The organism is Microbacterium galbinum, assembly GCF_023101185.1.
Lineage (GTDB): Bacteria > Actinomycetota > Actinomycetes > Actinomycetales > Microbacteriaceae > Microbacterium > Microbacterium galbinum.
In genome coordinates, this window is sequence record NZ_CP078077.1 from 110229 (window position 1) to 165468 (window position 55240).

The following is a 55240-nucleotide window of genomic DNA, read 5'->3' on the forward strand; positions in this document are numbered from 1 at the left end:
CGATACCGGTCATGGGAAGCGAACGGCTCTCCTCGATGCCCGTTCCCCGCAGATGGAGGAGCTGCTGTCGTCCGCGGATGCCGTCGTGCTCGGATACCGCCCGTCGAGCATCGCGCGCCTCGGGCTCGATCCGGACGCGCTCGCGCGTCGTCATCCGCACCTGGTGATCGCCCAACTGAGCGCCTGGGGCAGCGAGCATCCGGACCGGGCGGGATTCGACAGTCTGGTGCAGGCCGAGTCCGGCATCTCCTGGATCGAGTCACGGGATGGGCGTGCGCCCGGTGCGCTCCCTGCTCAGGCGCTCGACCACAGCGCGGGATACCTGTTGGCCGCCGCCGTCTGCGTCGCTCTCCGCCGGCGGGAGCTCGAGGGCGGAAGCTGGATCATCTCGACCTCGCTGCGACGGATCGCCGCCGAACTGCTCGGGCTGCCACGACACGATGTCCTCGCCGCCGAGCGAACGATCGACGGCTCAGGCCATACGACGCGGTTCTCCGTCGGCGGACGGAGCATCGTGACCGTCGGCTCGGTGATTCCGGGATTCGACTTCGCAGCCCCGCGGCCCTGGGGACGGGATCAGCCGCGCTGGTGACGTGAGCGGCGCATCGCGAGTACGAGGCACAGCACGATCGTGGCCGCTCCCCAGATCGCGCAGGCCGGAGGCAGCACCCGGTAGGCGAGGTGCTGCGCGGTGAACTCCGCGTCGAGTGGACCCCAGATCAACAGTCCTACGATCCACGATCCGATCAGGACGACGGGGAGGGACACCCACCAGGCGACGCGCACACCCTGCGGCACGCGGCGATCCAGGGTGGGTCGAGGCGACCGACGCCGCACCCAGACCAGCGCCCAGATGCCGATGATCGCCAGCCCGATCACGCTCGATCCGTGCTGCAGCCACTTGTAGCCCGGTAGCGGGCCCCACATCTCGTCGAGCGCCGGGACCAGCTCGACGCCGGTACGCCCTTCGTGCGTGAAGAGGTCCCAGAGGATGTGCGAGATCACTCCGAGGATCAGCGACGCGGCGAGCAGCACCGGGTACGCCCGACGCCCACCGACTCCCACGGCCTCCCCCGCCGCCGCGAACGCCGAGCGATTCCACCCCTCGGGAAGCCGCCGCGCGACCCATGCCGGAACGAGCTCCGGCACGGCCGGACGCAGCACGATGCGCCACACGAGGAAGAGCACGAACGCGAGGAGCGCGGTCCAGACCACGTTCCCCGCGGTGTGGGTGAACTCGTAGTTCAGTCCCACGCCGCGGAGGAACAGCGGAAGGTCCGGGGTCATCGCCCCGATCGCGATCGCCGCCGGCACGAGCGGCGTCCGGACGAACGGAAGTGCGACCAGCGCGTGGCTGGGTGTGAACGGCATCCGTCCTCCTCGGTGTCGGCGCCGAGGCGCGACGGCACGGAACCGTCAGGCGATGAACACGCCGGCCAGGGTCTTCTTACCGCGACGGAGCACGGAGACCCCACCGGGGAGACCACCACGCACCGTGTCGTTCTCGTCTTCGACGCGCGCGCCGTCGATCGAGACGCCGCCCTGGGCGATCGCACGCCGCGCCTCGGAGAGACTCGACACCAGACCGGTCGAGACGAGTGCCTCGACCACTGGCGAGCCCAGCGCGACGGTCGTGTTCGGGAGCTCCTCGAGCGCGGTCCGCAGCGTGGCCGCATCGAGTGCGGTCAGGTCACCCTGACCGAACAGCGCGTCGGATGCCGCGATCACCGCCGCCGTCGCCTCGACGCCGTGCACGGTCGCGCACACCTCGAGCGCGAGGCGCTTCTGCGCGGCGCGACGGAACGGTTCGGACTCGACGAGTGCCGCGTACTCCTCGATCTCGGCGCGCGAGAGGAAGGTGAAGACCTTCAGACGCTCGATCACATCGGCATCCGCGGTGCTCAGCCAGAACTGGTACATGCGGTACGGGCTGCACATCGATGCATCCAGCCAGATCGCGTTGCCTTCGCTCTTGCCGAACTTGGTGCCGTCGCTGTTCGTGATCAGCGGGGTGCCGATCGCGTGCGCCGACGCCCCCTCGGAGCGCCGGATGAGATCCGTGCCGCTGGTGAGGTTGCCCCACTGATCGGACCCGCCGGTCTGCAGCACGCAGTCGTACTGGCGGTAGAGCTCGAGGAAGTCCATGCCCTGGAGGATCTGGTAGCTGAACTCGGTGTAGCTGATTCCCTCGTCGGAGTTGAGGCGGGCTGCCACCGCGTCCTTCTTGAGCATCGTGCCCACACGGAAGTGCTTACCGACCTCGCGCAGGAAGTCGATCGCAGAGAGCGGCGCCGTCCAGTCGAGGTTGTTGACGATCCGAGCGGCGTTGTCGCCCTCGAAACTGAGGTAGCGCTCGACCTGAGCACGCAGACGATCGACCCACTCGGCCACCGTCTCACGCGTGTTCAGTGTGCGTTCGGCCGTCGGCCGCGGATCGCCGATCAGCCCCGTCGACCCTCCGACGAGCCCCAGCGGCTTGTGACCGGCGAGCTGGATGCGGCGCAGCGTCAGCAGCTGCACGAGGTTACCCAGGTGCAGGCTGGGTGCCGTGGGATCGAACCCGCAGTAATACGTGATGGGGTCTCCCGCGAGCAGGGCGCGCAGCGCCTCCTGGTCGGTGGACACGTGGACGAGGCCACGCCACACGAGTTCGTCCCACACGTTCTCGAACGTGGGGTCGATCGCCGGCGTCGCAGTCGTCAGAGCGGGATCAGACACGCTTTCCAGGCTATCAGCGCCGGATGCCTCACCCGTTCGCCGACCACCAGACGAGGAACGCCGCGCCGAGGGCGATCACCCAGCTGACGAGGCTGCCGACCAGGAAGTACTCGGCCCGCGCACCGGTCTCGCGTCCGCGCGAGATCTCGGGGAATCGCACGATGCCCTTGGCCGCGAGCATCGCCGCCAGGAGCGGGTACGCCGCAGCGAGGGTCAGCATGAGCACCAGGATCCGCTCGAGGGGGCCGATCAATCGCCCGCCCTGGAATGCACTGCGCCGATCGATCGCCGCCGTCGGTTCGGATGCGGATGCGGATGCGGATGCCGATGACTCGCCGTCGGCCCGCTCCGCATCGGCGGGGGTCGGCTCGAGCTCTCGGCGCTCGACCGGGCGCCAGGTGTGTTCGCCGTCGAGAGCCGCGCGCACCACGAGGTTCGCGGATTCAAGGAGGAACGCCGCCGCACCGACCACCAGGACGGCGAGATCGAAGGAGATCGCGCCGACCGGCGAATCGAGGCGCCACACCTCGCCGATCAGGCCCGCGCCCGAGCGCTCGGGGAGAGTGACCACGGCGCCGACGCCGACGATGCCGAGCAGCACGGCCGGCCAGAACCCGGCGGGTGAGGGACGGTCGTCGGGCATGCACCACACCCAGAGGGCACCGACCACGAACGCAGCCAGCATCGGGAGCAGCGCGTCGCCGACGCTGCCGAGCACGAGGAGCAGCACCGCGACCACCAGATAACCGATCCAGCGGCGCGCGGCGAACTGCCGCACGAGGTCGACGGCACCGACCGCGAGAAGGAGGAAGCCGGCGAGGATCATGCGATGTCACCGCGCAGCGTCGCCAGGCCGTCGATGAGCGCCTGGGCTCCGGCCCGACGCAGCGACTTGGAGACGCTGGGTTGGGTCACGCCCTCGATCTCGGCGAGTTCTTGCTGGGAGCGGCCCACCACGCGACCGTAGGTCAGCCGTCGCTCCCGCTCGCTCATCGCTCCCACCAGCTCGTCGCGGACGAGGAGGTAGGCGTTCGATACCGCGATCGTCGACTCCATGACCTCATTCTGACCGGGGGCACCGACAATCCACGTGCGCGAGCGCGGGACCGCTCGTCGTTCGCGCTCGTGGGCGAGGTCGATCGCCTCGCGTGCAGCCCACCATCCCGGCCCGTCGGGAAGCGCTCCGTGCGCGGAATCCACGCGGCGGACCTCCCCCACACCGAGCCCGAACCGCAACCCGATGTCGTCGGGAAGTGCGAGATGGATCATCAGGAGCGACGTCATCGCCCCCTCGAGATCGCCATAGACGGCCTGCTGCTCGTCGCCCACCGTCGGGGTGAGGGGCTGCAGCGCCAGCGGGCGATCGCGCTCGGCCTGAGCGATCGCGTCGTCGAGTCGACGCTGGGCGACCCCGCGGTCGCTCAGTGAACGGGAGCCGACGATGTCGGCGATCACGGCGATGACCATGTGCATAACCGTATCACGCATATTCTTGAGTTATGCCTTTATTGGCTATATTCTCGAGATATGCCTGAATCGCAGAACGTCCCGTGGAGCGCCGGAACCTGGACCCATCCTCCCCTCTCGACCGAGAGCGGACAAGAGCTCATCGCCACCGCCGTCGAAGGAAGCGATGCCTGGCGGCACACCGCCTACGGATTCGTCCACGACACCGAGCACGCGCTCCTCGCCCCACTCGCCGTCGGCGAAGCCATGGAGGTCTCCTTCCACGCGCCCTGGACCGGAGAGTTCGATCAAGCAGGTGTGTTCGTGCGCATCGACGACGAGCACTGGATGAAAGCCGGCCTCGAGTACGCCGACGGGCACCTCGGCCTCGGCGCCGTCGTCACCGCCATCCGCTCCGACTGGTCCGTCGGGTACGTCGACGACTGGCTCGACACCGAGGTCACGGTGCGTGTGAGCCGGTGGGCGGATGCCCTGATCGTGCGTGCCCGCGCGGCCGACGGCCCGTGGCGACTGGTGCGGGTCGCCCCGTTCGACGGCGACGCCGCGGCATCCGCCGGGCCGTTCCTCGCCGGGCCGACGCGCAGCGGACTCGCCGTGCGGTTCTCCCGATGGACGCGGACGCCCGCCGACACCGACCTGCACTGAGCACCGGGCTCCGGCCCACCGAGGCCGGAGCCCGGCTCAGATACCGAGCGCGTGCGCGGCGGCCTGTGCGCGGGCGACGAGTTCGGCGCGCTGCTCGGCCACGCGCACCGGAGCGGTTCCACCGATCCCCGTGCGCGAGGCGACGGAGCCCTCGATCGTGAGGACCTCGCGCACCTCCGGGGTCAGATGCGAGGAGACGCCGGCGAGCAGCTCGTCGGACGCGTCCTCGAGACCGATCCCCTGCTCCTCGCAGGCGCGCACCAGCGCACCCGAGATCTCGTGCGCATCGCGGAACGGCACCCGCCGCTTCACGAGCCACTCCGCGACGTCCGTCGCGAGCGAGAAGCCCTGCGGTGCGAGAGCCGCCATCCGATCCGTGTCGAAACGCAACGTGGCGATCATGCCGGCGAAAGCGGGAAGCACGACCTCGAGGGTGCGAACCGAGTCGAAGACCGGCTCCTTGTCCTCCTGCAGATCGCGGTTGTAGGCCAACGGCAGTCCCTTGAGCGTCGCGAGAAGCCCCGAGAGATTGCCGATGAGGCGCCCCGACTTGCCCCGCGCGAGCTCGGCGATGTCGGGGTTCTTCTTCTGCGGCATGATGCTCGACCCTGTCGAGTAGCCGTCGTCGAGGGTCACGAAGCCGAACTCGCGCGTGTTCCAGAGGATGATCTCCTCCGACAGGCGCGAGATGTCGACACCGATCATCGCGGTCACGAAGGCGAACTCGGCGACCACGTCGCGCGCGGCCGTACCGTCGAGTGAGTTCTCGGCCGGACGATCGAGCCCCAGCTCCGAGGCGACGAGCGACGGATCGAGACCGAGCGTGGAACCCGCGAGTGCTCCCCCGCCGTACGGCGAGACGCCGGCCCGTCGACGCCAGTCGACCAGGCGCTCGAGCTCGCGCACCAGCGGCCAGCCGTGGGCCTGCAGATGATGGGCCAGCAGTACGGGCTGTGCGTGCTGGAGATGTGTACGCCCCGGCAGGATCGCCTCGGGGTGCGCCTCGGCCTGCGCCACGAGCGCGTCGATCACCCGCAGGATGTCACGGGCGATCACCGCCGCGTGGTCGATGAGGTACATGCGCACGAGCGTCGCGATCTGATCGTTGCGGCTGCGGCCGGCGCGCAGGCGTCCGCCCAGCTCCGGGCCGAGCTCGGCGATCAGCGCCTGCTCGAGCGCGCCATGGACGTCCTCATCGGTCGGCGCCGGGAGCAGCGTGCCGTCGGCGACCTTGCGCGCGACCGCGTCGAGGCCCGCATGCATGCGCACCGCCTCCTCCGCCTCCAGATAGCCCGCCGCCTCGAGGGCCGTGGCGTGGGCATGCGAACCCGCGATGTCGTACGGGGCCAGGATCCAGTCGAAATGCGTCGACCGGCTCAGCTCCACGAGCTCGGGGGACGGACCGGTCGCGAACCGGGCGCCCCAGAGAGCGCCCTCGTTCGTGCCGTCGCTCTTCGCGCCGCTCATGCGGATGCTCCGGCGAGGGCCGATGCCGAGCCGTTCTTCCGCAGCAGCCACACCAGCAGCGCCTTCTGCGCGTGCAGGCGGTTCTCGGCCTCGTCCCACACGACGCTCTTCGGGCCGTCGATGACCTCGGAGTCGACCTCGTATCCGCGATCGGCGGGAAGGCAGTGGATGAAGATCGCCTCCGAGTCGGCGAGCGTCATCGTCTCGGGCGTCACCTTGTAGCCGCCGAGATCACGGATGCGCGCGATCTTCTCCTCTTCCTTGCCCATCGACACCCACGTGTCGGTGACGACGACGTCGGCGCCGGCCGCAGCCTCGACGGGATCGGTGTACAGCGTGATGGACCCACCGGTCTCGGCCGCTCGACGGTCGGCCGCCTCCACGACGTCCGCCCGCGGCGAGTAGTCGGCGGGAGAGGCGATGCGCACGTGCATGCCCGCCGTGACGCCGGCGAGCGCATAGGAGTGCGCCATATTGCTCTGCCCATCACCGAAGAACGTCAGCGTGAGCCCCGCGAGCTCGCCCTTGTGCTCACGGATCGTGAGCAGATCGGCGAGCAGCTGGCAGGGGTGGAAATCGTCGGACAGCGCGTTGATCACGGGCACTCGGGTGCCCGCCGACATCTCTTCGAGCCCCGACTGCGCGTAGGTGCGCCACACGATCGCGGCGACCTGGCGCTCGAGAACCCGCGCGGTGTCCGAGGGAGTCTCCTTGCCGCCGAGCTGGCTGCTCGCGGTCGAGATGATGAGGGGCGATCCGCCGAGGTCGGCGATCCCGACCGCGAAGGAGACACGGGTGCGGGTCGACGACTTGTCGAAGATCACCGCGACCGTCTGGGGTCCGGCGAGGCTCTTGTCCGCCCACCGATCCTTCTTCAACTCGATCGCGAGATCGAGGATCTCGGCCTGTTCGGCGGGCGTGAGGTCATCGTCGCGCAGCAGGTGGCGGGTCATGCGGATACCTTTCCGGGGAGCGTCGCGAAGACGTCGGAGAGCGTGGCCGCGAACAGCTCGCGGAACTCGGAGATCTCGGCGTCGCCGATCGTGAGGGCGGGCGCGATGCGCACCGTGTCGGGATTGGCCGCGTTGACGATGAGGCCGCGCTCCTGCGCCGCAGCGACCACCGCACCCGCGACCGGCTCGCTGAGGGCGACGCCGATCAGCAGACCGCGACCGCGCACACCCGACACCAGCGGCGATTCCAATCCGAGGATCGTCTCGCGTAACTCCTCACCGCGTCGGGCGGCGTTCTCGACGAGCCCCGCGTCCTCGATCTCGGCGAGCACGGCATCCGCCACCGCGGTGGCCAGCGGATTCCCACCGAAGGTCGAGCCGTGCGAGCCGGGGGTGAACAGATCGCTCGCCGCCCCGTAGGTCACGAGCGCGCCGATCGGGAAGCCCCCGCCGATCCCCTTCGCGAGCGTGATCGCATCCGGGGTGATGCCCTCATGGCTGAACCCGAACCAGGCGCCGGTGCGCCCGGCACCGGTCTGGATCTCGTCGACGATGAGGAGCGCTCCGTGCGCGAGCGTCAGCGAGCGGGCGGCGGCGAGGTAGCCCTCGGGCAGCTCGACCACGCCGGCCTCGCCCTGGATCGGCTCGACGATGACCGCTGCGACGCGATCGTCCATCGCGGCTTCGAGCGCCTCGATGGTCGCCGGGATGTGCTCCACGCCGCCGGGCATCGGCTCGAACGGGGCGCGCATCGCCTCTTTCGCGGTCAGCGCGAGCGAGCCCATCGTGCGGCCGTGGAAGCCGTTCTCGAGGGCGATGATGCGCGGTCGCTCGGCACCCCCGTGCAGACGGGCGAGTTTGAACGCGGCCTCGTTCGCCTCGGCGCCGGAGTTCGAGAAGAACACCCGACCGTCGATCCCGGCCCCCGCGAGACGCTTGAGGCGTGCGGCGAGCGCGAGCTGCGAGGGGGTCGCAAAGTAGTTCGAGACGTGGGCGAGCGTCGCGGCCTGGCGAGAGACCGCTTCGACGAACACCGGGTGCGCGTGACCCAGGGAGGTCACGGCGATCCCCGCGAGGAAGTCGAGGTGGCGTCGGCCCTCGGAGTCCCACAGATAGGAGCCCTCGCCACGCGTCAGCAGCGCCAGGCGCGCTCCCGCGTTGAGTACGAGGTCGCGCTGCGCGTCGTCCTGCCAGATGGTCATCCTGCCACCACTTCCGTTCCGATTCCTTTGCTGGTGAAGAGTTCGACGAGCACCGAGTGCGGCACGCGTCCGTCGATGATCGCCGCGGCGTCCACTCCGCCCTCGACCGCGTCGAGGCAGGCGCGCATCTTCGGGATCATCCCCGACTCGAGACTCGGCAACATGTCGATGAGGGCCGTCGACGTCAGATGGGACACGAGCGAATCGCGGTTCGGCCAGTCGGCGTAGAGTCCCGGCACGTCGGTGAGGATCACGAGTTTGCGGGCGCCGAGGGCGATCGCGAGCGCAGCCGCCGCCGCGTCGGCGTTGACGTTGAGGGAGTGCCCCGGGTGGTCGAGATCGGGCGCGATGCTCGACACGACGGGGATGCGCCCGGCGACCAGATGATCGATGACCGCCGTCGGATCGACCTGCACGACGTCGCCGACCCGCCCCAGATCGACCTCTTCACCGTCGACCATGACCCCGCGACGGCGGCCGCCGAACAGGCCCGCGTCCTCACCGCTGAGCCCCGTGGCGATCGGGCCGTGGGAGTTGATCTTGGTGACCAGCTGCGGGTTCACCTGGCCGGTGAGCACCATGCGCACCACGCCGATCGCCTCGGTGTTGGTGACGCGATACCCGCCCTTGAACTCGCTGGGGATCTCGAGGCGTCCGAGCATGTCGGAGATCTGGGGGCCGCCGCCGTGCACGACCACCGGCTGCACGCCGACGTAGCGCAGATACGCGATGTCCTGCGCGAAGGCGTCCTGCAGTTCGTCCGACACCATGGCGTTGCCGCCGTACTTGACCACGACGATCTGGTCGCGGAACTTCTTCAGCCACGGCAGCGACTCGATGAGCGTCGTCGCCTTCTGTGCCGCCTCTTCGGCGGGAGTGTCCTGGATGTCGGTCATGAGGCGTAGGCGCTGTTCTCGTGCACGTAGTCGTGGGTGAGGTCGTTCGTGAGGATCGTGGCGGATGCCTCGCCCGAACGCAGGTCGATGACGAGGTTCGTCGCCCGAGGCGTCAGGTCGACATCTTCGCGCGGACGATCCGGACCGCCTGCGGTGCACACGCGCACGTCGTTCATCCAGACGTCGACGTCGTAGGGGTCGAACTGCGCGGACGTCGTGCCGATGGCGGCGAGCACCCGACCCCAGTTGGGGTCGTTGCCGAAGATCGCCGCCTTGAAGAGATTGTTGCGGGCCACCGAACGGCCGACCTCGACGGCATCCTGCTCGGACACCGCGCCGCGCACCTCGATCGTGATGTCGTGGCTCGCGCCCTCCGCATCACCCTGCAGCTTGACCGCCAGTTCCTGGCAGAGCCCGCGCAGCGCCGAGCGGAACGCATCCAGGTCGGGCTTCACCCCGCTCGCCCCGTTGGCGAGGAGGGTGACCTGGTCGTTGGTCGACATGCATCCGTCGGAGTCGAGCCGGTCGAACGTGGTGCCGGTCGCTGCGCGGAGCGCGGCATCCGCCTCGAGCGGCTCGAGGTCGGCATCCGTCGTCACCACGACCAGCATGGTGGCGAGTCCGGGAGCGAGCATGCCCGCGCCCTTCGCCATGCCGCCGATCGTCCATCCGTCGCCCTGCACGACCGCCGTCTTCGCGACGGTGTCGGTCGTCATGATCGCCTGGGCCGCGGCGTCGCCGCCGTCGGCGGACAGCGTGGCGATCGCCTGCTCGGTGCCGGCGAGCACCTTCGCGCGGAACACCTCGTCACCGGTGCCGATCAACCCGGTCGAGCACACGAGCACGTCACCCGCGCTGATGTCGAGCAGCTCCGCGGCCTTCTCGGCCGTCTGGTGCGTGGTCTGGAATCCGAAGCTTCCGGTGAAGCAGTTCGCGCCACCGGAGTTGAGCACGACCGCCTCGACGACGCGATCGGCGATCACCTGCTGCGACCAGATGATCGGGTTCGCCTTGGCGCGGTTGCTCGTGAACACGGCGGCGCCGACCTTGCGCGGGCCGCGGTTGACGACGACGGCGACATCGGGCTTGCCGGTGGACTTGAGGCCGGCGGCGACGCCTGCCGCTTCGAAACCTGCGGGGGCGGTGACGCTCACGGGGCGACTCCGTTCACTGAGAGCGCGCGGTCCTCGGGGAGGCCGAGCGCGATGTTCATGGACTGGATGGCGGCGCCGGCGGTCCCCTTGACGAGGTTGTCGACCGCGGCGACCACCGTGACCCGATTCGCCGCACGGTCGATCGCGAGACCGATCAGCGCGGTGTTCGCACCGAGCACGTCGGCGGTGCGCGGGAACACGCCCTCGGGCAGCAGCTGCACGAAGGTCTCGTCACCGTAGGCGTTCTGCCAGGCGGCGCGGATGTCGGCGTCGGACGCACCGGGCACGATCGGCGCGGTCGACGTCGCGAGGATCCCCCGCGACATCGGCACGATCACCGGGGTGAACGAGATGCGGATGCCGTCGCCCGATGCGCCGGTGCTCGCGGGCACCGCTGCGGCGAGCGCCTGCCGGATCTCGGGGATGTGCCGGTGGGTGCCGCCCACGGCGTAGGGGTTCGCGGTGCCGAGGACCTCGCTGGCGAGCAGGTTGGTCTTCAGGCTCTTGCCCGCACCGGAGGGGCCGACCGCGAGCACCGAGACGATGTCGCCCGGGTCGATCACACCGGCGGCGACCCCGGGGGCGAGGCTGAGGCTGACGGTGGAGGCATTGCAGCCGGGAGCAGCGATGCGTGTGGCACCGCGCAGGCGCTCGCGCTGCTTCGTTCCGTCGACGAGGAGCTCGGGCACGCCGTAGCTCCAGGCATCGTGGAAGGTGCCTCCGTAGAACGCGTCCCAGGCGTCCTGCGACGTCAGACGGTGATCGGCACCGGCGTCGATGACGAGCGGAACGTCGCCCAGCGCGTCCGTGTACTGCCCGGACTGTCCGTGCGGGAGCGCGAGCACGACGATGTCGTGACCCGCGAGGATCTCGGGTGTGGTGTCCTGCAGGGTGAGGTGCGCGAGGGAGCGCAGGTGGGGCTGGTGCTGGACGAGCGGCTGTCCGGCGTTCGAGTGCGCCGTGACGGTGCGGATCTCGATGTCGGGATGAGCGGCGAGGAGGCGGAGGATCTCGCCGCCCGCGTAGCCGGATGCGCCGGAGACGGCGACGGAGTACGTCATGCTTCTACCTTAACGGTCGGGGCTGTCGGGGACCGGGGCGGCGACACCGGTGCTCGACCATCGTCCGCCGGGATCGGCAGGCAGGAGCGCGGGGTCGCCTAACGTCGGCGGTCGCGGCGTCGGCGCACCGGAGCGGCGCTCGGGACGAGCGTCGAGACAGCGGAAGCGGCCGAAGGCATGTCGCGACGATAGCGCGCCCTCGACGGCATCCGCAAATCCGTCACGTCACCGAGTCGCCGCCCCGCTCCCCCGGGGCACGGAAGAACGCCTGCTCGTGAGCGCTGGAGCGTTCGAACGCACGCCGCATGCGCGCGCGGGTCTCGTCATCCGCCGCGGCCGCCGCCCGGGTGACGAACTCGATCGCCCGGGCGGTCGCCTCGGCGAAGGCGGGGTCGGCGTACGTCGCGAGCCACGTGGCGTACGGATGCTGCGGGTCTCGGGCGCGCTCCCCGAACTCCCCCGCGTGCAGACGCTTGCCGAGGTCCGTGTAAAGCCAGAAGCACGGCAGCACGGCGGCGATCAGCTCGGGATAGTCACCCCCGAACGCCACGGATCGCAGGTGGTCGAGGTATGCGGTTGTCGTCGGCGAGGCGTCCGCGACGAACGTGGCCGCCGCCACCCCCTGCGCCGGTGTCAACCAGGAGGCGTGCAGTTCGAGCTCGCCCAGGATCGACCCGCGGGCCGATTCCGCCCAGAACGCCTGCTCGTCCGGGGTGGGTGCGAGTCGGGCGGCGACGGCGAGGACGCGCGCATAGTCGCGGAGATACAGCGCGTCCTGCGCGAGGTAGAAGAGGAAGTCCTCCGTGGAGAGGGAACCGTCGGCGAGTCCGCGGACGAACGGGAGGCCGTCGATGCCCGCCCGGATCCCGGCGATGCCCTGCCACCAGTCCTCGGCGACCTCCTCCGGGAGCGGTCGCGTGCCCGCACCGCCCCGCGCCCAGAGCCCCGCGAAGTGATGCACCGGGCCGTGACCGCCACCGACGTGCAGGGCACCGCCCTCCCGCAGCGACTCGCGCAGCCAGCTCCGCGCAGCGCGCACCGCCTCGGTGAGGTCCTCTCCGCGGGCGAGTCGTGTCGCGAGGGCGGAGGACAGAGAGCATCCCGTGCCGTGGGTGTTCGCCGTCGCGATGCGACCGCCGCCGAACTCCTCGCGTGAGCCGGATCGCACGTCGATGATCGCGTCCGGAGCCTGATCGCCGGGGAGGTGACCGCCCTTCACCAGCACCGCCGTGCCGTACTCGGTCGACAGCTCCTCGGCTGCGGCGAGCGCCGCGGGCCATCCCTCGATCTCCCGGCGGGTGAGGACGGCGAGTTCCGCGAGGTTCGGGGTGACGAGATGCGCGCGGTGCAGAAGCGAAGCCAGAGCGTCCTCGGCATCCGCGTCGAGCAGACGATCCCCGCTCGTCGACACCATCACGGGGTCGAGCACCACGAGCGGCGGGCGCACCCGATCCAGCCACGCGCTCACGACGCGCACGGCCTCGACGTTCGCGAGCATCCCGATCTTGACGGCGTCGATCACGATGTCGTCCGACAGCGCCTCCAGCTGCGCCGAGAGGAACGCGGCGTCGGGCACGTGCACATCGCGCACGCCGCGCGTGTTCTGCACGGTGAGCGCGGCGATCGCCGCCATCCCGTATCCGCCGTTCGCCGCGATCGACTTGAGGTCGGCCTGGATCCCCGCACCGCCGGAGGGATCGCTGCCGGCGATACTCAGCACCCGTGGCACCGCGCCCCGCCGCCACCGCGCGCGGAACTCGGAGGCCGCGGCACGCGGATCCGGCGAGGCGCAGAGCGCGGAGACGACGGCGAGCCCTGCGGCGCCGGCGGACTGCAGATCCTCGGTGTCGTCGATGCCGACGCCGCCGATCGCGACGCAGGGAAGGGCGGTGGCCCGGGCGAACGCCCGGAACCCCTCGATCCCGAGAGCCGGCGGGTGGTCGGGCTTGGTCGCCGTCGGGCGGATGACTCCCACCCCGAGGTAGTCGACCGTGCCCTCGGGCAATGCGTGGAGCGCAGCGAGATGGGCCGCGCTGCTCGCCGTGAGCCCGATCAGCGCGTCGGGTCCCAGCACCGCACGCGCGTGGAGCACCGACTCGTCGCGCTGACCGAGATGCACCCCGTCGACTCGGGCGCCCTGCGCGCGTGCATCGAGAACCGCCTCCAGACGGTCGTTCACCACGAGGAGCGCTCGCCCATCGATCACGCGCGACAGCTCGACCAGGCGAGCGACCACGTGGGAGTGCTCGGCATCCTTTTCGCGGAGCTGGACGATGCGCACGCCACCGTCGACCGCCTCCCGCACGGTCTCGACGACGCCGCGTGCACCGCACAGGGCGGCGTCCGTCACGAGGTACAGGGAGAGATCCGCGATCACCGCGCTCCCTCCTCGACGTGCGCGCGAGCGATGACCTCTGCCGGCTCGACGGCGGCGAGCGCGTCCAGCAGGGCGACGGCGAAGCTGCCCGGCCCCGACGCCGACGCCGCCGCATCCTCCGCGGCGATCGTGTAGACGAGAGAAGCCCCGGCGACGGCATCCAGCGCTCCGGTGCCGGTCGCCCCGGCGGTGCCGAGGAACGCCGCCATCACCGCGCCGAGTGCGCATCCTCCTCCGGTCACGCGCGTCAGGAGCGCGTCACCGTTCGACAGCCGGAGAACCCGCTCGCCGTCGGTCAGCAGATCGACGGCGCCCGAGACGGCGACGATGCTGCCATGGCGACGAGCGAGGTGTCGCGCCGCGTCGAGCGCGGCTTCGGTGCCGTCGGTGGCATCGACCCCGCGTCCGCCCGTGCTCATACCCGCCAGCGCGAGGATCTCCGACGCGTTGCCGCGGATGGCCGTCGGCCGACGATCGGCGAGCTCGCCCGCCAGGGAGGTGCGCACCGGGAGCACACCGATCGCGACAGGATCGAGCACCCAGGGAGTGCCGGCGAGGGTCGCCGCGTCGACCGCCTCGAGGCTCGCCGCGCGCTGTTCCGGGGTCGGGGTGCCGAGGTTCACGAGCAGCCCGGAGGCCGCACCCGCGAACATCCCCGCCTCGCCCACGATGTCGACCATCGCCGGCGCGGCTCCGACCGCGAGCAGCACGTTGGCGGTGAATCCGGTGACGACTGCGTTGGTGATGCAGTGGGTCAACGGCGCAGCCGTGCGCAGCGCTTCGAGCAGTTCGGCCGCGGACTGCGCGGTCGAGGAGGCGGACGATGGACGCAGAAGATCGCTCATTGCGACATCCCTTCGCTAGTACGAACTAGATCAGGTTCGACGGGTGTGATCTCAGCCGCGGATGCGGCACCCCGTGTCACTCGCCCAGAGTCTAGCGAAGCGACCGTGATCGGCCGCCGAGCTCGGCGAGGAGATCCGCCTCTTCCGCGCGGCTGAGCCCGGCGCGGCGCGGACGATCCACACCGCGCACGAGCTCGTCGGCCACGACCCGCGCGGCCGTCGCGTCGAGCGGGCTCAGCGCGCCTCCCGTCGCGAGGAACCTCTCGTTGCGACGGGTCATGAATCCGGTCATGTCGGCCGGCAACCAGAGCGGCAAAGAGCGCACGCCCATCCAGTACTCCACGCTGCGCGCGCGCAACCACTCCTCGCTCGCCTCGCGCACGCCGCCGGTGTGTCCGGCGGCACCGCGCACGATCTCGAGCATGTCGGCGAGCGGGATGCTGTCGCCGACCGCGTTCACCGCGTCGACGGCTCGCGAAGAGGCAACGTACGCGGCGAGGTCGTCGACGTCGACGATCTGCGCGGTCCGGCCGGCCAGGGGCGGCACCAGCACCGGTCGCTCCCCCGCCCGTGCGAACGCCGCCGCCCAGTAACCGAAGCGGTCGCTCGGGTCGCCCTTGCCCACGATCAGACCGGGTCGCACGATCAGCGCCCGATCGCCCAGTGCGGCGACGGCATCCTCCGCCGCCGCCTTCTGCGCACCGTAGTCGGCATCCTCCGCGCGGGAGGACGGATGCCGTGGCGCGCTCTCGTCGGCGCCCACCGTCTCGTCGTCGGCGTACACCGAGACGGACGACACGAAGGTCCAGCGGGCGGCGCGGTCTCCGAGCTCGTCGACGGCCCGGGCGACCTGGAGCGCCGAGGTCGAGACGTCGACCACGAGGTCCCATTCGCCGTCGAGCGCCGCGTACGGATCGGCGCCGGTCCGGTCCCCGACCACGAGCGTCGCCCCCGGCGGCACCGGGCGGGTCCCCCGCGCGAGGCAGGTCACGGCGGCGCCCTCGTCGAGGAGGCGGCGGGCGATCCGGCTCGACAGCCATCCGGTGCCGCCGAGGATCAGAGCCTTCGTCATGACACCAGCACACCAGGATCGGCGCGCCGACGGAAGCGCATCCGCTCAGAGCAGAGTGTCGGATGCGCCTGACACGATGGGGCCATGCTCACGACCCTCGCCGTTTCCGGCTACCGCTCGCTCGTCGACGTCGTCGTGCCGCTCGATCCGCTCACCGTGATCACGGGGGCGAACGGCACGGGCAAGTCGAACCTCTACCGCGCGTTGCGCCTGCTCGCAGCGACCGGCCACGGCCGCGCGGTCGCCGCCGTCGCACGGGAGGGAGGCCTCGACAGCGTGCTGTGGGCGGGCCCCGAGACGCCGCAGGGTGAGGGAGCCCAGGGCACACGGCGTACCCGACCGATCTCGGTGCGCCTCGGCATCGCCGCCGACGAGGTCGGGTACCTCATCGACCTGGGCCTGCCGCAGACCGACGCGCGCAGCCTCTTCACGCGCGACCCGGAGATCAAACGCGAGCAGTTGTTCAGCGGCCCGTTCGCGCGGCCGGGAACGCTGTTCGTCGATCGTCAGCGCGGCGGGGTGCGGGTGCGGGGCGACGACGGCTGGGAGTCGGTGGATCAGCCGATGGGACCGGGGCAGAGCGTGCTGCTCGACCTCGTCGACGGCACCGCGCGGTGGGAGACGGCATCCTTGCGCTCCCGGATCGCCAGCTGGCGCTTCTACGACCACTTCCGCACCGACGCGTCCGCCCCCGCGCGACGGCCGCAGGTCGGAACCCGCACGCGCTGGCTGAGCGACGACGGCTCCGACCTCGCCGCCGTGTGGGCGACGACGACGGAAGCCGGACGCGGCGCTCCGCTCGACGAGGCCGTCGACCGCGCCTTCCCGGGATCACGCGTGCAGATATCCGTCACCGACGGCTCGTTCCGGTTGCAGCTGCGGCAACCCGGGTTGCTGCGTCCGCTCGACGCCGCCGAACTCTCCGACGGCACGCTCAGATACCTGCTGTGGTGCGCGGCACTGCTGCCCGCCGATCCGCCGCCGCTCCTCGTCGTCAACGAGCCCGAATCGAGCCTGCACGAGAGCCTCATCGACCCTCTCGGCTCGTTGCTCGCTCATGCGGCGTCCCAGACGCAGGTGATCGTCGTCACCCACTCGGCACCCCTCCGCCGCGCACTCGCCGAGGCGGGCGGGTCGGTCGTCGAGCTCGAGTCTAACGGCTACGGAACCCGTGTGCGCGATCAGCTGCCGCTCGAGCGTCCGAGCTGGCACTGGCCGTCGCGCTAGCGGGAACGCTGCGCGACGGCCAGTGCCTGCGAGGGGATCGTGTGGGACTCAGTCGCGGAGAGCCGCCCCGAAGCGCTCGGCGGCGACGGCGACGCCCGCGAGCTTGGCTTCGCTGGCCTCGGCCGCCGTGAGAGTGCGATCGTCGGCGCGGAAACGCAGGGCGAAGCTCAGGCTCTTCGAACCCGAAGGAACGCCCTCGCCGCGGTAGTCGTCGACCAGGCGCACCGATTCGAGGAGCGCACCCGCGCCCTCGGCGAGTGCTCCCTCGACATCCGCGGCCGGAACCTCGATCGACACAGCGAGCGAGACGTCCTGCGTCGCGGCGGGGAACGTCGAGAGCGATGCGGCGACGATGCGCTCGCCCGCCAGGGAGAGCACGAGATCGAGATCGACCTCGAGCACGGTCGCTCGCCCCGGGAGATCCGCATCCGCCGTGACAGCGGGGTGGAGTTCGCCGACGTAGCCGACGAGCCGATCCGCGACGCGCAGGTCGCCCGTGCGCCCCGGGTGGAGGGCGGCTCGCGTGCTCTGGACGACGTCGATCTCGACGCCTGCGGCCGTCGCGATCACGCGCACGGCGTCGAGAGCATCCGAGAGCCCGGCCGCCTCGGCCGGACGTCCCGGCTGGCGCGGGGTCGCGTTACCGGTCAGGAGAGCGGCGAGGAAGCGGTGCTGCGGCGGGATCGATGCGTTCAGCTCGGCGAGGGTCTCCTCCGAGGGGCGCTCCCCGAGAGGCGGAACCTCATCCGTGCCGTAGGTCGTCCCGGCCTCGGGCAGGAACACCGCACCCGTGTCGAAGATCGCGAGGTCGGTGAGACCGCGTGAGATGTTGCGGTGCGCCGTCTGGAGCAACCCCGGCACCAGCGAGCGTCGCAGGAACGGCGCCTGGCCGTCGAGCGGGTTCGCCAGCCGGATGCTGGGCAGGTGCTCCCCCGTCGCCGATCCGTGGAGGTCGTTCTGCGCCTCGGTCGTGAACGGGAAGGCGGGGGTCTCGACGAAGCCCGCGGACGCCAGGGCGTTCGCCACCCGGCGGCGGCCCTGCTGGTGCGCGGTGAGTCCGCGGCCCGACGGCGGCGTGGGAAGCACCGAGGGGATGCGGTCGAGGCCGTGGATACGGGCGACCTCTTCGGCGAGCGTCCACTTGTCGGTCAGATCGGGACGCCAGGTCGGAGGGATGACGGTCCACCCGTCGTCGGCAGCGGTCACCTCCGCACCGATCGTGGTGAGGGCGCCGGTGATCTCGGCCTCGGTGTAGTCGACGCCGATCAGGCCCTCGACGAAGCCTGCGGGCAGGTCGATCTCGCCGACGAAGACCTCGGCGAAGAGCGCGCCCCCCTCGTCGGTGAGCGTGCCGCCGGCCAGCTCGACCATGAGGTCGGCCGCACGACGGGCCGCCACGAACGGGATGAGCGGGTCGACGCCGCGCTCGAAGCGCTTGGACGCTTCGCTGGGCAGCTTGTGCCGGCGTGCGGTGCGCGCGATCGTGGTGGGATCGAACGACGCGGCCTCGATGAGGACGTCGGTCGTCGTGTCGCTCATCTCGGTCGTGCCGCCGCCCATGACGCCGGCGAGGCCGATGGGTCCGGATTCGTCGGTGATGAGCAGATCCTCGACGTGGAGCGTGCGCTCCTGGCCGTCGAGAGTCGTCATCTTCTCGCCCGCCCGAGCGCGGCGCACCGTGATGCCGCCCGTGAGCTTGTCGAGGTCGTAGCCGTGCAGCGGCTGGCCGAGTTCGAGCATGACGTAGTTCGTGATGTCGATCAGCACGCCGAGCGAGCGCATGCCCGCGAGCGAGAGCCGCGCGATCATCCAGGGAGGTGTCGGGCGGGACGGGTCGACCCCGCGGACGACCCGGGTCACGAACTCGCTCGCGCCCACACGTCCGCGCACGGGCGCCTGATCGTCGACGATCGCGACATGGCCGGTGCCCGGCTGCAGCTCGGCGAAGTCCCGCTCGGCCGGGTCGCGGAACTCCGCTCCCGTCGCGTGCGAGTACTCACGGGCCACGCCGCGCAGGGAGAAGGCGTACCCGCGGTCGGGCGTGACGTTGATCTCGACAGCGACGTCGTCGAGCCCGAGGAGGGCGATCGCGTCGGTACCGACCGGGGCGTCGATCCCCAGGTCGGACAGCACGAGGATGCCGTTGTGCTCGTCACCGAGCCCGAGCTCCCGCGCCGAGGCGATCATGCCGTCCGACACGTGCCCGTAGGTCTTGCGGGCCGCGATCGGGAACGGGCCGGGCAGCACCGCGCCCGGGAGCGTCACGATGACCTTGTCTCCGGCGACGAAGTTGTGGGCGCCGCAGACGATGCCGCGCACGCCGCCGTTCGCCTCGCCGACGTCGACCTGGCACCAGTTGATGGTCTTGCCGTTGGACTGCGGTTCGCCCTCGAGCGAGACCACCTGTCCGACGACGACGGGACCCGTGATGTCGAAGCGGTGCACGTCCTCCTCTTCGAAGCCGACCGTCACCAGTGCCGCGAGGACGTCCTCGGGGGACGCATCCGCTGCCACATCGACGTACTCACGCAACCACGAAAGCGGGACGCGCATCACACCACCATCCCGTACTGCTCGCTGAATCGGACATCGCCCTCGGCCATGTCACGCATGTCCTGCACATCGCTGCGGAACATGAGTCCCCGCTCGATGCCCATGCCGAACGCGAAGCCGCTGTACACCTCGGGATCGATCCCGGCCGCACGCAGAACGTTCGGGTTGACCATGCCGCAGCCGCCCCACTCGATCCACCGTGCGCCGCCCTTGAAAGTGGGGTGCCACAGATCGAGCTCGGCGGAGGGCTCGGTGAAGGGGAAGTAGTTGGTGCGGAAGCGCATCTTGGCCTCGGGACCGAACAGCTGCTTCGCGAAGTGGTCGAGCGTGCCCTTGAGGTGCGCCATCGTGATGCCCTTGTCGATCACGAGACCCTCGAACTGGGTGAACACCGGCAGGTGCGTCGCATCGAACTCGTCGGTTCGGTAGACGCGCCCGGGGCAGAGCACGTAGATCGGCACCTCGCGGTCGAGCATCGAGCGCACCTGGACGGGACTCGTGTGCGTGCGCATGACGAGGTGTCGCGAGGCGGGGTCGACGTAGAACGTGTCCTGCTCCTGGCGGGCGGGGTGGTCGACGTCGAAGTTGAGCGCGTCGAAGTTGAACCACTCGTGCTCGAGTTCGGGACCCTCCGCGATCTCCCATCCCATGCCCACGAAGATGTCGCAGACCTGGTCCTGGAGCAGGGAGAGCGGATGCCGCGCACCGACGCGCGTGCGCGACGGCACCGCCGTGATGTCGATGCGTTCGGCTTCGAGGCGCGCCGCGATCTCGGCGGCAGCGAGCTCGGCCTCCTTGGCGGCGAGCGCCTGCGTGACCTGACCGCGCCCCTGGCCGACGAGCTTGCCGAAGGCGGCCTTGTTCTCGGGGGCGACCTGACGCATCGAGGCGTTCAGGACGGCGAGGGGCGAACCGTCGGCCACGTGGGCGGCACGGGCCGCCTTGAGCTCGGCGGTGTCGGTCGCTGCGTTGATCGCTGCCAGGGCTGCGGCGACGGCTGCTTCGACCGCTTCCGGGGTGATTTCTGGAGTCTCGGACACGAGAGACGAGTCTACCGGCGCGGGGTGGCGGGATCGGACGATCCCGCCACCGTCATGCTCCGGGGGCCGCGCTTCGCCCGCTGTCGGTGCCGCGCTGCAGGGTGATCAGTTCGGTGTTCGTCTCGCCGGCGTGCTGACGCGGGTCCGGAGCCGCGTCTCCCGCCTTGGGCGAACGCTTGGTACGGCGCTGCAGACGGAACGCGATGTAGGAGAGCACCAGGCAGACGGCGACGTACATGGAGCCTCCGACGATCGCCGCAGGGATGAGCGGAGAGCCGTAGGGCGCCTGGTTGCCGATCTGGTTGATCACATACAGCAGCTCCTGGTACGTGATGATGAAGCCGAGAGCCGTGTCCTTCAGCGCGACGACGAGCTGCGCGATGATCACGGGCATCATCGATCGCACGGCCTGCGGCAGGAGGATGAACCACATGACCCCGCTCTTGCGGAGTCCGATCGCGTACCCGGCCTCGGCCTGCCCGCGCGGCAGCGACTCGACACCGGCGCGCAGCACCTCGGCGAGCACCGAGCCGTTGTAGACGATGAGCGCGATCACGACCGCGAAGTAGGGCGACATCTTGATGCCGACGACGGGGAGGCCGTAGTACAGCAGCATCATGAGGACGAGCACGGGGACGGCGCGCAGCACCTCGATGATCCACCGGACCGGTTCCCGGACCCAGGCGTGCTCAGAGAGACGCCCGATGCCCAGGACGAAGCCGAGGACGAGCGAGCCGACGCCGGCCGCGGCGAAGGCGGCGAGCGTGCTGAGAAGCCCCTCGCCGAAGCGGACCCAGACCGCGGAGTAGGAGAAGATGTTCCACTTCTCCGCCGAGAACTGCCCGGTGGCGAAGAGCCGCCACACGACCCAGCCGAGCACGGCGAGCACCACGAGCACGGTCGCGACTCCGATGAGTCTGTTGCGCGCGATGGCGCGGGGACCGGGGACGTCGAAAAGAACGGAACTCATCGCGAGATCCTCCACTTGTTCTCGAGCACTCGCTGGACCCAGGCGAGCAACAGCACCAGCACGACGAAGATGACCATGACCCACAGCAGCACGACCAGGGCGCTCTCGCCGCGCTCGCTGAGTGCGGCGCGGATCGTTCCCAGGTTGACGACGGAGAAGCCCGCCGCGACGGTCGTGTTCTTCATAAGGGCGATGAGCACGCTCATCATCGGGGGGACGACGGATCGGGTCGCCTGCGGCAGCACGACGTAGCGCATGACCTGACCGAAGTTCAGGCCGATCGCCCGGGCGGCCTCAGCCTGCCCGACGGGCACCGTGTTGATGCCGGCGCGCAACGCCTCCGCGACGTAGGTGGCCGTGTAGAGACCGAGGGCGATGACCGCGAGCAGGAGGGAATTGACGCGTTCGCCGAGAAGGATCGGCAGGCAGAACGCGAAGAAGAACATGACCAGGGTCAACGGGGTGTTGCGGATCCAGTTCACGTAGACGCCGCCGACCGCGCGGGCGATCGGGACCGGGGACACTCTGGCCGCGCCGACGATCAGTCCGAGGACGATCGCGATGAGACCTCCACCCAGGAACAGCGCGATCGTTCCCCACAGCGCTTCCCCCCAGAGATCGAGGTGGTCGGTGATGACTCCCACTGGTGCTCCTGTCGATTCGAATTGGCGCGACGCTCTGCCGATGGGCGGGGCGGCCGAGGATATCGGCCGCCCCGCTCGGATCAGCTGATCGGGTCGACCTCGGGCTGGGTCGCCTTGACTCCGGAGGCTCCGAGGTTGTTCTCGAAGATCTGCTCCCAGACGTCGCCGCCGTCGGTCAGCTGCGTGTTGAAGTACTCGACGAGTGCGGTGTCATCCTTCGCCACACCGATGCCGTAGCGCTCCTCGCTGAAGGGCTCGCCGACGACCTTGAGGTTGTCGGGGTCCTGAGCCGCGTAGCCGATGAGGATCGCCTCGTCGGTCGTGACGGCGTCCACCTGGCCGTTCTTGAGGTCCTCGACGCACTTGGAGTAGGTGTCGTACTCCTTGGTGGGAACCTCGGGGTAGTTGGTGTTGATGTTCTGGATGGGCGTGGAGCCCGTGGCCGAACACACCGTGGTCGAGGAGTCGAGGTCGTCGACGCTCTCGATGTCGCTGTCGGCCCCGACGAGGAGGCCCTGGCCCGTCACGAAGTACGGACCGGCGAAGGAGATCTGCTCCTTACGCTTGTCGGTGATCGAGTAGGTGCCGACGTAGTAGTCGATGTCACCGTTCACGATCGCCTGCTCGCGGTTCGCCGAGGCGATCGCCTGGAACTCGATCTTCTCGGGGTCGACCCCGAGGGATGCGGCCATCCAGCGTGCGATGTCGACGTCGAAACCGGTGCGCTCGCCCGTCACGGGGTCGAGGTAGCCGAGCCCGGGCTGGTCCTCCTTGACGCCGACCTTGATCGTCCCGCTGGACGAGATCCGGTCGAACGTCGGGCTGCCGTCGAGACTGACATCGGTCGCCACCGTCCAGGGCGTGCTGCTCGAGGCGTCGCCGCCGTCGTCGCCGCCGCCGGTGCCCGTGCTCGACGGGGTTCCGCTGTTGCAGGCGGTGAGCGCGAGCAGCGCCACCGCCGCGATTCCGATACCTGCCAGTGTCCGTGTGCGTCGCATGTGCGTCTCCTTCGTGTGCTGTGGGTGCAGGGTCTGGGGTGATCAGTGCGTCAGGAGCTTCGAGAGGAAGTCCTTGGCGCGATCGCTCTTCGGATGGGTGAAGAACTCCTCGGGCGTGGCCTCTTCGACGATCCGACCGTCGGCCATGAAGACCACGCGGTCGGCCGCCTTGCGGGCGAAGCCCATCTCGTGGGTGACGACGATCATCGTCATGCCCTCGTGCGCGAGCTCGACCATGACGTCGAGCACCTCGTTGATCATCTCGGGGTCGAGCGCGCTGGTCGGCTCGTCGAACAGCATGACCTTCGGATGCATCGCCAGCGCTCGCGCGATCGCGACGCGCTGCTGCTGCCCGCCCGAGAGCTGGGCCGGAAGCTTGGACGCCTGCTTGGCGACGCCGACGCGCTCGAGCAGCTCCATCGCCTCGCGCTCGGCGTCGGCCTTCTTGAGGCCGCGCACCTTGATCGGGCCGAGGGTGACGTTCTCGAGGATCGTCAGGTGGGCGAACAGGTTGAACGACTGGAAGACCATGCCGACGTCAGCGCGGAGTTCGGCGAGGCCGCGTCCCTCGGCGGGCAGCGCCTTGCCGTCGATGCTGATGGTCCCGCTGGTGATCGTCTCGAGGCGGTTGATGGTGCGGCACAGGGTCGACTTGCCCGAGCCGGACGGGCCGATCACGACGACGACCTCGCCGGCGTTCACGGTGAGGTCGATATCGGTCAGAGCCTGGAACTCGCCGTAGTGCTTCTGCACGTTGTCGACCACGACAAGGGCTTTACCGGTGGTCATCTTTTCTCCAAACTCGCCAGGTCGTCGGCAGTGCTCGATCGGGGGTCGGCCCCGGTGGGTTCAGTCGTCGCGCCACCCGTCCCCACGGGCATCCGCGTTCATCGTCGAACGGTGCGCGACCGACCTCACGATCGCAGAGCCCCCGGGCGCTGTCAGACTTCTTGAGGATTTCTTGAGGGTCGTAACAAGGGCGTTACGCAGCGGTCCCCGAGGGGCGCGGCGCCGTCATCCGCGCTGATCGCGATAGAAGTCCACCGCTCCGCGATGGAGGTCCACGGGCACGGTGAAGATCGCCTGACGGCGGCTCAGGAGCGCCGCCGCCGGCACGTCCTCCGCCATGCGCGAGCGCGCGTCGAAGAGCACCGTGAGCACGTCCTTGACGACCGCATCCGGGGTCGCGGACGCGACGATCAGGTAGTTCGGAACGGCCATCGTCGGCACCGATTGCGCGATCCCGTAGGCGCCCGCGGGGAAGTCCGACGAACGGTACGCGTCGGAATACCGTGCGTTGACGGCGTTGACCCAGTCCTGTTCGATCGGCAGCAGCCGCAGGGGCAGCGAACCCGAGAGGTTCTCGATGCCGGGCGTCGGCAGCCCCCCGACCCAGAAGAACCCGTCGATCTCGCCGCTCTCGAGCGCGGCGATCGACTCGCGCAGATCCAGCTGCGGATTGCTCACCGACCCGGCATCCACCCGGGCGACGTCGAGGATGCGCGTGGCGATGACGTTGACGCCCGATCCGACGGCGCCCAGCGACACCGTCCGCCCGGTGAGATCGGTGATGTCGTCGATCTCGGAGTCCGCCCGCACGACGACGTGCACGTACTCGTCGTACAGGCGCGCCGCCGCCTGGATCGGGAGAGGCTCGTCGAACGCGCCGCGTCCGGCCACGGCATCCGCGGCCGCATCGCCCTGGGCGAAGCCGAGCAGGGCCTCGCCGGACGCGACCCTGCGCAGGTTGTCGACGGAGCCCTCCGTCTCCGTCACCTCGGCCGATACGCCGAGCGCGGTCGAGAGTTCCTCGGCGAAGTGCCCGCCGTAATCGAAGTAGACCCCCGTCGTGCCTCCGCCGGCGATGACGGCCGTGCCCTCCGCCCACTCGCCCGCGCGCGGGCTGCACCCGCTCGCGCCGAGGACGACGACGGCGGCGCAGACCGCGGCAGCGGCACGGCGCGCGAGCCGGAGCATCCGATCCCTGGTCATTCGAACCCCCCGTTCGTGAGCACGAGCGACACCAGGAGACCCCCGCCCTCCGGCGACGACACGACCAGTTCGCCGCCGATGGATGCGAGCAGATCGGTGGCGATCGCCAGCCCGAGTCCGGTACCCGGGGTGTCGTCGCTGTCGGCGCTGCGCCAGAATCTGTCGGTGGCGTACTCCACCTGATCCCCGGCGAGCCCCGGCCCGCGATCCCGCACGGTCAACCGACAGCGTTCGCCGTCGCGTTCCACCCCCAGCTCGATCACCGAATCGGGCGGCGAGAACTTCACGGCGTTGTCGATGACCGCATCGAGTGCGCTCTCGACGATCGTGCGATCGGTGACGCACATGACGATCCCCTCCCCCGTGCGTCGGAAGCCGATGCCGCGGGGCCCCGCCACCTCGCGCCAGGCATCGCTGCGACGCTCGACGAGCGTGGTGAGGTCGACCGCGGAGAACATCGAATCGGCGCGACCGCTGCGGGCGAGGTTCAACATGGTCTCGAGGATCCGAGCCATCCGACGCCCTTCCTCGCGCGTCTCCTCGATGTCGTCCTTCCAGTCGTCATCGAGCCCCGTCGCCAGGTGCTCGACGCGCAGCAGCAGCGCGTTGAGAGGATTGCGCAGTTCATGCGAGGCGTTCAACGCGAACTCCTGCTGGCGGGCGAGGCTGCGCTCGATCTCCTCGGCCATGCCGTTGAAGACCCTCGTCATACGCCTCAGTTCGGGCGGCCCTGTGTCCTCCGCGACGCGCGCATCCATCTCACCGTGCTCGATCGCCACCATCGCATCGTCGAGCCGCCGCACGGGCGAGAGCACCCACCGGGCGAGTTGGAACACCAGGAGAACGCCCAGGGAGATCGAGACGAGGGCGACCCCGATCAGGATCAGCAGCTGCTGCAGGATCGCCGTGCGCGGAGCCTCCACCTCGGCCGAGATCATCACCGCGCCGATCACATCGCCGTCGTCGAACACCGGCTCGACCATCGTGGCGTCCGAGATGATCCAGGGGAAGAAGGCCTCCGGGGCCTCCGCGCGGCGGCCGGAGAGCGCGAGTCGCACCTGCTCGGCCTCCTCCTCGGAGAGCACCCCCGGCTCCGACTCGCTCGCCGCCCAGACGGATCCGGTGAGGTCGTACACCGCGATCTCGATCCCGTAGACCTGCTCGAACCTGCGCGCCTCGCCCTCGAACACCCCGGCGGCATCCGAGCGGAGCGCCTGCCGGGCCGTCGTGGCGAAGTAGCCGAGGTCACCGATCTGTTCGGTGTAGACCGCCTGCTGGATGCTGCGCGCGGCGCTCCATCCGGTCGCGCCGCCGAGGGAGAGGAGGATCGCGACCAGGGGCACCAGGAACACGATCACGAGCCGCTTGCGCACCGGCTACGACCCCACGAGCCGATAGCCGACGCCACGCACCGTCTCGATCACCCGGTGCGAGCCCGTCTTCTTACGGATGGCTCCGACGTGCACCTCGAGCGAGTGACCGAAGCCGCGCCAATCGGTGTTCCACACCTCGCGGATGAGTCGATCCTTCGGAACGGCGACTCCGGGATAGCGCGCGAGCACCGCGACGATGTCGAACTCCTTGGGCGTGAGGTCGACCGCCTGGTCGTCGACCCGGAGCTGCCGTGCCACGAGATCGATCGCGACAGCACCGCCGTGGATCGTGACCACGCCGTCGGACTCGGGGCGCACCGCTCGCGAGCGCCGTGTCACCGCCTCGATCCGGGCGAGGAGCTCGTGCACGTCGTACGGCTTCACCACGAAGTCGTCGGCGCCAGCCCGCAGCCCCTTGATGCGCTCGGTGACCTGGCTGCGCGCCGTCACGACGACGATCGGCACGTCGGAGCGGCCACGGATACGGCGGCACAGATCGATGCCGTCGACGTCGGGCAGACCGAGATCGAGGAGGACGACCTCGGTGTCCGCCCCCAGGAGATCCATCGCCGCGGCGCCGTCGGACGCCCTCACGGTCGCATACCCCGAACGGGCGAGGAAGGCGTCGAGCGCCGCGGCGACGCGATCGTCGTCTTCCACGATCAGTATCCGCATGCGCTCCCCTCCTCTCTCCGTCGGCGGTGACGGACGGGCAGGAGCAAAAGTATCAGCCGACCGTCGCGGCGCGCTGCGCGAACGCGCTCTCGTACAGGCACACGCTCGCCGCGGTCGCCAGGTTCAGCGACTCCGCCTTGCCGAAGATCGGGAGGCGCAGAACGCGATCGGCCAGCGCCAGAGCATCGTCCTCCAGGCCTCGCGCCTCGTTTCCGAACAGCCACCCGGTCGGCTCGGCGAGCACGCCCTCGGCGCGCGCGGAGAGCAGGTCGTCGCCCTTCACATCCGCGGCGAGGATGCGCAGACCGGCTTCGTGCGCGCGGGTGATGACGTCTTCGAGTTCCCCGCCGACCGAGACCGGGAGGTGGAACAGCGATCCCGTCGTGGCGCGCACGACTTTGGGGTTGTACGGATCGACCGTGCGTCCGGTGAGGACGACGGCATCCGCTCCCGCCGCATCCGCCGCGCGGATGATCGTCCCGAGGTTGCCGGGATCGCGCACCTCCTGGCAGATCGCGACCAGGCGAGGGGATGCCGCGAAGACGTCGCGCACGGACGTCGGCGTCTGCCGGACGACGGCCACGAGCCCCTGCGGAGTGACCGTATCGGCCATCGCGTTCAGGACGTACTCGGTGACGTGCTCGACATCGATGCCGGCATCTGCGGCCTGAGCCCGGATGTCGGGATGCCTCTCCCACCCGGTCGGGGTCGCGAAGAGCTCGACGATCGCCTCGGGACGGTAGGTCAGAGCCTCTCGGACGGCCTGCGGCCCTTCGAGGAGGAAAAGCCCTGTCTCGGTTCGTGCGCTTCGCTTCGTCAGCTTGGCGACGGCTCGGACTCGGGGGGAGCGGGGGTTCTCCAGCACGATCACAGTCTAGGGAACACCTTCCCCGCGCCGAGCCATTGACGCAGGCGCAGTTCCAGGTCCGATCGATAGGGTGCGGGCGTGACAACCGACAGCCCATCGTCCCCGCGGGCGAGGCGAAGCCGACGGATCGGTTGCGCCGCAGCGGCTGCGGGAGTCATCGGCGCAGGCCTCTTCGTCCACGGTCTCGCCGAGGGGCCGGCCGGGGACATCGCCGGGGACGGCCTCTACGCCGTGCTGATCTACGCGCTCATCGCCTGCGCGCTCCCCCGTGCGCGCTCCGTCGCGATCACGGTGTCGGCCGCCCTCGTGTGCGCTGCCGTCGAGTTCGCCCAACTCACCGGCATCCCGCACGCCCTGGGCCAGGCGTTCCCACCCGTGCACCTGGTGCTGGGTTCGGGATTCGATCCCCGGGATTTGGTCGTCTACCTCTGCGCCGTCGCGGTGGCCGCTGCGCTCGACGCCGGCGTGCGCTCCAGGTGGACAGCGCGTCCGGAGAAAGCAGAAGGCGCCCTCCCGGAGGAGAGCGCCTTCTGAAGAGATCGCTGCTTACGCAGCCGACTTCGGAGCGTTGACGTCGGAAGGCAGAGCCTTCTTGGCCGTCTCGACGAGAGTCGTGAACGTCGCTGCGTCGTTGACCGCGAGGTCGGCGAGCATACGACGGTCGACCGTCACACCCGCGAGGCCGAGGCCCTGGATGAAGCGGTTGTACGTAATGCCGTTCTGGCGTGCCGCAGCGTTGATGCGCTGGATCCAGAGGCGACGGAAGTCACCCTTGCGCTTGCGACGGTCCCGGTACGAGTAGACCAGGGAGTGGATGACCTGCTCCTTGGCCTTCCGGTAGAGGCGCGAACGCTGGCCGCGGTAACCGGAGGCGCGCTCGAGGATGACCCGGCGCTTCTTGTGAGCGTTTACCGCCCGCTTGACTCTTGCCATTTTCCTGTATTCCTATCGTGCGTTCGGCGCGTCAGCGACCGAGAAGCTTGTTCGCGACCTTGGCGTCTGCCTTCGACAGAACCTGGTCCTGGTTGAGGCGACGGGTGCGACGGCTCGACTTGTGCTCGAGGTTGTGACGCATGCCAGCCTGCTGCTTCTTCAGCTTTCCGCTGCCGGTGATCTTGAAGCGCTTCTTCGCACCCGAATGGGTCTTCTGCTTCGGCATCTTCTCTTCCTTCGTATGGCGCCTTCTCAGGCGACGGTGTCAACCCGCGGTGCGGGAGTGTGTGGGGCGGGTGTCACTCCGCGGCGGCTTCGGCCGGAGCCTCGGCCTTCGCCTCGCGGGCAGCCTGCTTGTTGGCGGCGCGCTGCGCGTCGCGAACGGCGTTCTGCTCCTGCTTGGCCTCGGACTTGCTCTTCAGCGGAGCCACGACCATCACCATGTTGCGACCGTCGATCGTCGGGTTCGACTCGACGGTTCCGAGCTCCGCGACGTCCTCGGCGAACTTGCGCAGCAGACGCACACCCTGCTCGGGACGCGACTGCTCGCGGCCGCGGAACAGGATCATGGCCTTGACCTTGTCGCCGGCCTTCAGGAAGCCCTCGGCACGCTTGAGCTTGGTCGTGTAGTCGTGCGCCTCGATCTTCAGGCGGAAGCGGACCTCCTTGAGAACGGTGTTCGCCTGGTTGCGGCGAGCCTCCTTCTCCTTCTGGGCGGCTTCGTACTTGAACTTGCCGTAGTCCATGATCTTGACCACGGGCGGCTTCGAGTTGGGTGCGACCTCGACGAGGTCGAGGTCGGCTTCCTGCGCAAGGCGCAGCGCCGCCTCGATGCGGACGACGCCGATCTGCTCACCCGCGGGGCCGACGAGGCGGACCTCGGGGACGCGGATGCGCTCATTGGTGCGGGGATCGCTGATGCGGAACTCCTTAGACGATGGGATTCGGCCACCGGGATGCTGTCAGCATTCCGGGCGAAATCAGAATCGTCCCCACCCACCGGCCTTCAGAAGCCGGCTTCGCACCCTGACGACCGCCCCGCTCTGCGAGCGGATCCGGTGGAGTGCAAGACCCGGTAGCCTGGAACGGCAAGCGCGGGTGGGAAGTGAATCCTCTTTCGTGCCGGAGCATGACGCTCCGGAGCCCGACAAAGTCTAACAGAAGGCAAGGCGAAGTGACGAACCAGGCATCCAACGAGGCTGACCGCGAGCGCGAAGAGCGCTGGGCACGGCAGGAGGAGGCCGCGTCGTCCGCGACGCGCGACATCGCCGACGTCCCCGCCGTCGAGGTCATCACCACCGCCGCCGTGCACCTCATGAGCGCGGCCGCCGTCAAGCTCGGTCTCGCCGACGACCCGAACGCGCAGGATCAGCTCGACCTCGACGAGGCGCGCAAGCTCATCAACTCCCTCGCGGGACTCATCACCGCCGGTGCCCCCGAGATCAGCGACATGCACGCGCGCTCCCTGCGCGACGGATTGCGCTCGCTCCAGCTCGCCTTCCGCGAGGCTTCCGTCATCCCCGACCCGATCGGCAAGGGGCCGGGCGAGAAGTGGACCGGGCCGGTCAACTAGTTTCTCGGGGATGCATGACCTCGGGGGCGAGCTGCGCGATGCTGCCCTCTCTCGCAGAACGGGGACCCTCCCGCTTCGCGGGCCCCTCCCGATGCTCGTTCGGGCAGCATCGCTCCGCCCGCACTCATCGTCGAACCGAAAGCAGTCGACGCCGTGAGCGAAGCAGCGACGGTCAGGCGCTGCGGCGGAGCTTGACGGTGAGGGAGTCCGCCAGGACGGCGATGCGGTCGTCAGACGACCAGCGCTGAGCGAGGCGGGCGAGCACCGCGTCGAGGACCTCTCGCTCGAGTCCGTCGACGAGTTCGAGGATCACGATCAGTTCGGGACCCCGCAGACGCGCATCCGGATCCCCCGCGGCCACGGCCACGTCGATCACCGCGAGCTCCTGCGCGACGCTCGCCTGCAGGGCGGCGAACACCTCGGGCGAGAGGAAGCTCGGTTCCCACGCGTGCTCCTGCGCGATCGCCCACACCGCGGGGCGGCGGATCACGAACTCGGTCTCCGACGTCGGGTCGAGCACGATCAGATCGGTGTCGTCGGCGGATGCCGCGAGAGCCGCGCGAACGGCCTCGACGGGGATGGGTCGCGCCGACGCGTCCCATCGCTGCATCGCCTCCACCGAGGAGAACACGGGTTGCACGCGACGCCCGTCGGGTGCCGCGACCGTCACGATCGAGAGCTCCTGCGTCTTGTCGACGGCGAGTCCGCTCGGGGCGACACCCTCCTCGCCCTTCTCGGCGACGAGCGGGATGAGCACCCGCGCATGGCGGAAGGCGTCCACGACCTCCACCTGGCTGCCGGAACCCGCGCGGAAACTCAGCAGCGCGGCGAGCAGGGCGGGATCGGCGGAGCCGTCATCGGCGGCGTGCTGGTTCGCCTCGAAACTGCGCCCCTCCCACGGAACGCCGGCGGAGTCGCCACGGTCCGCCGCACCCGCGTGATCGTGGGAACCGTGACCGTGCGGGCCGTGACCGCAGGAGTCGTCAGTCGCCGGCGACATCCAGCGCCTCAGCAAGGGTGAACGCCCCGGCGTACAGGGCCTTGCCCACGATGGCGCCCTCGACTCCGAGCGGCACCAACTCGCGCAGCGCGGCGATGTCGTCGAGGCTTGAGATGCCGCCCGAGGCGACGACGGGCTTGGGCGTACGGGCGGTGACCTCGCGCAGGAGTTCCAGGTTCGGGCCGCGCAGCGTGCCGTCCTTCGTCACATCGGTGAGCACGTAACGGCTGCAGCCCGCGTCCTCCAGGCGGTCGAGCACCTCCCAGAGGTCGCCGCCCTCCTTCGTCCACCCACGTGCTGCGAGGGTCGTGCCGCGGACGTCCAGACCGACGGCGATCGCTTCGCCGTAACGGCCGATCACGTCGGCCGCCCACTCCGGGTTCTCCAGCGCAGCCGTGCCGAGGTTGATCCGGGTCGCTCCGCTCTCGAGAGCGGCCTCGAGGGTCGCGTCGTCGCGGATTCCCCCCGAGAGTTCGATGTTCACGCCTCGGTACTGCTTGATGACCTTGCGCAGGATCGGCGCGTTGCTCCCCCGGCCGAACGCCGCATCGAGATCGACGAGGTGGATCCACTGAGCGCCCTGCGAGACCCATTCGCCGGCGGCATCCAGCGGATCTCCGTAGCTGGTCTCCGTGCCGGCCTCGCCCTGCGTGAGGCGCACGGCCTTGCCACCGGCGACATCGACTGCGGGGAGCAGCGTGAGAGAGGGAGACTGTGCGAAGTCGTTCATGACGTCCTTGGTGTGGGGGCTCGGCGCCCGTTGCGGGCACGAGATTCGAGGGTACTCTGCGGCCGCACGGGCCTCAAAATGCATGACGCCGGGCGGCGCCTCTCAGAGGCTCCGGGTCCAGTTGCGCAGGAGACGGATGCCCGCGTCCCCCGACTTCTCCGGGTGGAACTGCGTCGCGGTGAGCGGGCCGTTCTCGACCGCGGCCAGGAACGGATCACCGTAGGTCGTCCAGGTGAGAACGGGCTGCGGGAACGGCGGGATGACGTCGAGTTCCCAGGTCTGAGCCGCGTACGAGTGCACGAAGTAGAAGCGTTCGTCCTCGATGCCGTCGAACAGGATGCTGTCGGGTCCAGGGGACACCGTGTTCCAACCCATGTGCGGGAGGACCGAGGCGTTGAGCTCGGTGACCGCTCCCGGCCACTCCCCCAGTCCCTCGGTGTTCTGCCCGCGTTCGACACCGCGTTCGAAGAGCACCTGCATCCCGACGCAGATCCCCATGACCGGGCGTCCACCCGCGAGCCGACGATCGATGATGTCGTCTCCGCCGTGCGCCCGCAGGGCGTCACGGACCGCGGCGAACGCGCCGACACCCGGCACGAGCAGTCCATCGGCTTCGAGCGCCTCGGTGCGATCGCGAGTGAGGACGGCATCCGCTCCGGCGGCGACCAGCGCCTTCACCGCGGAGTGCACGTTGCCGGACTCGTAGTCGAAGACGGCGACCCGGGGCGTGCGGGTCACAGCGCGCCCTTGGTCGACGGGATGCCGTCGACCAGCGGGTCGAGGGCCTTGGCCTGCCGGAAAGCGCGGGCGAAGGCCTTGTACTCCGCTTCGGCGATGTGGTGCGGGTCGCGACCACCCAGCACGCGCACGTGAACGGTGAGCGCCGCGTTGAAGGCGATCGCCTCGAAGGTGTGCCGGACGAGCGAGCCCGTGAAGTGTCCGCCGATGAGGTGCTGCTCGAAGCCGGCAGGCTCGCCTTCGTGCACGAGGTACGGACGGCCGGAGATGTCGACGACGGCCTGGGCGAGCGCCTCGTCGAGCGGCACGAGCGCATCGCCGTAGCGCGAGATGCCCGCCTTGTCGCCGAGCGCCTCACCGATCGCCTGGCCGAGCACGATCGAGATGTCCTCGACGGTGTGGTGCGCATCGATGTGGGTGTCGCCCGAGGCCCGCACCGTCAGATCGGTGAGCGAGTGCTTGGCGAAAGCCGTGAGCATGTGGTCGAAGAACGGAACGGAGGTGTCGATGCGGCTGGCGCCGGTGCCATCGAGGTTCAGCTCGAGCTCGACGGTGGACTCCGACGTGCTGCGCACGCGGCGCGCGGTGCGCGGGGCCGGGGTGGGGGTGCTCATGAGGCCGATTCTATCGAGGCCAGCGCATCGAGGAACGCCGTGGTCTCGGCCTCGGTGCCCGCGGTGACGCGCAGGTGGCCGGGGATCCCGACGTCACGGACGAGCACGCCCTGCTCGTAGAGACGCTGCCACGTGGCCTTCGGATCGGAGACGCCGCCGAACAGCACGAAGTTGGACCAGGACTCGTGAGGCGTGTATCCGAGCGCCTCGAGCGTCGCGGTGATCCGATCGCGCTGCGCGACGATCTCCTCGACCATGCCCAGCATGACGTCGGAGTTGCGCAGCGCGGCGACCGCCGCCGCCTGGGTGAGCGCGCTCAGGTGGTACGGCAATCGCACGAGACGCAGGGCGTCGATGAACGCGGGATCGGCGGCCAGGTATCCCACCCGCGCTCCGGCGAAGGCGAAGGCCTTGCTCATCGTGCGCGACACCGCGAGCCGCGGGCGTCCCTCCAGCAGCGTGAGCGCCGAGGGTGCGTCGTGCGGAGCGAACTCGTGATAGGCCTCGTCGACCACGACCACACCGCGCGCGGCGGCATAGACGGCCTCGATGACGTCGAGTCCGAGCGGCGTCCCCGTCGGATTGTTCGGCGAGCACAGGAGCACCACGTCGGGATCCACCTGCTCGATCTGAGCGACCGCCTCTTCCGGGGTGATCGTATAGTCGGGTTGGCGCTCCCCCGCCACCCAGCGCGCGCCCGTCCCCTGCGCCAGCAAGGGGTACATCGAGTACGTCGGCGCGAAGCCGAAGACCGTCCGCCCCGGGCCGGCGAAAGCCTGGAGAATGTGCTGGAGCACCTCGTTCGAGCCGTTGCCCGCCCAGATCTGCGAGGCGTCGAGGCCGTGACCGAGGTACTGCGCGAAGCCCTCACGGAGAGCCGTGAACTCGCGGTCGGGGTAGCGATTCACGTCGCGGAGCGCGACCGCGATGTCGTCGAGGATGTCGCTTGCCACGGCATCCGGTACGGGATGCGTGTTCTCGTTGACGTTCAGAGCGATCGGGAGCGGCGCCTGAGGTGCCCCATACGGGGTGAGCCCTCGGAGATCGTCGCGGAGAGGGAGATCATCGAGCGAAGAAGTCACCACTCCATGCTAGGCCGCACAGCCGGGGCCGCTCTCCGCGTTACCGCCTTTTGCGGTGGGGACGACGGCCGGACGAGTCAGCTCGCGTACTCCGCGGGGATCGACAGCTCCTGGCCGATCTGCAGAACGCCGCCCTGCAGCATGTTGAGACGAGTGATCTCGCCGATCACCTCTCGCGGGTCGGACTCGGGCGAGACCTCGGCCGCGATCGACCACAGCGTGTCGCCGGGCATCACGGTGACCGTCTCGAACGTCACCGTGCCGGCCCCCTCGCCGGTCGCCAGCGCGCTGCCGCCGCTGAGCGCGGCGAAGGCGATGCCGAATGCGAGAGGAAGCGCAGCCAGAGCGAGCAGCACACGACGACCGCGCGCCGTCAGCCGGAGACGCGTCGCCGGGCGGACCGGACGGACGGCTGCGGTGCTGAAGGTGATGCTGCTCATGTCGTTCTCCTCTGCCTTGCTCCGGTGAACCGGAGGTCTGTCATCACCCGCGAGCGATGACCACGTTGGCGTAGCGTTCGCATCCGCCTCTCGGCCGGGAGGGGCGAGTGCGAAGCTACGTTCCGAAGATATCTTCGAATTCGAATATCTGTCAAGCTTTCTTCGAAATCACGTTCGCGATTTCACCGACACGCTCGAACAGATCTTCCACATCCGCGCTTTTCTCGGATACGGTTTCGATACCAACACCGAACCACGGGCCTCCGACATTCGAAGAAGGACGCCGGAATCGCGCACCGAAGGAGCATCATGAGCGAGATCACCGCCCCCGATCCCGAGGCACCGCGCACACGCCGTCGAAAGAGCCTGAGCCCCAAGCAGATGGCCATTCTCGAGGTGATCCAGGCGTCGATCGCCCAGCAGGGGTATCCGCCGAGCATGCGCGAGATCGGCGACGCCGTCGGGCTCAAGTCGCTCTCGAGCGTGACCCACCAACTCGGCCAGCTCGAGCTCAGCGGCTACCTGCGTCGCGATCCCGGCAAGACGCGTGCGATGGAGGTCCTGATCGATCTCCCCGGCACGAGCACCGAGAACCCCGCCGATGTCGCCACTCCCGTGGGCGACGCTGCTCTGGTGCCCCTCGTCGGTCGCATCGCCGCCGGCGTTCCGATCACGGCCGACCAGCACGTCGAGGAGATCTTCCCCCTGCCGCGACAGCTCGTCGGAAAGGGCGACCTGTTCATGCTCAAGGTCTCGGGCGAGTCCATGATCGACGCGGCGATCTGCGACGGCGACTGGGTCGTCGTCCGCTCCCAGCACACGGCCGAGAACGGCGAGATCGTGGCGGCGATGCTCGACGGTGAGGCGACGGTCAAGACCTTCCGGCGCCGCGACGGCCACACCTGGCTGCTTCCGCGCAACTCGGCGTTCGAACCGATCCTCGGCGACGAAGCCGTCGTCCTCGGAAAGGTCGTCGCCGTCCTCCGCGCGGTCTGACGCACACCCGGGCCCGGCGCGCTCGCGTCGACGCATAGGCTCGAAGCATGTCGTCACCGTACGGTTCCTGGCCCTCGCCCTTCACCCCGGCATCCGTCGCCGCGGCCTCCCCTCGCCTCGACGGAGCACGATTCGTCGGCGAGGAGATCTGGTGGGCGGAGTCCGTGCCCGCAGAGGGCGGTCGCATGACGGTGCGCTCATCGCTCGGACATGAGGTGCTCCCCGCTCCCTGGAGCGCTCGATCGCGCGTGCACGAGTACGGCGGTGGAGCATGGACGGCGGACGCAGATGGCACCCTCTTCTTCGTCCAGGCCGACGATCAGCGTGTCTACCGGCTCGATCGCGGCACGGAGCCTGTCGCTCTCACTCCTCCGGGCCCCGCCCACGGCGGGCTGCGCGTGCAGGACAGCCGCCTTCTCGCCGTCCGCGAGGATCTGACCTCGACGGAGCACCGTCGGGCGATCGTCGAGATCCCGACCGACGGATCTGCCGCGGAGTCCCCGTCCGCCGTCATCGTGCACGCCGAGAGCGGCGCCTTCTACGCCCATCCCTCCCTCTCCCCCGAAGGAACGAGACTGGCCTGGGTCGAATGGTCGGGCGAGCGGATGCCGTGGGATGAAGCGCACCTGCGTCTGCGTGACCTGCGCTCCGGCGAGACGGGCTCGGTATCCACGCGGGCGGCCCTGCAGCCGGAGTGGATATCCGAGAACGAACTCCTCTTCGCGGACGACCGCGACGGGCGCTGGGCCGTGCACCGTGTCACCGTCGACGGGATCGCGCCCACGGCCGCGCCGGTCCCTCTCACCTCCGCCGACGCCGACACCGGCTACGGACTGTGGGTGCTCGGCAATCGCTGGTTCCAGCCTCTCGATGACGGGCGCCTCGTGGCCGTGCGCACGAACGGCCGCGACGAGATCGTCGTCCTCTCCGGCGACGGTTCCGAGCGACGTGTCGAGGTGCCGTGCGACGGGCACGTGAGCATCGATGACGTCGTCGGCTCGCTCGTCCTGCTCTCGGGGAACGGATCGGGCGTCACCTCCGGGGTGTGGTGCGCCGATCTCGACACGGGTGCCGTCGTCGCGGTCCGCGGAGGCGAGGCCGTCGATCCCGCGTGGATGCCGCCGCCCCTCGCTCTCACCTTCGACGGCCGTCACGGCCCGGTGCACGCCTACGCGTATCCGCCCGCGAACCCGGGTGCTGCGGCATCCGCCGACGAACTCCCGCCGTACCTGGTGCTGGTGCACGGCGGCCCGACCGCTCACGTGACCGGGGCGACCTCGGCGGCGCTCGCGTTCTACACGAGCCGCGGGATCGGGGTGCTCGACGTGAACTACGGCGGGTCGACCGGCTATGGACGCGCCTATCGCGAGCGGCTCGACCGCCAGTGGGGCGTCGTCGACGTCGACGACGTCATCGCTGCGGCGCACGGCCTCGCGGCGGCGGGCCTCGCGGACCCGACGCGCATCGCGATCCGCGGAGGCTCGGCCGGTGGTTGGACGGTCCTCTCCGCGCTCGTGCGCGGGGGCGCGTTCGCGGCGGGCATCTCGCGCTACGGCGTCTCCGACCTGAGGATGCTCGTCGCCGACTCCCACGACTTCGAGAAGCACTACATCGACGGCCTCGTCGGTCCGCTCCCGGCATCCGAGAAGCTGTACGTCGAACGCTCGCCCCTGACGCACGCCGACCGGATCGACGTTCCGGTGCTCCTGCTCCAGGGAGCCGATGACATCGTGGTGCCTCCGTCGCAGTCCGAGGCGATCCGCGATGCGCTCGCCCGACGGGGCGTCGATCACGAGTACGTGCTCTACCCCGGAGAGGGGCACGGCTTCCGGCGCGCGGAGACGGTCGTCGATGCCCTCGAACGCGAACTCGCGTTCCTGGGTCGGGCGTTCGGCTTCACGCCGTCGCCGTGACCTGCGGCTATTCGCCGACGCGGTTGCGCAGTCGCATCGCGCGTTCCGCTTCGCGCGTGTCCTGACGCTCACGGAGCGTCTGGCGCTTGTCGTACTCGCGCTTGCCCTTGGCGAGTGCGATCTCGACCTTGGCGCGACCGTCGGAGAAGTACAGCTTGAGCGGGATCAGCGTGTAACCGCCCGCCGAGACCGCGTGGGCGATCTTCGCGATCTCCTCGCGATGCAGCAGCAGCTTGCGGATGCGCTTGGCCGAATGGTTCGTCCAGTGCCCCTGCGAGTACTCGGGGATGTGTACGGAGTCGAGGAAGACCTCGTTGCCCTTGACGAACGCGTAACCGTCCGAGAGGTTCGCGCGCCCCTGGCGCAGTGACTTGACTTCGGTGCCGGTGAGCACCATCCCCGCCTCGTACGACTTCTCGATGTTGTAGTCGTGACGTGCGCGACGATTGGTCGCGATGACCTTCTCCCCGCGTTCCCTGGGCATGATGCTCTCCTGATCCGTGTCGTGCGCTCGCACAACAGCCTTTCAGCATACCTGCGTCACGTGCCTCCGAGCCACTTCCGACCCGGCCGAGATGGTCAGGTGCGCAGCCAGCGCCGGATCGCGAAGCCCGCCGAGAGTGCGGCGAGCAAGACGCCGATGCCGATCAGCACCGGCACGACCCACGCGGCATCCTGCATTCCGATCCAGGTCGTGATGAAGGGCACGCGTCCCCGCAGGTAGCCGTTCACGCCGAAGTGCACGCCCGCGAGGATCGCCGCGCTCGCGAGCGCCGAGCCCAGCAGGGCGGCGAAGACGCCTTCGAGCACGAACGGCGTCTGGATGAAGCGGTTCGACGCGCCCACCAGGCGCATGATCCCGATCTCCTTGCGCCGCGCGTAGGCCGACAATCGGATGGTCGTGGCGATGAGCAGCGTCGCCGCGATGAGCATGAGCACCGCGATCCCGACAGCCACGTACGTGGCGACCGTGAGCGCCGAGAACAGCGGTTCGAGATATTGCAGCTGATCCTTGACCTGCTCGACGCCGGTCTGACCGCTGAAGGCTTCGGAGAGCACCTGGGACTGCCCCGGATCCTTCATCGTCACGAAGAAGACCTCGAACGCCTGGTCCGGGGTGATCACGCTCGCCTGCTCCTCGCCCACCTGCTCGACGAGCTTGGCGTAGGTGTCTTCCTTCGTGTCGAAGGTCATCGAGCTGATGAGCGGCGCGAGCGCGTCGCCCTCGAGCTGAGCGCGCACCGAGGCGACCTGCTCTTCGCTTGCAGCCCCGTCTACGCAGGTGTCGGACTCCGACACCGCCGAGCACATGTACACGGCGACCTGGGCGCGTTCGCTCCAGTAGCCGCGCATGACGCCGATCTGCGACTGCATCAGGATCGCCGCGCCCACGAAGGTGAGCGACACGAACGTCACGAGCACGACCGAGATCACCATCGAGATGTTCCGGCGCAGGCCCAGCAGGGCCTCGGTGAGGATCAGTCCGATTCTCATGAGGTCGGACCCACTTCCTCGTCGTCGCCGCTGGAGAGGCCGAGTCTGTCGGCGACGCCGAGCTCGGCGACGTCGACCTCGGGAAGGACTATCGGATGCGTGCGCGGACCGGTGGAGGGAGACGTCGGCGCGGCGTCGGCTTCGGCGGGCGCAGCCTCATCGGCGACGGGTTCCGCGGGAGCCGCGGCGGGGACCTGGCCCGGAGCCGGAGCGGCTGCCGCGGCGGCGGCGGGAGTCGGCACAGGCGCGGGGGAGGCGGGTGTCGGAGCGGATGCCGCGGCCTTGCGCTGCGCGCTGAGCTCCTCGGTCAGTGCGGCCCGCACGATCGACAGATCAGACGTCTGGCGCTGCACCTCCTGCACCGCCGTGAGCGCGGCCGCGGCGGCGGCGCCGCGCACCTCCTCGGGAACGAGACGCGGGATGTTGGAGGTGTCGCCGTAACCGCCGTGCACCTCGTCGCGCACCATCACGCCGTCGCGGAGCTCGATGACGCGGCGCTTCATCTGATCGACGAAACCGGCCTCGTGTGTGGCCATGAGCACGGTCGTTCCGCCCGCATTGATACGTGCGAGGAGCTGCATGATGTCGACAGAGGTGGCGGGGTCGAGGTTTCCCGTCGGCTCATCGGCGAGCAGCACCTGGGGGCGATTGACGAGAGCGCGCGCGATCGCGACGCGCTGCTGCTCACCGCCCGAGAGCTCATGCGGCATGCGCTTCTGCTTGCCGTCGAGACCGACCAGGGCCAATGCTTCGGGAACGGCCTGCTGGATGAAGCCCCGCGACGAACCGGTCACCTGGAGGGTGAAGGCGACGTTCTGGTACACAGTCTTCGACGGAAGCAGGCGGAAGTCCTGGAACACCGAGCCGATGTGGCGTCGGAAGTACGGCACCTTGCGGTTCGCGAGCGAACGGAGGTCGCGGCCCATCACCGCGACGCGGCCCGTGGTGGGCACGTCCTCGCGCAGGATGAGCCGCAGGCAGGACGACTTCCCGGAACCCGAGGCACCCACGAGGAAGACGAACTCCCCGCGCTGCACCTCGAAGTCGACTCCGGAGAGGGCGGGCTTGGACGTCCCGCGGTAGCGTTTCGTGACGTTCTCGAACCGAATCATGGCGGTACGAGCCTAAGCGCGCTCCCCTCCCGCGCCGCGCGCGACACCCCGCGCGGGCCGGACGTGCGAGAAGGCATCGTTCGACATCCGTCTCCGTCGATGTCACGAGCCACTGCTATACATGAAGTGGCAGTCCGCGCCATCCACGCGGACGTGAGATCCGAGGGGGATGCCATGACGACACCTGCAGGCTGGTACGACGACGGTTCCGGGCGTCAGCGCTGGTGGGACGGCGAGCAGTGGACCGAGCACTTCGCTCCCGAGGCGACGGCTCCCGAAGCGAGCGCTCCCGAGACGACCACCGTCTCCGAGCAGCCGACCGCGCAAGCCGCCGAGGAGCCGCTCCCCGTCGTCCCGACCGAGGCCGAGGTGGACGCGACCATCGCGGTCGCCGAAGAGAACGAGCCGTCGGCACATGCGGATGCCGCAGCCGAGGCGCCGGCATCCGACGTCGCCCCCGAAGCCCCGGCCTACGTCGCTCCCGAGGCCCCGGCCTACGTCGCTCCCGAGGCCCCGGCCTACGTGGCTCCCGAGGCACCCGCTTACGCAGCGCCGGCCTACGCGGCACCCGGCTATCCGACCACCGCCCCCGGAGGCGCTCCGGCCTACGGCGTCGCTCCGACGGGCGCATACCCCGGCAGCGCTCCCTACGGCGGCGCCCCCGGCGGGTACACCCCGTACCCCGGCTCCCCCGCCGCCGAGCCCCGCCCGATCTCGGTGCTCGGCCTGGTCGGACTCGGTCTCGCCGTGCTGGGAACGATCCTCGTGTGCTTCCTGCTGACCGCGGTCTTCGGCTGGATCCTCCTCTTCGCCGGGCTCGTGGTCTCGATCGTGTCGCTCTTCCTCAAGGGCAAGAAGTGGCCGGGAATCACGGGAATCGGAGTGTCCGTCCTCGGAGGCATCGTCGGCGGCATCATGGCGATCGTGTTCTTCACGTTCGGCATCGCCCAGATCGCCATCGACACCGCGGAGTCGTACTCGCCCCCGCCCGTGCCCTCGATCGGCACCGACGGCGGAGAGGACTCCGGCGAGATCGTCGAGGGCACGATGGGCTCTCCCGTCACGGTGAACCAGTACTCGGGCGAGAGCGAGGTCACCATCACCGACGCGTCCTGGGGCACCTCCAACGGCTCCAGCTTCGAGGCCGAGAACGGCGGATACCTCTCGGTCGAGCTCACGTGGGAGGCCATCAGCGGCGACACCTCCGTCAACCCGCTCTACTTCACGGTGATCGATGCCGACGGCAACGAAGGCACCTACGACTACTTCGGCGACGCCACGCTCGAGTCCGCCCAGCTGGCCCCGGGCGAGACCGCGCAGGGCACGCTGTCGTTCGATGTCGCGCAGAGTGACTCCTACACGATCATCATCACCGACGAACTGCTGCAGGACGTCGCGGAAGTGACCGTCGAGGCCAGCGCCCGCTGACCGCGGAGCGTCGAGACGAAGAGCACCACCGAGGTGTCGACTCCCGCAGGCTGGTACGACGACGGATCCGGGCAGAAGCGCTGGTGGGACGGATCGGGATGGACGGCGCACGTAGCCGCCTCCGCGGCCCCCGCGCTCATGTCTCCTGAGCCTGCACCGTTCGTGCCGCCGTACACGCCGCCCCTCGCCCCGCCGGTGCCCACCGCACCGCCGGGGGCATCGCCGATCGCCGCGCCGCAGTACCCCTCGGCACCTGCATATCCGTCGGCGCCGCAGTCCCCCTCTGCAGCGGCCTACCCGCAGTACCCGTCCGCACCGCAGTTCTCGCCCTCGCCGCAGTTCTCGCCGAACCTGTCGGCCCCGGGGATTCCGGCGCCGTACGACGGCTACGCACTCCCCGGTGCCTCTCACGCGCCGTTCCCGGCCGTCGGACTCGCCGGCCTCATCGCCGCCGCACTCGGAACGATCGTGGCCTGCATCCCGCAGATCCCGCTCATCGGATGGTTGCTCCTCGGCGCGGGATTCGTCCTGTCGCTCGTATCGCTGTTCCTCCGCGCCCGGAAGTGGGCGGGAATCGCCGGGCTGGCGGTCTCCGTGCTCGGAGCGCTTCTCGCGGCCGTGCTCTCGTTCGTCCTCGTGGGTTCGTTCTCCGCGTCAGGGAGCGCGGACGACGTTCCCGGCAGCGAGGTGATCTACGCCAGCGACCTGGAGGTGGGCGACTGCCTGCCCGAGGGGCTGGACGGCGAAGAGTTCTTCGAGGTGACGATCGTGCCGTGCGACGGTCCGCACATCGACGAGATCTACTACGAGTTCGATCTACCGGACGGAGAGTTCCCCGGCGAGGAAGCACTCGCCGACGCGGCCATCCGCGAGTGCGAGCCCGAGTTCGAGGACTTCGCCGATATCGCCTACGAGGAGTCCGAGCTGGACTACTGGTGGCTCACTCCGACGGAGACGTCGTGGGCCGGCGGAGACCGCACCATGCAGTGCCTGATCTACAGCTACGACGGCACCGTGACCGGCACCCTCGAAGGCGCCGCCCGCTGAGCCGCGGACGGGCCGTTCGAGATCAGTCCTCTTCGGGACGCTTACGCCAACGGATTCCGGCGGAGATGAAGCCGTCGAGGTCGCCGTCGAAGACCGCCATCGGGTTGCCCGACTCGTATCCGGTGCGAAGATCCTTCACGAGCTGCTGACCGTAGAGGAAGTACGAACGCATCTGGTCGCCCCAGCTGGCGGTGATGTTGCCTGCGAGTTCCTTCTTCTTCGCCGCTTCCTGCTCCTTCTGCAGCAGGAGGAGGCGGGTCTGCAGCACGCGCATGGCTGCGGCGCGGTTCTGGATCTGCGACTTCTCGTTCTGCATCGACACGACGATGCCGGTCGGAAGGTGGGTCAGTCGCACGGCGGAGTCGGTGGTGTTGACCGACTGGCCGCCGGGGCCGGACGAGCGGAAGACGTCGACGCGGATGTCGTTCTCGGGGATGTCGACCTCGGTCGCCTCCTCCATGAGCGGGATGACCTCGACCGCGGCGAACGACGTCTGACGCTTGTCGGCCGAACCGAAGGGGCTGATGCGCGCCAGGCGGTGGGTGCCGGCCTCGACCGACACCGTGCCGAACGCGTACGGCGCGTCGATCTCGAACGTGGCCGACTTGATGCCCGCGCCCTCGGCGTAGGAGGTGTCCATGACCTTCACGGGGTACTTGTGCCGCTCGGCCCAGCGCAGGTACATGCGCATGAGCATCTCGGCGAAGTCGGTCGCGTCGTCGCCACCCGCTCCGGAGCGGATCGTCACGATCGCGGAGCGCTCGTCGTACTCGCCGTCGAGCAGCGTCTGCACCTCGAGCTGGTTGATCATCTCGGTGAGGGCTGCGAGTTCGGTGCGAGCCTCCTGCGCGGAGTCCTCGTCACCCATCTCGTTGGCCAGGTCGACGAGCACTTCGAGGTCATCGAGGCGCTGGGCGATGCCGGTGACGCGGGCGAGCTCGGACTGGCGGTGGCTCAGCGCGCTGGTGACCTTCTGCGCGTTCTCGGTGTCGTCCCAGAGGTCGGGGGCACCGGCTTCTTCGCTGAGTCGCGCGATCTCGTCGCGGAGCCGTGCGACATCGACGACCTCGCTGATGTCGCCGAAGGTGTGCCTGAGTGCCTGGATGTCGGCGGAGAGATCGAGTTCGAGCATGATCATCGAGCCTATCCTGTCGTCGCCGCGGGAGTAGCCTCGAACGGTGAGCAGTGCATCCACGGTCCTCCGACGATTCGGGCCGATGGTGTATCTCCCGACCGTGCTGTTCTCGCTCGGCGAGGGCGCGGTGATCCCGCTGATCCCCGTCATCGCCGCATCGATGGGCGCCGACGTCGCGTTCGCCGCGCTGGTCGCCTCGGCGCTGGTCGTCGGTCAGCTCTGCGGCAATCTGCCCGCCGGATGGGCGGTCGCGCGTATCGGCGAGCGGTTCACGATGGTCATCGCCGGCGCGATCGCCATGCTCTCGGCGGTCGGGATGGTCTTCGCCCCGTCGATCGGCGTGCTGGCGGCATCCGTCTTCGTCCTCGGTTTCTGCGCCGCGGCCTTCGGGCTCGCGCGTCACGCCTTCATGACCACGCGGGTGCCCATCGAGTTCCGCGCACGTGCGCTGTCGTTGCTGGGCGGCAGCTTCCGCCTGGGGATCTTCATCGGGCCGTTCGTCGCGGCGGGTCTGCTGGAGCTGTTCGCCACCGAGACCGCCGCGATCTGGTTCTTCCTCGGGTGCCTCACGGTGATGGTGCTGCTCGTGCTCTTCGGCCCCGATCCGGAGAAGACGATCCCGCCCGCCGCGACCTCCCCCATCCGCATCGGCACGACCGAGGACTCGGGCGAGGTGGTCAGCGGAGCGATCCCCACCTTCGAGCGGATCGGGATCTTCCGCACGATGTGGCAGCAGCGCACGGTGCTCAGCCGGCTCGGCCTCGCCGCGGCGTCGCTCTCGGCCGTGCGTTCGGCCCGCCAGGTCGTGCTGCCGCTCTGGGGCCTCTCGCTGGGCCTCGATGCGCAGACGATCGCACTGGTCGTCGGGATCTCGGGCGCGATCGACTTCGCGCTGTTCTACGCGAGCGGGCAGGTCATGGACCGGTTCGGCCGGATGTGGGCGGCGATGCCGGCGATGATCCTGATGGGCGCGGGCTTCGTCGCCCTCTCGCTGTCGCACGACGTCGAGGCACCGGTGCTGTGGTTCGGGATGTTCGCCGCGGTGCTCGGTGTGGGCAACGGCCTGTCCAGCGGCATCCTGCTCACGCTGGGCGCCGATGTCGCGCCGAAGCGCGAACCCGCGGCCTTCCTCGGATCCTGGCGGACGCTGACGGATGCCGGTGGGGCGATCGCGCCGCTCCTGGTGTCGGCGATCACGGCGATCGCGTCCCTTCCTGTCGCAGCCGCTGCGATCGGGGTGATCGGACTGCTCGGTGCCGTGGGGTTCGTCCGGTGGATCCCCCGGTTCGTCCCGAGGGTGCGGGATGACGACCCGGTGCCGCCTCCCGGCTGACGGTCGCTCATCGCAGCGCGGTGCGGCTCGTCGCGGTCGCTTCGAGCACGACGCCGTCGGGAACGAAAGGCGAGAACACCGGCGGATGCCAGGGCGCCGTCACCGTCACCCGCACCGAGACACCGTCGGGTGTCCAGGCGTCGACGAGGGCGGCATCGCTCTCGACCGCGTCGATGACTTCGAGCGCCTGCTCCCGCATGTCGTCGTCGTCGAGCTCGGCGCGCACGCCGTGGTCATCGGCGACCAGTGTGAACCCGTCCGCTGCCGCTGCCGCCGCCGAATCGGCCACAGCGTCGAGACGTTTCTGCGCGAGGTACAGGTCGGTGGCGCACACGCAGACCAGCACGATCGCGAGCGCGAGGAGCACGTAGCCCAGGGTCAGGAGCAGGATGCTGCCCTCCTCGGCCTCGCTCGTACGACGCCGCATCATCCGCTCCCCCAATCGCGACCGACCTTCTGCACGGAGGTGGCCTCCAGAGGAACGGCGAGGGCGCTGTCGAGTCCGAGCATCTCCGGCACGAACGGCATCCGCACGACCGTGGTGACCGTCACGCGGAGCGTCGCGCCGCCCGTCGGGCACTCGGCACCTTCGGGCACGCAGGAGAGAGCGACGTCGGTGGCCTCGGCATCCATCCCGTACTCGTCGACGACCGCGGTGAGCACGTCGTCTGCGGCGAGCGCCGCGGATTCCGGGCCGGTCGACAGCGCGATGGTCCGGGCGATGTGTCTCGCAGCGGCCTCCGCTCCCAAGGACTGCTCCTGGATCGCGCCCAGGAGGATCACGAGGTAGGCGAACGGCACCAGCAGGATCACCCCGACCGTGATGAACTCCAGCGCGGCGGAACCGTCGTCATTCCTCCCCCAGGCTCTCCATCGGAGCATGCGCGGTCACCTCCCAGGCGGCGGGGATACCGATCAGGCCCACCAGTGGGAACGTCGTCCGGATGCGCACGTCGACGCGATCGCGGTCACCGAGGTCGGTGACGCCGACGGCGATGTCCTCGGCATACGCGGCCCCGACCGCGCGCTCGATCACCTCGCGCGCCCGCTCGGCGCCCTCCTCGAGCGTGGTGTCGGCGAGCGCCGCGTGGTACGCGCCCTCGACCGCTGCATCGTGCACCACGTTGCGGACGTAGACGGCGACACCGAGCTGGATCACGGCGAGTGTGAGCGCGGTGAGGAGCGTGCCGACGAGAACGAACTCGACGGGGCTCGATCCCCGCTCATCGTCGCGGATCCCGGACGAACTCACTGGATCCCGGAGACCCGCTGGATCGCCTGCTCGAACAGATCCGACAGCGCCGGACCGGCGACCGCCCAGATGAGCACGACGAGGCCAGCGGTCATGAGCGTCACGAGCACCCAGCCGGGCACATCGCCGCGGTCATCGTGCGCGAGCGCGCGCAACCACCGGGTCGCGCGGGCGCGGAGGGGAAGGATCGGGTTCATGGGTTTCCTTTCGAGGGAGCTCAGCCGATGCCGAGGCGGAGGATGAAGAGTCCGGGGTAGATCGCGAAGAAGACCGACAGGGGCAGGATCAGGAAGACGAGCGGCAGGAGCATGAGGATCTCCTTTCGCCCGGCCTGCTCGATGAGTATCCGCTTGGCGTCCTCGCGGGCGTCGCCCGCCTGCGCCTGCAGGACGGCGGCGAGGGGTGCGCCGTGCTCGAGCGCGGCGATCACCTGATCGATCGCGCGCGAGAGGCCCGGCAGCTGGAGTCGTGCGGCGGTCTCGCTCAGCGCCTCCGCCAGCGGGGACCCGGTGCCGACCGCGAGGACGGCCTGCCGGAACTCGCCGGTGAGCTCGCCGGATCCGACCGATGACACCCGCCGCAGAGCGTCGAGGAACCCCTCGCCGGCGGACAGGCAGAGGGCCAGGAACTCGAGCGTCGTCGGAAGCTCGTCGGTCAGGCGGGTGCGTCGCGCCTTGATCCGAGTGGACAGTTGCATGTCGTAGAGGGCTCCGGCAGCCCCTCCGCAGAGGACCGGCAGGACGGCCACGGGTGCGGTCATGCGGCCGGTGAGCACGAGGACGACGATCACCAGCGCACCGCCGGCGATCCCCCCGACGATCCATCCGAGCTGGCGAGCCCGGAATCCCGAGGGAGTGACACTCGCGCCCGACTGCGCGATGCGACGAGCGAGCGCTTCTCCCCCGCCGAGCACCCTCTCGAAGAGAACGAGGAGATGCTGCCAGGGTGAGCGCCTCCCCGTGGGGAGCAGGGCGATCGACGGGAGCGCCGAGAGTGGAAGGTCGGCATCGTCCACGACGTCGCGCACGTACGGAGCGATCCGCACGGCCAGGGATGCGGCACCCCAGCGCGGCACCACCGAGAGGATGCCCAGAATGCCGAGTCCGAACATCCCACCCAGCAGTGCGGCGATCGCAATCGACGACCCGGTGCTCATCCGAACCACCGACGAGGCTCGGGCAGGCGTCCGATCCTCACCATCACCCGGAAGGCGACGGTCGACACGGCGGCTCCGAGACAGATCACCAGCACACCCTCGGGCGTGCCGTAGGCCTCGGCGCCCTCGGGCCGCATCACCAGCAGGCCGAGGATCACCCATGGCGCCACCGCGCCGAGCACGGCGGCCCCGCGGATCCATGACTGGCGCGCCTCGACCTCGCCGCGGAGGGCGGCATCGGCACGGACAGAGGCGGCGAGCGCGCGGAGCACGCCCGTCAGCTCGGTGCCACCCACCTGCCGGGCCATGCGCAGGGTCTCGATGATGCGGTCCCCGATGGGGTCGGCGAGCGTGTCCTTGAGGCGATCGAGGCTCGTCTCGAACCGCCCCGTCGCCCGCACATCGTGCGCGAACACCGCGAACGCCGGTCGCAGCATCGCCGGCGCGGAGTCCTCCAGCGCTCCGACCGCATCGGGGAGGGACAGACCGACGCGGATCGACGCGATGAGCAGATCGCATACGTCCGGCCAGAGCTGGCGGCGAAGACGGCGCAGACGCAGTCGACGCCCCCGCAGGTACCCGATCGGCGCCGAGCCCGCTGCGAGCCCGGCGAGGAGCGCCAGAACCGGAAGACCGGAGATGAGCCAGGCGGCAGCCGCCGCGGCGAGCGCCGCCGCGATCATGCCCGTGAGCACCGCTCGCGGCGTCAGCGCGCCGATCCCCGCCTCCGCGACGAGCCGAGCGAGATGCCCCCGACGGGGCGTCGTACTCTTCGGCGCGCCCGGCGGCCACAGCCACGGCGAAAGGCACAGCAGCGCTCCTGCGGCCAGGAGGGCGCCGAGGAACAGCGTCACGAGTCGCGCCCCGGGGTACGCAGAGCGGTGCCGCGCCCGGGGTCCGAGTAGATGACGCGGGTGGCGATCCGTCCGTCGGCGATCTCGCCGGTCGGGGCGATGACTTCGCGTACCCGTCGTCCGCCCTCCGGATCGCGAACGCAGTGCACGACGAGATCGACGGACGCGGCGAGCGCCGGCACGATGAAGGAACGGTCGATGTTCCGCCCGGCCAGGAGAGGCAGCATCGTGAGCTTGTCGAGCGCATCGTCGGCGGAGTTCGCGTGCACGGTCGCCGCTCCCGGCACCCCGGTGTTGAGCGCCAGCACCAGGTCGAGCGCCTCGGCATCGCGCACCTCCCCGACGACCAGCCGATCGGGACGCATGCGGAGGGCTTCCTTCACGAGCCTGCGGAGGGTGATCTCACCGGAGCCCTCCAGACTCGCCTGGCGCCCCTGCAGCGCGACGAGATCGGGTCCGTCGACCGAGAGCTCGAAGGTCTCCTCGACCGTGACGATGCGCTGCAGGTCGGCGCAGGCGGCCAGGAGGGCGCCGAGCATCGTGGTCTTGCCCGCATGCGTCGCCCCGGAGACGATCACACTCCGCCCCGCACGCATCTCATCGCCGAGGAATCGCGCGAGATCGACGGGGAGCGCCCCCTGCGCAGCGAGCGCATCGAGAGTCCGATGCCCGGGCAGGAACTTTCGGATGTTGACGGCCCATCCGCCGCGCACCACATCGGCGATCGCGACGTGCAGACGGGAGCCGTCGGGCAGCGAAGCGTCGACGAACGGCTGGCTGATGTCGACGCGGCGACCGGTGGACTGCAGCATCCGCTCGACGAGGTCGCGCACGACCGTCTCGCCGAGCCGTAGGTCGACGCGCTCGGCCACTCCGCCCCGGGCGACGTGCACCTGGTCTCCCCCGTTCACCCAGATCTCCTCGATGCCCGGATCGTCGAGCAAGGGCTGCAACGCCCCGTACCCGCTGACCGCCGCGAGCACATCGCGGACCGAGCGCGCCTCGTCGTCGATGAGCTCCTGCCCTCGGGCGAGTGCCAGGTCGTTGTGCCTGCGGACCTCGGCCTCGGTGATCCGACGGACGGCATCGGGATCGATCGAGGGGTCGGTGCCGTCGCTGCGCAGACGAAGGCGCACGCGATCGGCCACGGCGAGAGAGGGAGGATTCACGCCGAGCATCCTCGCAAGAATCGCGAGAACGGCGCGGAAGTTATCCACAGCGAAGACGGAACGACCTCGGAACGGCCCTCGTCCTGCGCTGATGACGTGGCCTCCGACCCCTCGGAGCCCCCGGTGCCCGGATCGCCGCTGGGACAGTCACGCGGCCGTCGATCGGACGGTCGAGTCACCCGACGGATCGAGCGATCCCCGCCCTCTCCTTGTACCGGATTCTCCCGGGAAAGCGGAGGCCTCCGCTCGGTAGACTGTGAGCACCGCGCGGGAGTGGTGGAATTGGCAGACACGCAGGATTTAGGTTCCTGTGCCCCAGGGCGTGTGGGTTCAAGTCCCACCTTCCGCACAGGACGAGCGCATTCGCGCGTTCGGCTGCTCGACCGCCGCACCATCGCACCACGACGGGACACTCATGCATCACGCCGCGCTCATCCCCTGGCTCGACCCGGCCACGATCATCGGCACGGCGGGTCCGTGGGCTCTCCTCGTGGTGTGCTTCATCGTCTTCGCCGAGACCGGACTGCTGGTCGGCTTCCTGCTCCCGGGTGACACGCTGCTCGTGATCGCCGGTCTGCTGTCTCACCCGATCGCTGGTTCCGAGCACGGCGTCTTCGGCATCAACGTGTGGTTCGTGGCGCTGTTGATCGGTCTCTCGGCGTTCGTCGGCGGCGAGGTCGGCTACGTGATCGGCCACAAGGGCGGTCCGGCCGTCTTCGAGCGCAAGGAATCGGGGCTCTTCAGCAAGAAGAACGTCGAGCGCACGAACGCGTTCTTCGAGCGCTTCGGCGGCATCACCGTGATCCTCGCCCGGTTCGTGCCGATCGTGCGCACGTTCGCCCCGGTCGCCGCGGGCGTCGGACACATGCCGTGGCGCAAGTACACGCTCTACAACCTCATCGGTGCCATCCTCTGGGGCTTCGGTCTCACGATGTTCGGCTACGCCATCGGGTTCATCCCGCCCGTGGCGGACTTCGTCGAGAGCTACATCGACCTGATCCTGCTCGCCGCCGTCGGCGGCACTGCCCTGGTCACGCTGTGGCACTACCTCCGCGAGCGCTACAAGGCCAAGAAGGAAGCCGAGGCCGGACACGACGTCGTCACCGACGCGGCCGAGGCAGAGGCCCTCACGCTCGATCCCGAGGTCTTCGACCGCGCGCCCGACCTGGACGGCGACGGCAAGCACTGACGACGCGGGCTGAAGGCGGGCGCGGGTGTCAGCCCGCTTTCCTCTTCGCCGGCGCCTTCTTCGCGGCCGACTTCTTCGCGGCCGACTTCTCGGCGTCGGCATCCTTCCCGTTGCCACCGGACTTCTCCGCGGAGCCCTTCGCCCGCTGTTCCTTCGACTTCGCGACGCTGGCGCGCAGGGCCTCCATGAGGTCGATGACCTCGCCGCCCTTCTCCGCTCCCTCCGTCTCGCCGAAGGTGTCGGCGACGTCGAAGCCCTCGCCCGCGTCGATCTTGGCGTCGATGAGCGTGCGCAGCTCCTTCTGGTACTCGTCGACGAACTCCTCGGGGTCGAAGTCGCTCGAGTAACTCTCGACCAGCGATGCCGACAGTTCGAGTTCCTTCTTCGAGATCGACACGTCCTCGTGCAGCGAAGGGAAGTCGACCTCGCGCACCTCGTCGGCCCAGAGCAGCGTCTGCAGCACGAGCACGTCCCCGCGAACCCGCAGCGCGGCGAGACGGGTCTTCTGCCGGAGCGTGAAGCGCACGATCGCGGTGCGCTCGCTCTGCTCGAGCGTCTTGCGCAGCAGCACGTAAGCCTTGGGGGATTTCGAATCCGGCTCGAGGTAGTACGGCTTGTCGAGGGTGAGCAGATCGACCTGGTCGCTGGGCACGAACTCCACGACATCGATCTCGCGGCTCTTCTCGGACGGGAGAGCGGCGAGATCGTCCTTGGTGAGCACGACGGTGTGCCCCTCGTCGACGTAGGCACGATCGATGTCGGAGTAGGCCACGGTCTCGCCGCAGACCTCGCACGTGCGCTGGTAGCGGATGCGTCCCCCGTCCTTGTCGTGCACCTGGTGCAGCGGAACGTCGTGGTCCTCGGTGGCGGAGTAGACCTTCACCGGCACGTTGACGAGCCCGAACGTGACCGCGCCCTTCCAGATCGTTCTCATGACCCCAGTGAACACCAGCGGCACCGGCCGAGACCAGCCCTTGACTACGCTGGCTCCATGGTCGTCGACGGTCGGATCGTGCAGGTCGAAGGACGCCGCCTGCGCGTGACCAACCTCGACAAGGTCGTCTATCCCGAAACCGGTACGACGAAGGGCGAGATCTTCGCCTATTACTCGACCATCGCGCCGCAGCTGCTGCCCCTGCTCGCCGGTCGCCCCGTGACCCGCAAGCGCTGGGTCGAGGGTGTGGGGACGGCGGATGCCCCGGCCGATGCCTTCTTCACGAAGCAGCTCGAACGCGGGGCACCCGAGTGGATTCCCCGCCAGGCGATCGTGCACTCCGACGGTCCGAAGGACTATCCGCTGGTCGACGAGGTGCCGACCCTGGTGTGGCTGGCTCAGGTCGCGGCGATCGAGCTGCACGTACCGCAGTGGCGGTTCGGATCCGACGGACTGCCCGGGCGACCCGACCGCCTGGTGCTCGACCTCGACCCGGGCCCCGGCGTGGGACTCGCGCAGTGCGCGGCCGTCGCCCGTCTCGCCCGCGGCATCCTGACCGGGATGGGGCTCGATCCGGTGCCGGTGACCAGCGGCAGCAAGGGCATCCACCTGTACGCGTCGCTCCCCGGCGAGCAGACGAGCGCCGAGATCTCGATGGTCGTGAAGGAACTCGCCCGCGTCATCGAGAACGAGCACCCCGACCTCGCGACCGCCACCATGTCGAAGGCCGTGCGGGGCGGCCGAGTGTTCCTCGACTGGAGTCAGAACAACGGCAAGAAGACGACGATCTCGCCGTACTCGCTGCGCGGCCGCGCCCGGCCATGGGTGGCGGCTCCCCGCACCTGGGACGAGCTCGACGACCCCGATCTCGCACAGCTCGACCTCGACGAGGTGCTGGAGCGCGCGGCCGCCGGCATCGACCCGATGGCGGCGCTGCATCCATCGGATGCCCCGGCCCCGAGTTCCCCGCCAGCCGCCCAGTCGAAGGCGGAGCGACACCGGCCGAGCAGCCGCGGCGCCTCGCCCGTTGCGCTCGATCCGGAGGCGACGCTCCCGACTTTCGAGCCGATGCTCGCCGAGCACGGCACCCCCGCACTCGCGCGCCGCCTGAGCGATCCCGCCTGGGCCGAAGTGAAATGGGATGGCATCCGCGCGATGGGCACCTGGTCGAACGGACGGATGCGTCTGCACGCCCGCCGAGGCACCGACATCACGGCGCGCTACCCGGAGCTCACGAGCGACGGCGCCCCGTTCCTGCCGGCGGCGGACGCGGTCGTCGACGGAGAGATCGTCGCCTTCCACCATGACGGCCGCCCGAGCTTCTCGCGGCTGCAGAACCGCATGCACCTCACCCGCGCGCGCGAGATCGAACGGGAGGTCGTGCGCACGCCCATCGTGTACATGCTCTTCGACCTGCTGCGCCTCGACGGCCACGATCTCACCGACCTCCCCCTGCACCAGCGGCGCACACTGCTCGATGACCTGATCGCCGACCTCGACGCGCCGGTGCAGGTGCCGCCCGTGTTCGACGACGTCGATGACGCTCTCGCCGCGAGCGACGACTTCGGTCTCGAAGGCGTCGTCGTCAAGGACCGCGACTCGCGTTACCGCCCCGGCACGCGCTCGCCCTCCTGGCTCAAGCTCAAGCACACCCGCATGCAGGAGACGGTCATCGTCGGCATCCGTCCGGGCAAGGGCGATCGCGAGCGCACGCTCGGTTCCCTCCTGCTCGCGGTGCACGACTCCCCCGGCTCGCCCCTGCGCTACGTCGGCCGGGTCGGAACCGGGTTCACCGAGCGCATCCTGCGCGATCTGCTCGACCTGCTCGAGCCGCTGCGCACGAAGACCGCACCCCTCGACGGGGTTCCCGCGCCCGACGCGTCCGACGCGCTCTGGGTGCGCCCGGAAGTGGTCGGCGAGGTGGAGTTCGCGAACTGGACGCCGGACGGGGTGCTGCGGCACGCGCGCTGGCGCGGACTGCGCCCCGACAAATCGCCCGATGAGGTCGTACGCGAGAGCTGACCCTCAGGCGTGGTGCGGCTCGCAGTCCGACTGCTCCGCCGGTTCGATCTGGAACGTCGAGTGCTCGACGTCGAAGTGCTCGGCGAGGCATCCCTGCATCTCCGAGAGGAGCCTGGTCGATCGTCCGTCGGCGAGGATCGCCGGGTCGACGAGCACGTGCGCGCTGAACACCGGCGCGCCACGGGTCAGTTGCCAGACGTGCACGTCGTGCACCCCGACCACACCGTCGTAGCCGAGCAGGTGCGAGCGGATGTCGGCCACCGCCATCCCTTTCGGTGCCGACTCGGAGAGCACCGAGAAGACCTCCCGCAGCAGAGAGATCGCCCGCGGGATGATGAGGATCGCGATGAACATCGAGGCGATGGCATCCGCGGGCATCCAGCCCGTCGCCACGATCACGATCGCCGCGACGATCACGGCCGCCGAGCCAATCAGGTCTCCCATCACCTCGAGGTACGCCCCGCGCACGTTGATGCTGGTGCGCTGCGCGCGGCTGAGCAACCACATCGAGATCGCGTTCGCCAGCAGACCGACCACCGCGACGGCGAGCATCAGCGGACCCGCCACCTCGACCTCGCCCGGGTCGATCAGGCGGCCGATGGCCTCGAACCCCACCCACCCCGCGAGCAGAATCAGGATGATCGCGTTGATCAGCGCACCGAAGACCTCGGCCCGCTGATATCCGAACGTGCGACGGTCGTCAGCGGGGCGCGCGGCCACCGCCGCGGCGATGAGCGCGATCACGAGTGCCGAGGCGTCCGTGAACATGTGCGCGGCATCGGCCAGGAGTGCCAACGAACCGGTCAGCAGAGCGCCGACCACCTGCACCACCATGATCGTCGCGGTGAGGCACAGCGAGATCGTCAGAAGACGCCGGTGACCGGCCGAGCGGATGCCGC

The 55240-nt window shown here is 69.6% G+C and carries 57 protein-coding genes, 1 tRNA gene and 1 riboswitch (2 of these 59 only partly in view); of the genes, 13 read left to right on the forward strand and 45 right to left on the reverse strand.

Annotated features, from left to right (window positions below):
* Window positions 1-592 carry the end of a CoA transferase gene (locus tag KV396_RS00630; protein WP_247956518.1) on the forward strand. 713 nt of this gene lie to the left of the window's left edge, so the window shows 592 of its 1305 coding nt (coding positions 714-1305); its start codon lies off the left edge, out of view; it ends in the stop codon at window positions 590-592.
* Here KV396_RS00630 and KV396_RS00635 read toward each other — a convergent pair.
* Genes KV396_RS00635 through KV396_RS00650 form a run of 4 tightly spaced genes read right to left on the reverse strand, consistent with a single transcriptional unit; the run spans window position 577 to window position 4185 of the window.
* Complete coding sequence (locus KV396_RS00635; protein WP_247956519.1) at window positions 577-1371, reverse strand: DUF4184 family protein; 795 nt, start codon at window positions 1369-1371, stop codon at window positions 577-579. The genes KV396_RS00630 and KV396_RS00635 overlap by 16 nt on opposite strands.
* Before the next feature lie 45 nt (window positions 1372-1416).
* A complete protein-coding gene (gene tyrS / locus KV396_RS00640; RefSeq protein WP_247634412.1) occupies window positions 1417-2718 on the reverse strand; it encodes a tyrosine--tRNA ligase in 1302 nt (433 codons plus the stop codon).
* Window positions 2719-2746: 28 nt separating this feature from the next.
* A complete protein-coding gene (locus tag KV396_RS00645) occupies window positions 2747-3544 on the reverse strand; it encodes a hypothetical protein (protein ID WP_247956520.1) in 798 nt (265 codons plus the stop codon).
* The gene (locus KV396_RS00650) at window positions 3541-4185 is read right to left on the reverse strand and encodes a SatD family protein (RefSeq protein WP_247956521.1); all 645 of its coding nucleotides are present in this window, start codon (window positions 4183-4185) and stop codon (window positions 3541-3543) included. The genes KV396_RS00645 and KV396_RS00650 overlap by 4 nt, the downstream gene beginning before the upstream one ends.
* Window positions 4186-4245: 60 nt before the next feature.
* On the opposite strand from KV396_RS00650, the gene KV396_RS00655 reads away from it, so the two are divergent.
* Window positions 4246-4830 carry a DUF1349 domain-containing protein gene (locus KV396_RS00655; protein ID WP_247956522.1) on the forward strand — a complete coding sequence of 195 codons (585 nt, stop codon included), beginning with the start codon at window positions 4246-4248 and terminating at the stop codon, window positions 4828-4830.
* A 36-nt stretch (window positions 4831-4866) separates the two neighbouring features.
* Here the strand turns inward: KV396_RS00655 and argH are convergent, their stop codons facing one another.
* From argH to KV396_RS00700, 9 genes are all read right to left on the reverse strand, one after another.
* Window positions 4867-6297 (reverse strand): argininosuccinate lyase, encoded by a 1431-nt coding sequence (gene argH, locus KV396_RS00660; RefSeq protein WP_247956523.1) that lies wholly within the window; start codon window positions 6295-6297, stop codon window positions 4867-4869.
* Complete coding sequence (argF, locus tag KV396_RS00665) at window positions 6294-7250, reverse strand: ornithine carbamoyltransferase (protein ID WP_247956524.1); 957 nt, start codon at window positions 7248-7250, stop codon at window positions 6294-6296. The genes argH and argF overlap by 4 nt, the downstream gene beginning before the upstream one ends.
* A complete protein-coding gene (locus KV396_RS00670; protein ID WP_247956525.1) occupies window positions 7247-8452 on the reverse strand; it encodes an acetylornithine transaminase in 1206 nt (401 codons plus the stop codon). Before KV396_RS00670 ends, argF begins: the two co-directional genes overlap by 4 nt.
* Complete coding sequence (gene argB, locus KV396_RS00675) at window positions 8449-9348, reverse strand: acetylglutamate kinase (RefSeq protein ID WP_247634407.1); 900 nt, start codon at window positions 9346-9348, stop codon at window positions 8449-8451. Before argB ends, KV396_RS00670 begins: the two co-directional genes overlap by 4 nt.
* Window positions 9345-10502, reverse strand: coding sequence for a bifunctional glutamate N-acetyltransferase/amino-acid acetyltransferase ArgJ (argJ, locus tag KV396_RS00680; protein ID WP_247956526.1), 1158 nt, complete (start codon window positions 10500-10502; stop codon window positions 9345-9347). The genes argB and argJ overlap by 4 nt, the downstream gene beginning before the upstream one ends.
* Window positions 10499-11563 (reverse strand): N-acetyl-gamma-glutamyl-phosphate reductase, encoded by a 1065-nt coding sequence (gene argC / locus KV396_RS00685; protein ID WP_247956527.1) that lies wholly within the window; start codon window positions 11561-11563, stop codon window positions 10499-10501. The genes argJ and argC overlap by 4 nt, the downstream gene beginning before the upstream one ends.
* Before the next feature lie 220 nt (window positions 11564-11783).
* On the reverse strand, window positions 11784-13940 hold the full coding sequence (locus KV396_RS00690) for a bifunctional hydroxymethylpyrimidine kinase/phosphomethylpyrimidine kinase (protein ID WP_247956528.1): 2157 nt from the start codon (window positions 13938-13940) through the stop codon (window positions 11784-11786).
* Window positions 13937-14785, reverse strand: a complete 849-nt coding sequence (gene thiM, locus KV396_RS00695; RefSeq protein WP_247956529.1) for a hydroxyethylthiazole kinase — start codon at window positions 14783-14785, stop codon at window positions 13937-13939. The genes KV396_RS00690 and thiM overlap by 4 nt, the downstream gene beginning before the upstream one ends.
* Window positions 14776-14869, reverse strand: a riboswitch (TPP riboswitch). It overlaps the preceding gene by 10 nt.
* 7 nt (window positions 14870-14876) lie before the next feature.
* Window positions 14877-15857, reverse strand: coding sequence for an NAD-dependent epimerase/dehydratase family protein (locus KV396_RS00700; RefSeq protein ID WP_247956530.1), 981 nt, complete (start codon window positions 15855-15857; stop codon window positions 14877-14879).
* 84 nt (window positions 15858-15941) lie between these two features.
* Here KV396_RS00700 and KV396_RS00705 point away from each other — a divergent pair, with 84 nt between their 5' ends.
* On the forward strand, window positions 15942-17084 hold the full coding sequence (locus KV396_RS00705) for an AAA family ATPase (protein ID WP_247956531.1): 1143 nt from the start codon (window positions 15942-15944) through the stop codon (window positions 17082-17084).
* Window positions 17085-17132: 48 nt separating this feature from the next.
* On the opposite strand, the gene pheT is transcribed toward KV396_RS00705, so the two are convergent.
* From pheT to KV396_RS00755, 10 genes are all read right to left on the reverse strand, one after another.
* Window positions 17133-19637, reverse strand: a complete 2505-nt coding sequence (pheT, locus tag KV396_RS00710) for a phenylalanine--tRNA ligase subunit beta (protein WP_247634401.1) — start codon at window positions 19635-19637, stop codon at window positions 17133-17135.
* Window positions 19637-20677: a phenylalanine--tRNA ligase subunit alpha gene (gene pheS, locus KV396_RS00715; RefSeq protein ID WP_247956532.1), complete on the reverse strand. Its 1041-nt coding sequence runs from the start codon at window positions 20675-20677 to the stop codon at window positions 19637-19639. Before pheS ends, pheT begins: the two co-directional genes overlap by 1 nt.
* A gap of 52 nt (window positions 20678-20729) precedes the next feature.
* Complete coding sequence (locus tag KV396_RS00720) at window positions 20730-21647, reverse strand: amino acid ABC transporter permease (protein ID WP_247956533.1); 918 nt, start codon at window positions 21645-21647, stop codon at window positions 20730-20732.
* Window positions 21644-22291: an amino acid ABC transporter permease gene (locus KV396_RS00725; protein ID WP_247625348.1), complete on the reverse strand. Its 648-nt coding sequence runs from the start codon at window positions 22289-22291 to the stop codon at window positions 21644-21646. Before KV396_RS00725 ends, KV396_RS00720 begins: the two co-directional genes overlap by 4 nt.
* An 80-nt stretch (window positions 22292-22371) precedes the next feature.
* A complete protein-coding gene (locus tag KV396_RS00730; RefSeq protein WP_247625347.1) occupies window positions 22372-23289 on the reverse strand; it encodes a glutamate ABC transporter substrate-binding protein in 918 nt (305 codons plus the stop codon).
* A gap of 42 nt (window positions 23290-23331) precedes the next feature.
* Window positions 23332-24078 carry an amino acid ABC transporter ATP-binding protein gene (locus KV396_RS00735; protein WP_247625346.1) on the reverse strand — a complete coding sequence of 249 codons (747 nt, stop codon included), beginning with the start codon at window positions 24076-24078 and terminating at the stop codon, window positions 23332-23334.
* Between the two features lie 225 nt (window positions 24079-24303).
* Window positions 24304-25281, reverse strand: coding sequence for a TAXI family TRAP transporter solute-binding subunit (locus tag KV396_RS00740; RefSeq protein WP_247956534.1), 978 nt, complete (start codon window positions 25279-25281; stop codon window positions 24304-24306).
* On the reverse strand, window positions 25278-26654 hold the full coding sequence (locus tag KV396_RS00745) for a sensor histidine kinase (RefSeq protein ID WP_247956535.1): 1377 nt from the start codon (window positions 26652-26654) through the stop codon (window positions 25278-25280). Before KV396_RS00745 ends, KV396_RS00740 begins: the two co-directional genes overlap by 4 nt.
* A gap of 3 nt (window positions 26655-26657) precedes the next feature.
* Window positions 26658-27329, reverse strand: a complete 672-nt coding sequence (locus KV396_RS00750) for a response regulator transcription factor (RefSeq protein ID WP_247625343.1) — start codon at window positions 27327-27329, stop codon at window positions 26658-26660.
* A gap of 52 nt (window positions 27330-27381) precedes the next feature.
* Window positions 27382-28194, reverse strand: coding sequence for a TrmH family RNA methyltransferase (locus tag KV396_RS00755; protein ID WP_247625342.1), 813 nt, complete (start codon window positions 28192-28194; stop codon window positions 27382-27384).
* An 81-nt stretch (window positions 28195-28275) separates the two neighbouring features.
* Here KV396_RS00755 and KV396_RS00760 point away from each other — a divergent pair, with 81 nt between their 5' ends.
* Window positions 28276-28731, forward strand: a complete 456-nt coding sequence (locus KV396_RS00760; RefSeq protein WP_247956536.1) for a ribosomal maturation YjgA family protein — start codon at window positions 28276-28278, stop codon at window positions 28729-28731.
* Window positions 28732-28743: 12 nt separating this feature from the next.
* Here KV396_RS00760 and rplT read toward each other — a convergent pair whose 3' ends face one another.
* The 3 genes from rplT to infC form a co-directional block, all read right to left on the reverse strand.
* Window positions 28744-29130, reverse strand: coding sequence for a 50S ribosomal protein L20 (rplT, locus tag KV396_RS00765; protein WP_045252681.1), 387 nt, complete (start codon window positions 29128-29130; stop codon window positions 28744-28746).
* 31 nt (window positions 29131-29161) lie between these two features.
* Window positions 29162-29356: a 50S ribosomal protein L35 gene (gene rpmI / locus KV396_RS00770; RefSeq protein WP_247625340.1), complete on the reverse strand. Its 195-nt coding sequence runs from the start codon at window positions 29354-29356 to the stop codon at window positions 29162-29164.
* 73 nt (window positions 29357-29429) lie between these two features.
* Window positions 29430-30074: a translation initiation factor IF-3 gene (infC, locus tag KV396_RS00775; RefSeq protein WP_308194271.1), complete on the reverse strand. Its 645-nt coding sequence runs from the start codon at window positions 30072-30074 to the stop codon at window positions 29430-29432.
* A 230-nt stretch (window positions 30075-30304) separates the two neighbouring features.
* Here infC and KV396_RS00780 point away from each other — a divergent pair, with 230 nt between their 5' ends.
* Window positions 30305-30703, forward strand: coding sequence for a DUF1844 domain-containing protein (locus KV396_RS00780; protein WP_247956537.1), 399 nt, complete (start codon window positions 30305-30307; stop codon window positions 30701-30703).
* 172 nt (window positions 30704-30875) lie between these two features.
* Here KV396_RS00780 and KV396_RS00785 read toward each other — a convergent pair whose 3' ends face one another.
* The 6 genes from KV396_RS00785 to KV396_RS00810 form a co-directional block, all read right to left on the reverse strand.
* Window positions 30876-31703: an SseB family protein gene (locus KV396_RS00785; protein ID WP_247956538.1), complete on the reverse strand. Its 828-nt coding sequence runs from the start codon at window positions 31701-31703 to the stop codon at window positions 30876-30878.
* Window positions 31687-32433 carry a bifunctional 1-(5-phosphoribosyl)-5-((5-phosphoribosylamino)methylideneamino)imidazole-4-carboxamide isomerase/phosphoribosylanthranilate isomerase PriA gene (gene priA / locus KV396_RS00790; RefSeq protein WP_247634394.1) on the reverse strand — a complete coding sequence of 249 codons (747 nt, stop codon included), beginning with the start codon at window positions 32431-32433 and terminating at the stop codon, window positions 31687-31689. Before priA ends, KV396_RS00785 begins: the two co-directional genes overlap by 17 nt.
* Window positions 32434-32535: 102 nt before the next feature.
* The gene (gene hisH, locus KV396_RS00795; protein ID WP_247625336.1) at window positions 32536-33171 is read right to left on the reverse strand and encodes an imidazole glycerol phosphate synthase subunit HisH; all 636 of its coding nucleotides are present in this window, start codon (window positions 33169-33171) and stop codon (window positions 32536-32538) included.
* A complete protein-coding gene (hisB, locus tag KV396_RS00800; protein WP_247625335.1) occupies window positions 33168-33785 on the reverse strand; it encodes an imidazoleglycerol-phosphate dehydratase HisB in 618 nt (205 codons plus the stop codon). The genes hisH and hisB overlap by 4 nt, the downstream gene beginning before the upstream one ends.
* The gene (locus KV396_RS00805) at window positions 33782-34867 is read right to left on the reverse strand and encodes a histidinol-phosphate transaminase (protein WP_247956539.1); all 1086 of its coding nucleotides are present in this window, start codon (window positions 34865-34867) and stop codon (window positions 33782-33784) included. The genes hisB and KV396_RS00805 overlap by 4 nt, the downstream gene beginning before the upstream one ends.
* 77 nt (window positions 34868-34944) lie before the next feature.
* Complete coding sequence (locus KV396_RS00810) at window positions 34945-35307, reverse strand: LysM peptidoglycan-binding domain-containing protein (RefSeq protein ID WP_247956540.1); 363 nt, start codon at window positions 35305-35307, stop codon at window positions 34945-34947.
* 309 nt (window positions 35308-35616) lie between these two features.
* Here KV396_RS00810 and lexA point away from each other — a divergent pair, with 309 nt between their 5' ends.
* A complete protein-coding gene (gene lexA, locus KV396_RS00815) occupies window positions 35617-36303 on the forward strand; it encodes a transcriptional repressor LexA (RefSeq protein ID WP_247625332.1) in 687 nt (228 codons plus the stop codon).
* A gap of 47 nt (window positions 36304-36350) precedes the next feature.
* The gene (locus KV396_RS00820) at window positions 36351-38216 is read left to right on the forward strand and encodes a S9 family peptidase (RefSeq protein ID WP_247956541.1); all 1866 of its coding nucleotides are present in this window, start codon (window positions 36351-36353) and stop codon (window positions 38214-38216) included.
* Window positions 38217-38223: 7 nt separating this feature from the next.
* Here KV396_RS00820 and smpB read toward each other — a convergent pair whose 3' ends face one another.
* The 3 genes from smpB to ftsE form a co-directional block, all read right to left on the reverse strand.
* Entirely contained in the window at window positions 38224-38700 is a 477-nt protein-coding gene (gene smpB, locus KV396_RS00825) for an SsrA-binding protein SmpB (protein WP_247956542.1), read from the reverse strand.
* Window positions 38701-38795: 95 nt separating this feature from the next.
* Window positions 38796-39710 carry a permease-like cell division protein FtsX gene (gene ftsX, locus KV396_RS00830; RefSeq protein ID WP_247956543.1) on the reverse strand — a complete coding sequence of 305 codons (915 nt, stop codon included), beginning with the start codon at window positions 39708-39710 and terminating at the stop codon, window positions 38796-38798.
* Window positions 39707-40822, reverse strand: coding sequence for a cell division ATP-binding protein FtsE (ftsE, locus tag KV396_RS00835; RefSeq protein WP_247634389.1), 1116 nt, complete (start codon window positions 40820-40822; stop codon window positions 39707-39709). The genes ftsX and ftsE overlap by 4 nt, the downstream gene beginning before the upstream one ends.
* Window positions 40823-40996: 174 nt before the next feature.
* Between ftsE and KV396_RS00840 the strand changes: the two genes are divergently transcribed.
* Together KV396_RS00840 and KV396_RS00845 are read left to right on the forward strand one after the other, a co-directional pair.
* Window positions 40997-42250: a DUF2510 domain-containing protein gene (locus KV396_RS00840; protein ID WP_247956544.1), complete on the forward strand. Its 1254-nt coding sequence runs from the start codon at window positions 40997-40999 to the stop codon at window positions 42248-42250.
* A gap of 33 nt (window positions 42251-42283) precedes the next feature.
* Entirely contained in the window at window positions 42284-43297 is a 1014-nt protein-coding gene (locus tag KV396_RS00845; RefSeq protein WP_247956545.1) for a DUF2510 domain-containing protein, read from the forward strand.
* A 22-nt stretch (window positions 43298-43319) separates the two neighbouring features.
* On the opposite strand, the gene prfB is transcribed toward KV396_RS00845, so the two are convergent.
* Complete coding sequence (prfB, locus tag KV396_RS00850; protein ID WP_247625325.1) at window positions 43320-44429, reverse strand: peptide chain release factor 2; 1110 nt, start codon at window positions 44427-44429, stop codon at window positions 43320-43322.
* Window positions 44430-44514: 85 nt separating this feature from the next.
* On the opposite strand from prfB, the gene KV396_RS00855 reads away from it, so the two are divergent.
* Entirely contained in the window at window positions 44515-45765 is a 1251-nt protein-coding gene (locus tag KV396_RS00855) for an MFS transporter (RefSeq protein WP_247957543.1), read from the forward strand.
* A 7-nt stretch (window positions 45766-45772) separates the two neighbouring features.
* On the opposite strand, the gene KV396_RS00860 is transcribed toward KV396_RS00855, so the two are convergent.
* From KV396_RS00860 to KV396_RS00890, 7 genes are read right to left on the reverse strand one after another with little or no spacing between them, the layout of a single operon-like run.
* Window positions 45773-46192 carry a pilus assembly protein TadG-related protein gene (locus KV396_RS00860; RefSeq protein ID WP_323131834.1) on the reverse strand — a complete coding sequence of 140 codons (420 nt, stop codon included), beginning with the start codon at window positions 46190-46192 and terminating at the stop codon, window positions 45773-45775.
* Complete coding sequence (locus KV396_RS00865) at window positions 46192-46647, reverse strand: TadE family protein (RefSeq protein WP_247634385.1); 456 nt, start codon at window positions 46645-46647, stop codon at window positions 46192-46194. The genes KV396_RS00860 and KV396_RS00865 overlap by 1 nt, the downstream gene beginning before the upstream one ends.
* Window positions 46616-47017, reverse strand: a complete 402-nt coding sequence (locus KV396_RS00870) for a TadE/TadG family type IV pilus assembly protein (RefSeq protein WP_247634384.1) — start codon at window positions 47015-47017, stop codon at window positions 46616-46618. The genes KV396_RS00865 and KV396_RS00870 overlap by 32 nt, the downstream gene beginning before the upstream one ends.
* Entirely contained in the window at window positions 47014-47214 is a 201-nt protein-coding gene (locus KV396_RS00875; RefSeq protein WP_247956546.1) for a hypothetical protein, read from the reverse strand. Before KV396_RS00875 ends, KV396_RS00870 begins: the two co-directional genes overlap by 4 nt.
* Window positions 47215-47234: 20 nt before the next feature.
* Window positions 47235-48173: a type II secretion system F family protein gene (locus KV396_RS00880; protein ID WP_247634349.1), complete on the reverse strand. Its 939-nt coding sequence runs from the start codon at window positions 48171-48173 to the stop codon at window positions 47235-47237.
* Complete coding sequence (locus KV396_RS00885) at window positions 48170-49027, reverse strand: type II secretion system F family protein (RefSeq protein WP_247634348.1); 858 nt, start codon at window positions 49025-49027, stop codon at window positions 48170-48172. The genes KV396_RS00880 and KV396_RS00885 overlap by 4 nt, the downstream gene beginning before the upstream one ends.
* A complete protein-coding gene (locus tag KV396_RS00890) occupies window positions 49024-50196 on the reverse strand; it encodes a CpaF family protein (protein ID WP_247956547.1) in 1173 nt (390 codons plus the stop codon). The genes KV396_RS00885 and KV396_RS00890 overlap by 4 nt, the downstream gene beginning before the upstream one ends.
* Window positions 50197-50463: 267 nt before the next feature.
* Between KV396_RS00890 and KV396_RS00895 the strand changes: the two genes are divergently transcribed.
* Both KV396_RS00895 and KV396_RS00900 read left to right on the forward strand, forming a co-directional pair.
* A tRNA-Leu gene (locus KV396_RS00895) sits at window positions 50464-50545 on the forward strand.
* A 66-nt stretch (window positions 50546-50611) separates the two neighbouring features.
* Window positions 50612-51385 (forward strand): DedA family protein, encoded by a 774-nt coding sequence (locus KV396_RS00900; protein ID WP_247624792.1) that lies wholly within the window; start codon window positions 50612-50614, stop codon window positions 51383-51385.
* A 28-nt stretch (window positions 51386-51413) separates the two neighbouring features.
* Here the strand turns inward: KV396_RS00900 and ku are convergent, their stop codons facing one another.
* Entirely contained in the window at window positions 51414-52319 is a 906-nt protein-coding gene (ku, locus tag KV396_RS00905; protein WP_247956548.1) for a non-homologous end joining protein Ku, read from the reverse strand.
* A gap of 57 nt (window positions 52320-52376) precedes the next feature.
* On the opposite strand from ku, the gene ligD reads away from it, so the two are divergent.
* Entirely contained in the window at window positions 52377-54341 is a 1965-nt protein-coding gene (gene ligD, locus KV396_RS00910) for a non-homologous end-joining DNA ligase (RefSeq protein WP_247956549.1), read from the forward strand.
* A 3-nt stretch (window positions 54342-54344) separates the two neighbouring features.
* On the opposite strand, the gene KV396_RS00915 is transcribed toward ligD, so the two are convergent.
* A protein-coding gene (locus tag KV396_RS00915) for a cation diffusion facilitator family transporter (protein ID WP_247634344.1) crosses the window boundary here: on the reverse strand, window positions 54345-55240 show its 3' portion. It continues 25 nt past the right edge of the window; only the last 896 of its 921 coding nucleotides appear in the window; the start codon falls outside the window, past its right edge; its stop codon occupies window positions 54345-54347.

What these genes read in the sequence shown, in the direction of transcription:
- KV396_RS00635 (WP_247956519.1), bottom strand. Translation starts at nt 1,371, where the DNA reads ATGCCGTTCACACCCAGCCACGCGCTGGTCGCACTTCCGTTCGTCCGG.
- KV396_RS00645 (WP_247956520.1), bottom strand. Translation starts at nt 3,544, where the DNA reads ATGATCCTCGCCGGCTTCCTCCTTCTCGCGGTCGGTGCCGTCGACCTC.
- KV396_RS00650 (WP_247956521.1), bottom strand. Translation starts at nt 4,185, where the DNA reads ATGGTCATCGCCGTGATCGCCGACATCGTCGGCTCCCGTTCACTGAGC.
- KV396_RS00655 (WP_247956522.1), top strand. Translation starts at nt 4,246, where the DNA reads ATGCCTGAATCGCAGAACGTCCCGTGGAGCGCCGGAACCTGGACCCAT.
- argH (WP_247956523.1), bottom strand. Translation starts at nt 6,297, where the DNA reads ATGAGCGGCGCGAAGAGCGACGGCACGAACGAGGGCGCTCTCTGGGGC.
- argF (WP_247956524.1), bottom strand. Translation starts at nt 7,250, where the DNA reads ATGACCCGCCACCTGCTGCGCGACGATGACCTCACGCCCGCCGAACAG.
- KV396_RS00670 (WP_247956525.1), bottom strand. Translation starts at nt 8,452, where the DNA reads ATGACCATCTGGCAGGACGACGCGCAGCGCGACCTCGTACTCAACGCG.
- argB (WP_247634407.1), bottom strand. Translation starts at nt 9,348, where the DNA reads ATGACCGACATCCAGGACACTCCCGCCGAAGAGGCGGCACAGAAGGCG.
- argC (WP_247956527.1), bottom strand. Translation starts at nt 11,563, where the DNA reads ATGACGTACTCCGTCGCCGTCTCCGGCGCATCCGGCTACGCGGGCGGC.
- thiM (WP_247956529.1), bottom strand. Translation starts at nt 14,785, where the DNA reads ATGAGCGATCTTCTGCGTCCATCGTCCGCCTCCTCGACCGCGCAGTCC.
- KV396_RS00700 (WP_247956530.1), bottom strand. Translation starts at nt 15,857, where the DNA reads ATGACGAAGGCTCTGATCCTCGGCGGCACCGGATGGCTGTCGAGCCGG.
- KV396_RS00705 (WP_247956531.1), top strand. Translation starts at nt 15,942, where the DNA reads ATGCTCACGACCCTCGCCGTTTCCGGCTACCGCTCGCTCGTCGACGTC.
- pheT (WP_247634401.1), bottom strand. Translation starts at nt 19,637, where the DNA reads ATGCGCGTCCCGCTTTCGTGGTTGCGTGAGTACGTCGATGTGGCAGCG.
- KV396_RS00720 (WP_247956533.1), bottom strand. Translation starts at nt 21,647, where the DNA reads ATGAGTTCCGTTCTTTTCGACGTCCCCGGTCCCCGCGCCATCGCGCGC.
- KV396_RS00730 (WP_247625347.1), bottom strand. Translation starts at nt 23,289, where the DNA reads ATGCGACGCACACGGACACTGGCAGGTATCGGAATCGCGGCGGTGGCG.
- KV396_RS00735 (WP_247625346.1), bottom strand. Translation starts at nt 24,078, where the DNA reads ATGACCACCGGTAAAGCCCTTGTCGTGGTCGACAACGTGCAGAAGCAC.
- KV396_RS00740 (WP_247956534.1), bottom strand. Translation starts at nt 25,281, where the DNA reads ATGACCAGGGATCGGATGCTCCGGCTCGCGCGCCGTGCCGCTGCCGCG.
- KV396_RS00750 (WP_247625343.1), bottom strand. Translation starts at nt 27,329, where the DNA reads ATGCGGATACTGATCGTGGAAGACGACGATCGCGTCGCCGCGGCGCTC.
- rplT (WP_045252681.1), bottom strand. Translation starts at nt 29,130, where the DNA reads ATGGCAAGAGTCAAGCGGGCGGTAAACGCTCACAAGAAGCGCCGGGTC.
- rpmI (WP_247625340.1), bottom strand. Translation starts at nt 29,356, where the DNA reads ATGCCGAAGCAGAAGACCCATTCGGGTGCGAAGAAGCGCTTCAAGATC.
- KV396_RS00785 (WP_247956538.1), bottom strand. Translation starts at nt 31,703, where the DNA reads ATGTCGCCGGCGACTGACGACTCCTGCGGTCACGGCCCGCACGGTCAC.
- priA (WP_247634394.1), bottom strand. Translation starts at nt 32,433, where the DNA reads ATGAACGACTTCGCACAGTCTCCCTCTCTCACGCTGCTCCCCGCAGTC.
- hisB (WP_247625335.1), bottom strand. Translation starts at nt 33,785, where the DNA reads ATGAGCACCCCCACCCCGGCCCCGCGCACCGCGCGCCGCGTGCGCAGC.
- KV396_RS00810 (WP_247956540.1), bottom strand. Translation starts at nt 35,307, where the DNA reads ATGAGCAGCATCACCTTCAGCACCGCAGCCGTCCGTCCGGTCCGCCCG.
- lexA (WP_247625332.1), top strand. Translation starts at nt 35,617, where the DNA reads ATGAGCGAGATCACCGCCCCCGATCCCGAGGCACCGCGCACACGCCGT.
- KV396_RS00820 (WP_247956541.1), top strand. Translation starts at nt 36,351, where the DNA reads ATGTCGTCACCGTACGGTTCCTGGCCCTCGCCCTTCACCCCGGCATCC.
- smpB (WP_247956542.1), bottom strand. Translation starts at nt 38,700, where the DNA reads ATGCCCAGGGAACGCGGGGAGAAGGTCATCGCGACCAATCGTCGCGCA.
- ftsX (WP_247956543.1), bottom strand. Translation starts at nt 39,710, where the DNA reads ATGAGAATCGGACTGATCCTCACCGAGGCCCTGCTGGGCCTGCGCCGG.
- ftsE (WP_247634389.1), bottom strand. Translation starts at nt 40,822, where the DNA reads ATGATTCGGTTCGAGAACGTCACGAAACGCTACCGCGGGACGTCCAAG.
- KV396_RS00840 (WP_247956544.1), top strand. Translation starts at nt 40,997, where the DNA reads ATGACGACACCTGCAGGCTGGTACGACGACGGTTCCGGGCGTCAGCGC.
- prfB (WP_247625325.1), bottom strand. Translation starts at nt 44,429, where the DNA reads ATGCTCGAACTCGATCTCTCCGCCGACATCCAGGCACTCAGGCACACC.
- KV396_RS00855 (WP_247957543.1), top strand. Translation starts at nt 44,515, where the DNA reads ATGGTGTATCTCCCGACCGTGCTGTTCTCGCTCGGCGAGGGCGCGGTG.
- KV396_RS00860 (WP_323131834.1), bottom strand. Translation starts at nt 46,192, where the DNA reads ATGCGGCGTCGTACGAGCGAGGCCGAGGAGGGCAGCATCCTGCTCCTG.
- KV396_RS00865 (WP_247634385.1), bottom strand. Translation starts at nt 46,647, where the DNA reads ATGCTCCGATGGAGAGCCTGGGGGAGGAATGACGACGGTTCCGCCGCG.
- KV396_RS00875 (WP_247956546.1), bottom strand. Translation starts at nt 47,214, where the DNA reads ATGAACCCGATCCTTCCCCTCCGCGCCCGCGCGACCCGGTGGTTGCGC.
- KV396_RS00880 (WP_247634349.1), bottom strand. Translation starts at nt 48,173, where the DNA reads ATGAGCACCGGGTCGTCGATTGCGATCGCCGCACTGCTGGGTGGGATG.
- KV396_RS00900 (WP_247624792.1), top strand. Translation starts at nt 50,612, where the DNA reads ATGCATCACGCCGCGCTCATCCCCTGGCTCGACCCGGCCACGATCATC.
- ku (WP_247956548.1), bottom strand. Translation starts at nt 52,319, where the DNA reads ATGAGAACGATCTGGAAGGGCGCGGTCACGTTCGGGCTCGTCAACGTG.
- ligD (WP_247956549.1), top strand. Translation starts at nt 52,377, where the DNA reads ATGGTCGTCGACGGTCGGATCGTGCAGGTCGAAGGACGCCGCCTGCGC.